56 protein-coding genes and 1 riboswitch (2 of these 57 cut by a window edge) are annotated in these 56,055 nt (G+C 63.8%); of the genes, 28 read left to right on the forward strand and 28 right to left on the reverse strand.

The genetic code is table 11. The annotated features are described in order from the left end of the window. Both XH89_RS12485 and XH89_RS12490 read left to right on the forward strand, forming a co-directional pair. A protein-coding gene (locus XH89_RS12485) for an efflux RND transporter permease subunit (RefSeq protein WP_194467344.1) crosses the window boundary here: on the forward strand, positions 1-2,079 show its 3' portion. The gene continues 1,146 nt to the left of window position 1, outside the view; only the last 2,079 of its 3,225 coding nucleotides appear in the window; its start codon lies off the left edge, out of view; the stop codon is at positions 2,077-2,079. Between the two features lie 10 nt (positions 2,080-2,089). Beyond that, complete coding sequence (locus tag XH89_RS12490; RefSeq protein ID WP_194467345.1) at positions 2,090-2,446, forward strand: carboxymuconolactone decarboxylase family protein; 357 nt, start codon at positions 2,090-2,092, stop codon at positions 2,444-2,446. A 76-nt stretch (positions 2,447-2,522) separates the two neighbouring features. Here the strand turns inward: XH89_RS12490 and XH89_RS12495 are convergent, their stop codons facing one another. From XH89_RS12495 to XH89_RS12505, 3 genes are all read right to left on the reverse strand, one after another. Next, complete coding sequence (locus tag XH89_RS12495) at positions 2,523-2,852, reverse strand: hypothetical protein (RefSeq protein WP_194467346.1); 330 nt, start codon at positions 2,850-2,852, stop codon at positions 2,523-2,525. A 113-nt stretch (positions 2,853-2,965) separates the two neighbouring features. Beyond that, positions 2,966-3,343: a hypothetical protein gene (locus XH89_RS12500; protein WP_246767883.1), complete on the reverse strand. Its 378-nt coding sequence runs from the start codon at positions 3,341-3,343 to the stop codon at positions 2,966-2,968. Between the two features lie 398 nt (positions 3,344-3,741). Continuing rightward, complete coding sequence (locus XH89_RS12505) at positions 3,742-3,984, reverse strand: PilZ domain-containing protein (protein WP_194467348.1); 243 nt, start codon at positions 3,982-3,984, stop codon at positions 3,742-3,744. Between the two features lie 185 nt (positions 3,985-4,169). Here XH89_RS12505 and XH89_RS12510 point away from each other — a divergent pair, with 185 nt between their 5' ends. Further along, the gene (locus XH89_RS12510) at positions 4,170-4,463 is read left to right on the forward strand and encodes an HdeA family protein (protein ID WP_194467349.1); all 294 of its coding nucleotides are present in this window, start codon (positions 4,170-4,172) and stop codon (positions 4,461-4,463) included. Positions 4,464-4,554: 91 nt separating this feature from the next. Here XH89_RS12510 and XH89_RS12515 read toward each other — a convergent pair whose 3' ends face one another. Next, on the reverse strand, positions 4,555-5,019 hold the full coding sequence (locus XH89_RS12515; RefSeq protein WP_194467350.1) for a PaaI family thioesterase: 465 nt from the start codon (positions 5,017-5,019) through the stop codon (positions 4,555-4,557). A gap of 349 nt (positions 5,020-5,368) precedes the next feature. Between XH89_RS12515 and XH89_RS12520 the strand changes: the two genes are divergently transcribed. Then, complete coding sequence (locus XH89_RS12520) at positions 5,369-5,659, forward strand: hypothetical protein (protein ID WP_194467351.1); 291 nt, start codon at positions 5,369-5,371, stop codon at positions 5,657-5,659. A gap of 97 nt (positions 5,660-5,756) precedes the next feature. Beyond that, entirely contained in the window at positions 5,757-6,011 is a 255-nt protein-coding gene (locus tag XH89_RS12525; RefSeq protein ID WP_194467352.1) for a hypothetical protein, read from the forward strand. 28 nt (positions 6,012-6,039) lie between these two features. Here XH89_RS12525 and XH89_RS12530 read toward each other — a convergent pair whose 3' ends face one another. Next, a complete protein-coding gene (locus XH89_RS12530) occupies positions 6,040-6,228 on the reverse strand; it encodes a hypothetical protein (protein WP_194467353.1) in 189 nt (62 codons plus the stop codon). A 599-nt stretch (positions 6,229-6,827) separates the two neighbouring features. Between XH89_RS12530 and XH89_RS12535 the strand changes: the two genes are divergently transcribed. Then, on the forward strand, positions 6,828-6,968 hold the full coding sequence (locus XH89_RS12535) for a hypothetical protein (RefSeq protein ID WP_194467354.1): 141 nt from the start codon (positions 6,828-6,830) through the stop codon (positions 6,966-6,968). 745 nt (positions 6,969-7,713) lie between these two features. Here XH89_RS12535 and XH89_RS12540 read toward each other — a convergent pair. From XH89_RS12540 to XH89_RS42075, 4 genes are all read right to left on the reverse strand, one after another. Beyond that, positions 7,714-7,881, reverse strand: a complete 168-nt coding sequence (locus XH89_RS12540; protein ID WP_194467355.1) for a hypothetical protein — start codon at positions 7,879-7,881, stop codon at positions 7,714-7,716. Positions 7,882-8,023: 142 nt separating this feature from the next. Beyond that, on the reverse strand, positions 8,024-8,368 hold the full coding sequence (locus XH89_RS12545; protein ID WP_194467356.1) for a hypothetical protein: 345 nt from the start codon (positions 8,366-8,368) through the stop codon (positions 8,024-8,026). Beyond that, the gene (locus XH89_RS41240; protein ID WP_246767818.1) at positions 8,308-8,532 is read right to left on the reverse strand and encodes a hypothetical protein; all 225 of its coding nucleotides are present in this window, start codon (positions 8,530-8,532) and stop codon (positions 8,308-8,310) included. Before XH89_RS41240 ends, XH89_RS12545 begins: the two co-directional genes overlap by 61 nt. Positions 8,533-9,744: 1,212 nt before the next feature. Further along, complete coding sequence (locus tag XH89_RS42075; protein WP_371825229.1) at positions 9,745-9,960, reverse strand: hypothetical protein; 216 nt, start codon at positions 9,958-9,960, stop codon at positions 9,745-9,747. 1,041 nt (positions 9,961-11,001) lie between these two features. Between XH89_RS42075 and recA the strand changes: the two genes are divergently transcribed. After that, positions 11,002-12,090, forward strand: a complete 1,089-nt coding sequence (gene recA, locus XH89_RS12555; RefSeq protein ID WP_194467358.1) for a recombinase RecA — start codon at positions 11,002-11,004, stop codon at positions 12,088-12,090. A gap of 412 nt (positions 12,091-12,502) precedes the next feature. Continuing rightward, positions 12,503-13,333 (forward strand): hypothetical protein, encoded by an 831-nt coding sequence (locus XH89_RS12560; RefSeq protein ID WP_246767819.1) that lies wholly within the window; start codon positions 12,503-12,505, stop codon positions 13,331-13,333. A gap of 73 nt (positions 13,334-13,406) precedes the next feature. Here XH89_RS12560 and gcvP read toward each other — a convergent pair whose 3' ends face one another. The 3 genes from gcvP to gcvT all read right to left on the reverse strand — a co-directional run bounded on the left by gcvP (position 13,407) and on the right by gcvT (position 18,057). Continuing rightward, on the reverse strand, positions 13,407-16,274 hold the full coding sequence (gene gcvP, locus XH89_RS12565; protein ID WP_194467359.1) for an aminomethyl-transferring glycine dehydrogenase: 2,868 nt from the start codon (positions 16,272-16,274) through the stop codon (positions 13,407-13,409). A gap of 17 nt (positions 16,275-16,291) precedes the next feature. Further along, positions 16,292-16,660, reverse strand: a complete 369-nt coding sequence (gene gcvH / locus XH89_RS12570; protein ID WP_194467360.1) for a glycine cleavage system protein GcvH — start codon at positions 16,658-16,660, stop codon at positions 16,292-16,294. 248 nt (positions 16,661-16,908) lie between these two features. Then, entirely contained in the window at positions 16,909-18,057 is a 1,149-nt protein-coding gene (gene gcvT / locus XH89_RS12575) for a glycine cleavage system aminomethyltransferase GcvT (protein ID WP_194467361.1), read from the reverse strand. 145 nt (positions 18,058-18,202) lie between these two features. Further along, a riboswitch (glycine riboswitch) is annotated at positions 18,203-18,295 on the reverse strand. Between the two features lie 236 nt (positions 18,296-18,531). On the opposite strand from gcvT, the gene alaS reads away from it, so the two are divergent. Continuing rightward, complete coding sequence (alaS, locus tag XH89_RS12580) at positions 18,532-21,213, forward strand: alanine--tRNA ligase (protein ID WP_194467362.1); 2,682 nt, start codon at positions 18,532-18,534, stop codon at positions 21,211-21,213. Between the two features lie 5 nt (positions 21,214-21,218). Then, a complete protein-coding gene (locus XH89_RS12585; protein WP_194467363.1) occupies positions 21,219-22,445 on the forward strand; it encodes a cyclic nucleotide-gated ion channel in 1,227 nt (408 codons plus the stop codon). Between the two features lie 4 nt (positions 22,446-22,449). On the opposite strand, the gene XH89_RS12590 is transcribed toward XH89_RS12585, so the two are convergent. From XH89_RS12590 to XH89_RS12600, 3 genes are all read right to left on the reverse strand, one after another. Next, positions 22,450-22,995: a DUF3455 domain-containing protein gene (locus XH89_RS12590; protein WP_194467364.1), complete on the reverse strand. Its 546-nt coding sequence runs from the start codon at positions 22,993-22,995 to the stop codon at positions 22,450-22,452. A gap of 105 nt (positions 22,996-23,100) precedes the next feature. Continuing rightward, positions 23,101-24,315, reverse strand: coding sequence for an NADP-dependent isocitrate dehydrogenase (locus XH89_RS12595; RefSeq protein WP_194467365.1), 1,215 nt, complete (start codon positions 24,313-24,315; stop codon positions 23,101-23,103). A gap of 215 nt (positions 24,316-24,530) precedes the next feature. Beyond that, a complete protein-coding gene (locus tag XH89_RS12600) occupies positions 24,531-26,258 on the reverse strand; it encodes an alpha/beta fold hydrolase (protein WP_194467366.1) in 1,728 nt (575 codons plus the stop codon). Positions 26,259-26,557: 299 nt separating this feature from the next. On the opposite strand from XH89_RS12600, the gene XH89_RS12605 reads away from it, so the two are divergent. Then, positions 26,558-27,757, forward strand: a complete 1,200-nt coding sequence (locus tag XH89_RS12605; protein WP_194467367.1) for a TrmJ/YjtD family RNA methyltransferase — start codon at positions 26,558-26,560, stop codon at positions 27,755-27,757. 131 nt (positions 27,758-27,888) lie between these two features. Here the strand turns inward: XH89_RS12605 and XH89_RS12610 are convergent, their stop codons facing one another. From XH89_RS12610 to mddA, 4 genes are read right to left on the reverse strand one after another with little or no spacing between them, the layout of a single operon-like run. After that, entirely contained in the window at positions 27,889-28,641 is a 753-nt protein-coding gene (locus XH89_RS12610; protein WP_194467368.1) for a hypothetical protein, read from the reverse strand. 35 nt (positions 28,642-28,676) lie between these two features. Then, positions 28,677-29,654 carry an NADPH:quinone oxidoreductase family protein gene (locus tag XH89_RS12615; RefSeq protein ID WP_194467369.1) on the reverse strand — a complete coding sequence of 326 codons (978 nt, stop codon included), beginning with the start codon at positions 29,652-29,654 and terminating at the stop codon, positions 28,677-28,679. Beyond that, positions 29,651-30,289, reverse strand: coding sequence for a LuxR family transcriptional regulator (locus tag XH89_RS12620; protein WP_246767820.1), 639 nt, complete (start codon positions 30,287-30,289; stop codon positions 29,651-29,653). Before XH89_RS12620 ends, XH89_RS12615 begins: the two co-directional genes overlap by 4 nt. Next, entirely contained in the window at positions 30,286-31,041 is a 756-nt protein-coding gene (gene mddA, locus XH89_RS12625; RefSeq protein ID WP_194467370.1) for a methanethiol S-methyltransferase, read from the reverse strand. Before mddA ends, XH89_RS12620 begins: the two co-directional genes overlap by 4 nt. Before the next feature lie 136 nt (positions 31,042-31,177). On the opposite strand from mddA, the gene XH89_RS12630 reads away from it, so the two are divergent. Further along, on the forward strand, positions 31,178-32,719 hold the full coding sequence (locus tag XH89_RS12630; protein ID WP_194467371.1) for an alpha/beta fold hydrolase: 1,542 nt from the start codon (positions 31,178-31,180) through the stop codon (positions 32,717-32,719). Between the two features lie 134 nt (positions 32,720-32,853). On the opposite strand, the gene XH89_RS12635 is transcribed toward XH89_RS12630, so the two are convergent. Then, complete coding sequence (locus XH89_RS12635) at positions 32,854-33,498, reverse strand: TetR/AcrR family transcriptional regulator (RefSeq protein WP_194467372.1); 645 nt, start codon at positions 33,496-33,498, stop codon at positions 32,854-32,856. 246 nt (positions 33,499-33,744) lie between these two features. On the opposite strand from XH89_RS12635, the gene XH89_RS12640 reads away from it, so the two are divergent. The 3 genes from XH89_RS12640 (at position 33,745) to XH89_RS12650 (ending at position 36,410) form a co-directional block, all read left to right on the forward strand. Next, complete coding sequence (locus XH89_RS12640; protein ID WP_194467373.1) at positions 33,745-34,287, forward strand: OsmC family protein; 543 nt, start codon at positions 33,745-33,747, stop codon at positions 34,285-34,287. A 37-nt stretch (positions 34,288-34,324) separates the two neighbouring features. Continuing rightward, positions 34,325-35,458 carry an acyl-CoA dehydrogenase family protein gene (locus XH89_RS12645; protein WP_194467374.1) on the forward strand — a complete coding sequence of 378 codons (1,134 nt, stop codon included), beginning with the start codon at positions 34,325-34,327 and terminating at the stop codon, positions 35,456-35,458. 73 nt (positions 35,459-35,531) lie between these two features. Continuing rightward, entirely contained in the window at positions 35,532-36,410 is an 879-nt protein-coding gene (locus XH89_RS12650) for a sulfurtransferase (protein WP_194467375.1), read from the forward strand. A gap of 9 nt (positions 36,411-36,419) precedes the next feature. On the opposite strand, the gene XH89_RS12655 is transcribed toward XH89_RS12650, so the two are convergent. Continuing rightward, complete coding sequence (locus tag XH89_RS12655; protein WP_194467376.1) at positions 36,420-38,345, reverse strand: sigma 54-interacting transcriptional regulator; 1,926 nt, start codon at positions 38,343-38,345, stop codon at positions 36,420-36,422. A gap of 160 nt (positions 38,346-38,505) precedes the next feature. Between XH89_RS12655 and XH89_RS12660 the strand changes: the two genes are divergently transcribed. From XH89_RS12660 to cynS, 4 genes are all read left to right on the forward strand, one after another. Beyond that, positions 38,506-39,885: a CmpA/NrtA family ABC transporter substrate-binding protein gene (locus XH89_RS12660; RefSeq protein ID WP_194467377.1), complete on the forward strand. Its 1,380-nt coding sequence runs from the start codon at positions 38,506-38,508 to the stop codon at positions 39,883-39,885. Positions 39,886-40,054: 169 nt separating this feature from the next. After that, positions 40,055-40,894: a nitrate ABC transporter permease gene (gene ntrB, locus XH89_RS12665; RefSeq protein ID WP_194467378.1), complete on the forward strand. Its 840-nt coding sequence runs from the start codon at positions 40,055-40,057 to the stop codon at positions 40,892-40,894. 5 nt (positions 40,895-40,899) lie between these two features. Next, entirely contained in the window at positions 40,900-41,832 is a 933-nt protein-coding gene (locus XH89_RS12670; protein WP_194467379.1) for an ABC transporter ATP-binding protein, read from the forward strand. Between the two features lie 97 nt (positions 41,833-41,929). Continuing rightward, positions 41,930-42,412, forward strand: a complete 483-nt coding sequence (gene cynS / locus XH89_RS12675) for a cyanase (protein ID WP_124163201.1) — start codon at positions 41,930-41,932, stop codon at positions 42,410-42,412. A 56-nt stretch (positions 42,413-42,468) separates the two neighbouring features. On the opposite strand, the gene XH89_RS12680 is transcribed toward cynS, so the two are convergent. After that, positions 42,469-42,792, reverse strand: a complete 324-nt coding sequence (locus XH89_RS12680; protein WP_194467380.1) for a DUF1476 domain-containing protein — start codon at positions 42,790-42,792, stop codon at positions 42,469-42,471. A gap of 331 nt (positions 42,793-43,123) precedes the next feature. Between XH89_RS12680 and purC the strand changes: the two genes are divergently transcribed. From purC to XH89_RS12695, 3 genes are read left to right on the forward strand one after another with little or no spacing between them, the layout of a single operon-like run. Continuing rightward, the gene (gene purC, locus XH89_RS12685) at positions 43,124-43,891 is read left to right on the forward strand and encodes a phosphoribosylaminoimidazolesuccinocarboxamide synthase (RefSeq protein WP_172782948.1); all 768 of its coding nucleotides are present in this window, start codon (positions 43,124-43,126) and stop codon (positions 43,889-43,891) included. 13 nt (positions 43,892-43,904) lie between these two features. Further along, complete coding sequence (gene purS, locus XH89_RS12690) at positions 43,905-44,147, forward strand: phosphoribosylformylglycinamidine synthase subunit PurS (protein ID WP_008135030.1); 243 nt, start codon at positions 43,905-43,907, stop codon at positions 44,145-44,147. Positions 44,148-44,170: 23 nt separating this feature from the next. Continuing rightward, positions 44,171-44,437 (forward strand): hypothetical protein, encoded by a 267-nt coding sequence (locus XH89_RS12695; RefSeq protein WP_194467381.1) that lies wholly within the window; start codon positions 44,171-44,173, stop codon positions 44,435-44,437. Positions 44,438-44,452: 15 nt separating this feature from the next. On the opposite strand, the gene XH89_RS12700 is transcribed toward XH89_RS12695, so the two are convergent. After that, the gene (locus tag XH89_RS12700) at positions 44,453-45,469 is read right to left on the reverse strand and encodes a magnesium and cobalt transport protein CorA (RefSeq protein WP_194467382.1); all 1,017 of its coding nucleotides are present in this window, start codon (positions 45,467-45,469) and stop codon (positions 44,453-44,455) included. 168 nt (positions 45,470-45,637) lie between these two features. Between XH89_RS12700 and purQ the strand changes: the two genes are divergently transcribed. Continuing rightward, the gene (gene purQ / locus XH89_RS12705; RefSeq protein WP_194467383.1) at positions 45,638-46,339 is read left to right on the forward strand and encodes a phosphoribosylformylglycinamidine synthase subunit PurQ; all 702 of its coding nucleotides are present in this window, start codon (positions 45,638-45,640) and stop codon (positions 46,337-46,339) included. Between the two features lie 41 nt (positions 46,340-46,380). On the opposite strand, the gene XH89_RS12710 is transcribed toward purQ, so the two are convergent. Next, positions 46,381-46,860: a PaaI family thioesterase gene (locus XH89_RS12710; RefSeq protein ID WP_194467384.1), complete on the reverse strand. Its 480-nt coding sequence runs from the start codon at positions 46,858-46,860 to the stop codon at positions 46,381-46,383. A gap of 186 nt (positions 46,861-47,046) precedes the next feature. On the opposite strand from XH89_RS12710, the gene purL reads away from it, so the two are divergent. Beyond that, positions 47,047-49,257 (forward strand): phosphoribosylformylglycinamidine synthase subunit PurL, encoded by a 2,211-nt coding sequence (purL, locus tag XH89_RS12715; RefSeq protein ID WP_194467385.1) that lies wholly within the window; start codon positions 47,047-47,049, stop codon positions 49,255-49,257. A 152-nt stretch (positions 49,258-49,409) separates the two neighbouring features. Here purL and XH89_RS12720 read toward each other — a convergent pair whose 3' ends face one another. Further along, the gene (locus tag XH89_RS12720; protein WP_194467386.1) at positions 49,410-50,597 is read right to left on the reverse strand and encodes an acyltransferase; all 1,188 of its coding nucleotides are present in this window, start codon (positions 50,595-50,597) and stop codon (positions 49,410-49,412) included. Between the two features lie 185 nt (positions 50,598-50,782). Here XH89_RS12720 and XH89_RS12725 point away from each other — a divergent pair, with 185 nt between their 5' ends. Both XH89_RS12725 and XH89_RS12730 read left to right on the forward strand, forming a co-directional pair. Continuing rightward, positions 50,783-50,956: a DUF1328 domain-containing protein gene (locus tag XH89_RS12725; protein WP_027548646.1), complete on the forward strand. Its 174-nt coding sequence runs from the start codon at positions 50,783-50,785 to the stop codon at positions 50,954-50,956. Between the two features lie 242 nt (positions 50,957-51,198). Beyond that, positions 51,199-52,206 (forward strand): hypothetical protein, encoded by a 1,008-nt coding sequence (locus tag XH89_RS12730; RefSeq protein ID WP_194467387.1) that lies wholly within the window; start codon positions 51,199-51,201, stop codon positions 52,204-52,206. 11 nt (positions 52,207-52,217) lie between these two features. Here the strand turns inward: XH89_RS12730 and XH89_RS12735 are convergent, their stop codons facing one another. After that, a complete protein-coding gene (locus XH89_RS12735; RefSeq protein WP_194467388.1) occupies positions 52,218-52,577 on the reverse strand; it encodes a DUF427 domain-containing protein in 360 nt (119 codons plus the stop codon). A 174-nt stretch (positions 52,578-52,751) separates the two neighbouring features. Here XH89_RS12735 and XH89_RS12740 point away from each other — a divergent pair, with 174 nt between their 5' ends. Both XH89_RS12740 and XH89_RS12745 read left to right on the forward strand, forming a co-directional pair. After that, positions 52,752-52,988: a BolA family protein gene (locus tag XH89_RS12740; RefSeq protein WP_015685068.1), complete on the forward strand. Its 237-nt coding sequence runs from the start codon at positions 52,752-52,754 to the stop codon at positions 52,986-52,988. 39 nt (positions 52,989-53,027) lie between these two features. Next, a complete protein-coding gene (locus tag XH89_RS12745) occupies positions 53,028-54,221 on the forward strand; it encodes a low temperature requirement protein A (RefSeq protein WP_194467389.1) in 1,194 nt (397 codons plus the stop codon). A gap of 12 nt (positions 54,222-54,233) precedes the next feature. On the opposite strand, the gene egtD is transcribed toward XH89_RS12745, so the two are convergent. Together egtD and egtB are read right to left on the reverse strand one after the other, a co-directional pair. Beyond that, complete coding sequence (gene egtD / locus XH89_RS12750; protein WP_194467390.1) at positions 54,234-55,205, reverse strand: L-histidine N(alpha)-methyltransferase; 972 nt, start codon at positions 55,203-55,205, stop codon at positions 54,234-54,236. A 50-nt stretch (positions 55,206-55,255) separates the two neighbouring features. After that, positions 55,256-56,055: the 3' portion of an ergothioneine biosynthesis protein EgtB gene (gene egtB, locus XH89_RS12755; protein ID WP_194468463.1), read on the reverse strand. Its footprint extends 499 nt past the window's final position; 800 of the gene's 1,299 nt are visible here — the last part of the coding sequence; its start codon lies off the right edge, out of view — the gene reads right to left on this strand; the stop codon is at positions 55,256-55,258.

The following is a 56,055-nucleotide window of genomic DNA, read 5'->3' on the forward strand; positions in this document are numbered from 1 at the left end:
ATTCCCACGACGATCCTGCTGACGATGTTTGCAGCCAATCTGATGGGCTATACCATCAACCGCGTCAGCCTGTTCGCGTTGATCTTCTCGATCGGCATCCTGGTCGATGACGCCATCGTCGTGGTGGAGAACATCGCGCGGCACTGGGGCATGCGCGATGGTCGCTCGCGGCTGCAGGCCACCATCGAGGCGGTCGCGGAGGTCGGCAATCCCACCGTCGTCGCGACGCTGACCGTGGTTGCGGCGCTGTTGCCGATGCTGTTCGTCTCGGGCCTGATGGGCCCCTATATGGCACCGATTCCGGCCAATGCCTCGGCTGCGATGCTGTTCTCGTTCTTCGTCGCCATGGTGGTCGCACCATGGCTGATGTTAAAGCTGGCGCCGAAGGGCGAGATGTCGCCTGCGCATGCCGCGCATGACGAGGGCCGCCTGGGGCGGCTCTACCGGCGCTTTGCCACTCCGATCGTGCGCAGCAAGCGCTCGGCCTGGATCTTCCTGCTTGGCGTCGGCGTCGCGACGCTGCTGTCAATGATGCTGTTCGCGACCAAGTCGGTGACGGTCAAGCTGCTGCCGTTCGACAACAAGTCCGAGATCGCGGTCGTCGTCGATCTGCCGGAAGGGGCGAGCCTGGAGGCGACCGAGCGCACGCTGTTCGGCGTCGCGGAGACCGCGCGGCAATTGCCGGAGGTCACCTCGCTGCAATCCTATGCCGGCACGCCGGCGCCCTTCAATTTCAACGGCCTCGTGCGGCACTATTATTTGCGGGAAAGACCTGAACTCGGCGAAGTCCAGGTCAATCTGGCGGCACGCGGCGAGCGCAAGCGCGCCAGCCACGAGATCGCGCTCGCGCTGCGCGAGAAGCTGAAGGCGCTCGATCCGCCCAAGGGCACCAGCATCAAGGTGGTCGAGGTGCCGCCCGGACCGCCCGTGCTTTCGACGCTGCTGGCCGAGGTCTACGGACCCGATGCAGCGACGCGCCGGGCCGTCACGGCCGAGCTCAAGAACGTCTTCGCCGAAGTACCCTTCATCGTCGACATTGACGACTCCATCGGCGAGAGGCGGCCGCGGCTGCGGTTGTCCATCGATCAGGACCGGCTCGAATTCTTCGGCGTCGAGCAGCGCGATGTCTATGACACGATCCAGACCTTGTTCGGCGGCACCTCGATCGGCTACTCGCATCGCGGTGAGGATCGCAATCCGATCGAGATCGCAGTGCATCTCGGCAAGCGCGACCTCGTCTGGGACGAGGCGCTGGCCTCCACGCCGGTGCCGGCCAATACGCTGCCCGGCAGCAAGACCGTGGTTGAGCTCGGCCAGGTCGTGAAGGCGACCATGGAGGAGGGATCACCGACGATTTTCCGCCGCGATGGGCGGTTCGCCGACATGGTGATGGCGGAGCTCGCCGGCCGCTTCGAGGCGCCGCTCTACGGCATGCTGGCGGTCGCGGACCGGGTGGATGCCCATGACTGGGGCAAGCTGCCGAAACCGGTGATCAGCCTGCATGGCCAGCCGGCGGATGAATCGCATCCGACGCTCTTGTGGGACGGTGAATGGGAGATCACCTGGGTGACCTTCCGCGACATGGGGGCTGCCTTCGGCGCAGCCATCCTCGGCATCTACGTGCTGGTCGTTGCCCAGTTCGGAAGCTTCCGCCTGCCGCTCGTGATCCTGACCCCGATTCCATTGACGCTGATCGGCATTCTCCTCGGGCATTGGTTGCTCGGTGCCCCGTTTACGGCAACCTCGATGATCGGCTTCATCGCGCTTGCCGGCATCATCGTTCGCAACTCGATCCTTCTCGTCGATTTCATCCGTCATAGCGGCGCCGAGGGCAAGTCGTTGCGCGAGGTCGTGCTCGAGGCCGGCGCCGTTCGCTTCAAGCCGATCCTGCTGACCGCGCTTGCCGCCATGATCGGCGCCGCGACCATTCTGCTTGATCCGATCTTCCAGGGGCTTGCGATCTCGCTCCTGTTCGGCCTCGCGTCCTCGACGCTGCTCACCGTGCTCGTGATTCCCGCGATCTACATCGCCTTGCGCACGCCGCGCGAGGTCGCTTCCGCCCCGATCAAGCCCAGCTAACGAGGGTCCGATGGACAAGAACTACGTCGATATCACCAGGAACATCTCGGCCAACCTGAAGAAACTGCGCAGCGACATTCCCGACACGATGAAGGGATTTTCTGCACTCGCCCAGGCAGCGACGCGCGATGGCGCGCTGGACAAGAAGACCAAGGAGCTGATTGCGCTCGCGCTCGGCGTTGCCGCGCATTGCGACGGCTGCATCGGCTTTCACACCGAAGCGCTCGTCAAACTCGCTGCGACGCGCGAAGAGGTGGAGGAAGCTCTTGGCATGGCCGTTTACATGGGCGGCGGCCCTTCGCTGATGTACGCCGCGGATGCGATCGCGGCATACGAACAGTTCCAGCAGCAGATGGTGGCCGCCTGATCCGATTTGCCGTCAAGTTGAGCGAACAGGACCGGGCGAAGTCTCTCGTCCGGCCCCGTCGATCACAAGGTGCGGCTTACCAGCGGTCGTCGCCGACTCCGACGCCCACGCTGACACCGGGCGCGCGAATGCCGACGCCGGCGCGCGGGCCATCATCCCAGTCGCGGTAGGTGCGGCGCTCGTAATAGCGTTCACGTGGCATGCGGGCGTAGGAGTCACGCACGATCACGCGTGCGCCGCCATGGGTGCGATAGCAATTGCCGGCGTCATCGCAGACGAGCCGGACTTCCTGAATGAGATCGGGGCTGGTGTATTCGCTGGTCGTGTACAGATCCGCAGCTTTCGCGCCACTCCCCGCCGCGAGAGCCCCGACACCGGCCAGCAGTGCAATCGTCAACGTCCTCATCCTGTCCTCCTCCGAAACTGCCCTCGGCGGTAACAAGAATGGGAGGCGACGATCGTTCCGGCCAGGTTACAGGTTTTTCCCGGAACCGGCTCGTGGCGTGCTGCGATTCACCGCTAGATCGGCTCGTAGGCTTCCGAGCCGCAGATATCGTCGGCTTCAGCGCGTCGCCGATCGACGATCTTTCCGCCTGATATCGTCACGATGTAGGTCTGGGTGCCCAGCGCCGAACCGGTGGCCGAGGTGAGCTGCGCGCGGACGCAGGCGGTCCAGCCCGTTCCGCGGACCTCGTGGTGGGGCAAGGCGACCTGCACCTCGCGCGGATAAGACGTGTTGAGAAAGACCACTTCGATCTGCTCGCGGACCACGCGCTTGACGTCAGGCGGCGGTTCGGGCAGCTGCTGCTCGGCTTCCTTGATGCGCATGAAGTCGGGCACCGGCGCGCGGCTGTCGGCAAAGCCGCACGCGCCGAGCACGAGCGTGCCAACGAGCATCGCCACACGAGCAATAATCCGCAACATTCGTGAAGGTCCCCTGCGGGCCAACAGATAGGCGCGAATTCGGCGGGACGAAGTCCTGCCCGATCAACATTTGCTGAAGGCGCGGAACCCGTCGCATAGGCGACGGCGGGATTGCAGCCTAGTTTGTACCCCAGATGAGGCTCGAGCGCATTCCGGAGCCCAAGCAGAAATATGGCCCTTGGGGTGGGGCGCGTCCAAGCGAGCCCGCGAAGAAGCCGAAATAGGAGGGGCGCGGGGAGGCCAAGCTATCCGGTCGCCGCGTCCTGCTGCTGCAGGTCCGAGCCTGTGCCTCGCTGGAGTCGCGCGCGTCGTATCACGCAATCAAAATCGTGGTGTGGGTCTGATGCGAACAGTCGTTCACATCGCACGCCCTACTGCATGAAAACGAGGCCGATGCGCCGCTCGCTGCGCCAGACGGTGCGGCAATTCCGCACGAAATTGTCACGCGCAATCGAGAGGGTGAATGATTGGGGTAACGCGACGGGAGCATCGAGATCGATCGCTGCACCGCTTTCCGACATGTTTCGTACTGTGCACGCAATACCCCTATTTTCAAAGGTGATGGTCCCACCCTTGAAGACCCGGTAACGCTGCGTCGCGCGCTTCTCGATCATTTGCGTCAATCCACAATGACGATTCTCATTTAGTGCATAGAAATTACATTGAACTGAACTCAATACTGGCGCTACTTGCGCATCGCTTCAGACTTCGTTTACGACGTTGAGGCGGCGAGACATGTCCCGCCGAGTTTATCCCGCAAGCCTTTGCTTTATGGCGTCATGCGCCGATGGAGATTTCGATGAAGATTAAGCTTTCGCTTCTGTTCGCCGCAGCGCTCTCGCTGTCATCGATGCCCGCCCATGCCGTCAAGTGGGACCTCTCGACCATGACCTGCAAGCAGTTCCTCGACAGCGGCGAAGACAATATCGGGGTCGTGTTGACCTGGTTGGACGGCTGGTACAAGGGCGACGAGGACAACGCGATCATCGACACCGAGGTGTTCGTCGAGAATGCCAAGAAGTTCGGTGCCTATTGCGGAAAGAATCCGACCGTCAGCATCGTCACCGCTGCCGACGAAATTCTCGGCAAGTAATCTTTGAGGCGTACTGATCGAGGCGCGATCGCAATCGCGCTCGATCACTTGATTGGACGTCATCGTCATCGAGAGCCTTTCCAGGCGATGCTCAGCCCGGCAGCATCGCAAACGCGCTCGACACCATCGCCACCGGCTTGTTGTCGGCGGCGGAGAACAGGGTGACGCGGCCGAAGCTCATCGTGCGTCCGAGCCGTACCACGCGTGCGTCCGCCAGCACGTCGGACGAGGAGACCGCGCGCATGAAATGGGTGGTCTGGTCCACCGTGGTCATCGGACGATAGCCGCGGTTGGCGGCGAGGTTTGCAATCACCATGGCGGTGTCGGCCAGCGCCATCAGCGCCTGACCGCAGACCACGCCGCCATTGCGGCACAACCGCTCCGAGAACGGCATGCGGAGCAGCGCGCCCGGCTGCCAGTCCGCCGCTTCGGCAGGCGGCATGTGCTCGATGCGCTCGACGGAGAGGTTGAGATCCTGGATCCAGGGCGCAAAGACCTCGCCGAGGATACGTCTGGCCTCGGCGATGCCGAACTCGGTGTCTGGCTGCGCTGGCATTGCTGTCATTCCCTCCTGTGTTGCCGGATGTTTCGCACATTCCGCCCGTTTGGGCGCGGCGAAATCACCGGGGGCCGTCGGCTTGAAAATGCCCGACTTCGCCCGATATGATGCCACGCTCGGGAGCGGGTGGACCATGTTGCGTCGATGTATCCTGGTATTTTGCCTGGTCGCGCTCGGTCTGGCGCTGAACGGCTGCACCAAGTGCGGCCCGATCTGGGATGACTGGTTGCATGGACCGAAATCCTGCAGATCGGATCGGCTCTAGCGGATTGACGCGGCCCCGGGAGCCGTGAAGAAGGACAGGGGTGCGGGATCCGCCCTGCTACCGATGATCAAGGAGTGAGTGATGAAGCTTTTCCGTATGGCGGCGGTGCTGGCGGTGCTGGCCGGACCGGCTTTCGCGCAGGATGCGCCCCATATCAATCTGCTGGCGGATACTCCCTCCAAGACGGAGGACGAGAAGGCCGCGGATGCTGCGCGCGACAAGGCCTACAAGGAAACGCTGAAGAAGATTCCGGACGCCAAGACCTCCAATGACCCCTGGGGCGGCATGCGTTCTGATCCGCCGAAGCAGCCCGCGCCGAAGGCGGCGGCCAGCACGCCCAAGAAGCCCAAGGCCGGTACAGCCGCGAACTGACGCAGGTTCCGGAGCCAGTCGACGCCGTCGGCGGGACTCCCCTTTGCCGCGGACGGATCCTACATTCCCTCGCAGTGTTGCGTTGAGGAGGCAGGATATGGCGGATCGCCCGCAGGATCTCGCCGAGCGGATGGCGCGCCGGCGCAAGCGGGCCGCCGGACCGGTCGACAAGGCCGGTGACGGCTATCTGCGCGAGAGCTTCACCCTGCCGCGCGCGGCGGCGCGGGCAAGAGCACAGGCCTTCTTCGCGCGCTATCCCAAGGCTGGCTATATGAGTGAGGTCGAAACCTGGCGCGAATTGCCCGGTGGCGATATCGAATTCACCATGCGGCGGCTGCCCAGCGCCGACTAGCCCCGGACTTGCCTTTCAACCTGAGGCTTCAGGCCGTCTTGCGGCCGATGGCCTTCAGCTCGCGATCAATGCGCAGCTGGACCCGGCGGATCGCCAGGAGGTCGATCTTCGTCTCGGTCTTGCCTGTCTTGGTCTCGTCGCCGATCCGGAACTGCCATTGCCAGACGCCCGGGACCGCCGTCTTTGCAACCGTGAACTCAACGCCCCTGTGATTCATGGTCACCTCCACGATTCACCTTGCCATGTCGGGTAACATGTTGGGCGGCGTAATATTCCCGGTACAAGCAAAAATTGCAGTTAAGTCGAGGATAAATCGTCGGAATTCGGCAAGTGCGCGCAGTCCGAAACAAGCGAAATCGGATTCCGAAACATGGAGCCGATCGACGCGCCTTCAGGCGCATGGAACCGAATCCATTCGGGCTCAGGCAGACCAGGCTGTTGCCTGACAAATTAGGTCAGGAACTCTGTTCTTGGCCGGAGAACCACGGACGAGGGCCATCAGGTCGAGTGGAACCGGGCTTCGGTTCCATCGCCGCGCCGCTGTCACTTTGTGGAACCTGAACCTGCAAGCGATGTCGGCGCCGCGACCGTTCGCAGCGCATGAGCAGATCTCGTACTTTTCCACTTTTGCGTGCGGCTCGAGTGTGATCTGCTGTGTGAAGCGGCACGGGCGGGCGTCGCACGAGAGTCGCACGAGAGGAAGACGTGAACTGGCTCAGACACCTCGCTCAGCGATGGGGCGCACGACACTTCTCACTGGTCTGTCCGCAATGCAGACAGCCGGCTTCCTCAGTTCTCTTCAGGCGTAGCCGCTTCATGCTCGGTGACGAGAAGCTCGTCTGCGAGCAGTGCGGCACGGCCAGCGTCGTCACCTTCTGGCGTTTCGAGGGTTTGTCGTGCCACAGCGAACGCGGCGATTCGGGCAGACACGAACAGCTGGCAAACTCGTCGCGCTGACGTCGCGCCGAACATGCGCGACGTCGAGCCCACTCAGGGATATCAGGACGCGATGGATCGCGTCCGCGCGTCAGAAAAAACCCCGCCAGGGGAGAGCCGGGCGGGGCAGAAGGCTATTGGAGGCTGAGGTGCTGGGCTGCAACACCATAGCAAGGTGACCGTAGCCCGTTGAGCTTACGACAGCCTGACAAGGTGAGGCGGATCTGATCGGCCGTCGAATCCCCGCGCGATTCGGCGGCTTCGTCGTTCGGCCGTCAGGAAACAGAAGACCCCGCTCGGGGAAGAGCGGGGTCGACTGGAGTATGGAGGCCCGGTGTTGGTCCACCGGGCAAGACGATGTTAAAGCAGCCGGCTGACAGGCGCCTTACGCAAGCTTGTGCGTGGCTTGCGCGGGACGTTGAGAGGCGCTTTCGCGTCCCAATTCAGACATCGGCCCGCACAATTTAGGACACATCCGTTGGCGACACTTTGCGCGCACGGCGAAGCCATGGGGGATACGTGGCGCGCCGACAGCGGGGTGGCATCATGGACAAGGTAGAGCGGTCATTCGCCGCCGCGACGGCGGCTGGCTTCGTGGTATTGGTTATCGGCATCGTGCTGCTGGCGCTGATGTAGCACGAGCTGATGCGAGGACTTGATGATGCAAGGACTTGGCGCAGCCGCGGGGCGCTGCCCCGTCAAGGCCGCCAAGACAACCCGAAAACAACCCCATGCACAGTAGGTGACCGCCGGAGCCGGCTGGCGTCTAGTGCACCTTGATCTCATCCAGCGGCAAGCGGAGATCGGCGGCGCGCTCGGCGCGATCCTTCTGGCGGAACTCGCTTTCCCTACGCTCGAACTTCGCCATCTCCTCGAGCGCCGCCTCGCGCAGGGAATTGCGCCTGACGGCATCGTTGTGCGTGTTTTCCGTCATGATCCAGTTCCCCATCACATGGCCCATCCCCGAGGAAAGCCGGTGGCCGCGGAAAAGTTCTGTGCCGAAGGATTGCGAAATTATGACGGCAGCACGACTTGGCGTCGTTGATCCGCGTCATCGTCGGACGATCAAAGAGACGTCACATTTTGCGGAGGGCAGGGCCTCTGGCCGCTTTGATGCTATCGTGCCGCATCGTGCCGGAGATGGCCATGGGCTTTTGGCTTTTCGTCATCATCTCGATCGGGTCGATCCCGCTTGCAGGCGCGATGGCGCGCGAGCGCAACAGGTCGCCCCGGACGTGGTTTTGGATCGCCGTCGCGGTCGGTCCCCTGGCGCCTCTGGCGCTGCTGATATTGGGCGAGGCAAAACGCGCGGCCTCGGCCAATTGAGGCCCCTTGGGATTCCCCGGCCACTTTGCCTCATTCACCTGGCCGATTTTCCTGCAAATGATTCTGTCGGCTGAAGCCCGGGCGATCTCAGCCACTCGCTCATATGCGAGCCGGTTTCGGCTTGTCTTGCTCTACGAAGGACGTCCTCACGCCGAGGACCTGGGGGAAGGGATTTGGCCTCTTCTCGGAGACGTTCGGCTTCTTGGGAAAGGCGTTCTTCAAGGGAAACGGATTGCTTGAATCGGCGGCGTCGCTGCATGACACAACCTCGTCTGACGGGTCCTAACCGTTGGGTTCGAATTTCGCGATACTAGTATGCCGACGCCTGGGACTTGGTTCCGGAGTGAACACGGCAAAATAGGCCGCCGTCGGATTCAAGTCCGGCCCCTGCGGACAAACACGGACAGGCTCCCATTTTCGGTGCCGTCCTGACTGGGACAGGCGTGACAGAGATCAGGACACCAACAAAAACGCCGCCCGCTTGAAATGTGTCGCGGGCGGCGGCTTTCCAGCCCCGGGTGGGTGATGCAAAACCCCGGTGAGGATTAGTCTGCACGACCTGTGCCAAGGTTTTATGTCTCGCAAAGGGACACTCGCAGAGGCGGATGAGGACAGTGTTTCGGGCGATCCAAGCCAACTTCGCGCTCCCTTGCGGACGACGGCGAAGACGATGAATGAAAGAGGCCGCCAACTGAGGCGGCCCTCTTAGGGGGCAAGAATGCGCCAGCGAATTATTGGGCGTTTGATCGGCCTAGCCGTGGTCGAATTAGTAATAGGCGTTTCGTGGCTGTTCGGCCTCAACCGGATGCTAGTCATGGTTGCGGCAATTGGCTTGCCCTTACTGGCTTTAACCGTTGCTCTTCCGATAACGCTCTTAATCAGGTCGAACCGTGCCTCAACCCAAAACAGGCCACCTTCAAATTCAATTTAGGCCACTTGGGGTTAAAACAAGGCCAGCGCCAGGGTGCTGTTCGGACAGTCGTTTCGGGAAACTAGGACACTCTGCATTGAGCTAGATCAGAGTGCCGGTTTTTCCCGAAAGGTAGGTTGCGCCTCCCGGGGCTGGCTAAGCGATTTCAGAATTGCTTGATTGCAAACCCGGGAGCCCCAGCCAACGCTCCGCGGCTGGGGCTTTTAGTTCGCACCCGCAGAGGGGAATTAGGACACTTGGTAAATTTACGGGTGGAAAAGCAAAAGCGCCGCCCGCTTGAAAACCAGCGCGGGCGGCGGCCTCTCCAGCCCCGGGAGGGAGATTGTAAAATCCCGATCTTGTGTGTCTGTGCGGGATGCCCAAAGGTTCAACGCGACAGTCGCGGGGAGGGGATTAGGACGCTGCCGCTAGTCGCCGGATGTGATTGTCGGCCAAAGAGCCGTGATAATTTGGCAGTTGGCCCTGTATTTCCTTCATCCTGTTGACCGTAAGCGGCCTTACTGCCGCTGGATGATATGAGGCTGCCCAACTGAGGCGGCCTTAGTGTTTTGGCCTGCTAATGGCAAACGTCAGGGCGGCTTCGAAGACCGGACCGCCATCTGTTCGAACCTCAATGACCATGTCGCGGCCGTGGTGCATCAAATCAAGGTCTCGCGCCATACCACCCAAAGCACGGGCGGCCTCCATCTCGGCGGCGCGAACGTCACCTAACTCAATGCCCTCCTCATCTGGGAAGAGTTCCGCTCCGTTTCTCAGGTTCGGGTGCTGTCCTAATTGGGACTGCGATTTCGGGAAATTAGGACACTAGGAAGTCTCCGCGCGAAATAGGAACGAGGGGACGATTGCCAAGTTTTCCTGATGCCCTTCCCCAAGGGCAACCCCGTCGGCCCCAGCTCCATCGCCCCCCATTACGTGAGCTGGGGCCTTTTTTGACACCCGCAGAGGCGGATTGGGACACTATGATTTTGGTTCGTCCGGCCCAAGAATGCGCTTACCAAGGACGGTTGCCAGCGAACTTGCCGCACCACTAAAAACAAGCACCTGAACTTTTTCCAGCTCTGAGGCGGAAAGCCATCGCCATTTGTCTGGCGCGACTGGATGCCGAATCCAGATGTCACGAAACGACTAGAGACATGTTTTTCAACTGAAAGAGGCCGCCAACTGAGGCGGCCTTAGTTCCTTGTCAAAGGCTTTGATGGCTGTTCGTCCATCGTCTCTACGTCAACGGGTGGAAGTTCTCCGGTTCGGTCCTTGAGGTCCGCCGCTCGCTGAATCAAACCAGACGCAACCGCCGGGTCCTTTGCGGTCTTTGCCATACGGAGCAGCGTAGCTGCGGCCTCACGGGCGAAATAATGCAAGCGCGACACGTCTCGACATCCGACACTTGCCCCGTGGACATGATTCACGGGGCGCGCGTCCGTTCCGGCTTCCGTACAAAAATGTACACAAGCGATAAAAAGGCCTCAGCTCGGGGCTGGCGGAGCTGAGGCCTTTTGTGTCGGCAACCACGTTGTCGAGACGTGATTCCGAGAGCATCAACTTACGTCCAGCTATTTTGTTCCAGTACCATTTTATTCTTAGGACCGAATACCTTGATCCATCGCAAGGGTCGGGAGCGCTGGAATTGGGGCACTGGATTCAACTTAGGATACTGGGGGTCAAATACGGACAGTACCCCAATCTGCAAAAGAACATATTGCGAACCTAGAACAAATGGGGTACAGTGCTTTTATCGACGATCCGCCGCCCCAATCGTTTGTCCCGCACCCGAATCCTCGCCATAAGGAGCACGACCCAATGTCCACCACTGCGCTGCGTATCGTCGAAGGATCTTCCATGGACAAGAGTAAAGCTCTGGCTGCCGCGCTCTCCCAGATCGAGCGCCAGTTCGGCAAGGGCTCGGTGATGAAGCTCGGCAAGAACGACCGTTCGATGGACATCGAGGCGGTGTCGTCAGGCTCGCTCGGGCTCGATATCGCGCTCGGGATCGGCGGCCTCCCGAAGGGCCGCATCGTCGAGATCTACGGGCCGGAGTCCTCGGGCAAGACCACGCTGGCGCTGCACACGGTGGCGGAAGCCCAGAAGAAGGGCGGCATCTGCGCCTTCATCGACGCCGAGCATGCGCTCGATCCGGTCTATGCCCGCAAGCTCGGTGTCAATATCGACGAGCTCCTGATCTCCCAGCCTGACACCGGCGAGCAGGCGCTGGAAATCTGCGACACGCTGGTGCGCTCGGGTGCGGTGGACGTGCTGGTGGTCGATTCGGTCGCGGCGCTGGTGCCGAAGGCCGAGCTCGAAGGCGAGATGGGCGATGCGCTGCCGGGTCTTCAAGCGCGATTGATGAGCCAGGCGCTACGTAAGCTGACCGCCTCGATCAACAAGTCCAACACCATGGTGATCTTCATCAACCAGATCCGCATGAAGATCGGCGTGATGTACGGCTCGCCCGAAACCACGACCGGCGGCAACGCGCTGAAGTTCTACGCCTCCGTCCGCCTCGACATCCGCCGCATCGGCGCGATCAAGGAGCGCGACGAAGTGGTCGGCAACACGACGCGTGTGAAGGTGGTGAAGAACAAGCTGGCGCCGCCCTTCAAGCAGGTCGAGTTCGACATCATGTACGGCGAGGGCGTCTCCAAGATGGGCGAGATCCTTGATCTCGGCGTCAAGGCCGGCATCGTCGAAAAGTCCGGCGCCTGGTTCTCCTATGACAGCCAGCGCCTCGGCCAGGGCCGCGAGAACTCGAAAGCGTTCCTGAAGGCCAACCCCGACATCACCGCCAAGATCGAGACCGCGATCCGGCAGAACTCCGGCCTGATCTCCGAGCAGATCCTGGCCGGCACGCCCGAGAGCGACGCCGACGGCGAAGAGCCCGGGGACGAGTAAGCCTTATCAGTAGAGTTTCGCGAGGAGCGGGTGCTGAGGACGTTGAGTTGCCGACGTCGTCAGTGCCCGTTTCTTTTTGCGTTGGAGTGATCGGGGGGCGTGATGTCTGATCTTGACCGGCTGTGGCGGCGGGATCGCGAAAGCCGATCGTTGGTGGCGCCTGCCTAATCCACATTGCTCAGAGGGTTGAATATCAATTTTGAGAGGCGATTGCGTCTCGTTTGGAGTAGGGCGCCGGGGCTATGAAGCGCGTGATCCTGACCAGTTCGTCCGGCGTTGGTACGCCGATCTTGCCGATATGGTCGTCCCGCTGATCTTTCGATTCGTCTCCGGACCACTGCCTACGTCGCACCATCTTGAACAGTATCTCACCGGAGGTTCTTTCAGAGGCTCTTTCTTGGGCGATCGGGAGGTGCGTTGGTCCGATCTGGTTGCGCGGTCGCCCCAGAGCGGTCTTGCGCACAAGGAGCTCGGACTGGTCTGGTTTTGCAAGGCCTATGGTGTCGAAGAGATCGAGCTGTGGTTTGATCCCACCCCGAGCAATCAATTGCAGCTGATCTGGATCCTCGACTATCTCCGTTCCGAGCCATACGCGGCCGAGCGTACAAGGCTGCGACAGGTCGATTTCGATCTGCTCGGAGCCCATAGTGCCAGGCTTCGCGATCACACCATCCGACAGTTGGACGTCACGGAGTTCGACTTCGAGGCCGCGGCCATCGCCTGGGAGGCCTACCGGTCGCCAACGCCCGAGCTCTGTTTCGGATTGCTCAGTCAGGACTTTCCCGGGCTCCCCTTCCTGAAGCCGGCGATGGAGGAATTGCTGGCAGAATTGCCGTCACCGATCACCGGACTGGGTGCGACGGAAACGCGACTGCTCGAACTGATCGCGGAGGGGCACAACCGCACCAAGGAGCTGTTTCAGCCGGGCGGGCTGCTCGAAACGCGTGTGTTCGACCAATGGGAGTTGGGGCCGCTGCTCGAAGGGCTCGCCTCCGGTCCGATGCCAGCGATCGCGGGACTCGATCCGAAACTTGCGACGCTCGCTGCGCACGATGCGAGAGGCCACAACGCCGCCTATCGGCGGAGCCGGCTGTCGCTGACCGAGTTTGGCAAAGCCGTTCTGGAGGGCCGGGAGGATTTTCGCCGTCACAATCCGATCAGGCGTTGGTGGGGCGGCACGCTTCTGACCAGCGAACGGCTGTGGCGGTGGGATCGCGCAAGTCGATCGTTAGTTGCGCCTTAAGTCAGGACCGTAGGGTGGGTTAGCAGGCGGCTGCGCGAAGCGCAGTCCGCGCGGCTAACCCACCCTACGAAGATTACTCCGCGGCTTGCGCGTAATCGCTCACCGGCGGGCACGAGCACACCAGATTGCGGTCGCCATAGACGTTGTCGACGCGGCCCACCGGGCTCCAGTATTTGTCGGTGCGCGAGCTGCCTGCGGGGAAGCAGCCTTCTGCGCGGGTGTAGGCGCGCTTCCAATCGTCATCGGCGATATCGTGCACGGTGTGCGGGGCGTGACGCAGCGGTGAGGCCTCGATCTTGAAGCGGCCGGCCTCGACCTCGGCAATTTCCTTCCGGATCGCGATCATGGCATCGCAAAAGCGATCCAGCTCCGTCTTGGATTCCGACTCGGTCGGCTCGATCATCAGCGTGCCCGGCACCGGGAAGCTCATGGTCGGGGCGTGGAAGCCGTAATCGATCAGGCGCTTGGCGATGTCGTCGACGGTGACGCCCGATGTCGTCTTCAGCGGACGGGGATCGACGATGCACTCATGCGCGACGCGGCCCTTCTCGTTCTTGTAGAGCACCGGGAAGTGGGCATCGAGGCGCGCGGCAATGTAGTTGGCGTTGAGGATCGCGATCTCGGTGGCGCGCTTCAAGCCTTCGCCGCCCATCATCAGGATGTAGATGTAGGAGATGGTCAGGATCGAGGCCGAGCCGAACGGGGCGGCCGAGACCGGGCCGACCGGCGCATCCGCGTTCGTCGCGGGATGGCCCGGCAGGAACGGGGCGAGATGCGCCTTGACGCCGATCGGACCCATGCCGGGGCCGCCGCCGCCATGCGGGATGCAGAAGGTCTTGTGCAGATTGAGATGGCTGACGTCGGCGCCGTAATCGCCGGGCCTGGACAGGCCGACCTGCGCGTTGAGATTGGCGCCGTCGAGATAGACCTGGCCGCCATGGCCGTGCACGATGTCGCAGATCTCCTTGATGTGCTCCTCGAACACGCCGTGGGTCGACGGATAGGTGATCATGACGGCGGCGAGATCGTTTGTATGCTTCTCGGCCTTGGCGCGGAGGTCATTGACGTCGACGTCGCCGTTCTTCTCGCAAGACACCACCACCACGTCCATGCCGACCATCGCGGCCGAGGCCGGATTGGTGCCGTGGGCCGAGGAGGGGATCAGGCAGATCTTGCGATGCGCCTCGCCGCGCGCGGCATGATAGCCGCGGATAGCCAGAAGCCCGGCATATTCGCCCTGCGCGCCCGAGTTCGGCTGCAGCGAGATCGCGTCATAGCCGGTGATGTCGCACAGCCATTTTTCCAGCCGTGTGAACAGCGCGTGATAACCCTTGGCCTGCTCGCGCGGGGCGAACGGATGCAGGGAGCCGAACTCCGGCCAGGTCAGCGGCATCATCTCGGTGGTTGCGTTCAGCTTCATGGTGCAGGAGCCGAGCGGGATCATGGCGCGGTCGAGCGCGAGGTCGCGGTCCGAGAGCTTGCGCATGTAGCGCAGCATCTCGGTCTCCGAGCGATGCGCGTGGAAGACGGGATGGCTGAGGAATGCCGTGGTGCGCTTCAGCGCCTCCGGCAGCGCCTCGCGGGTGGTGGCATCTAACTCGGCGTAGGACAGCGTGCCGCCGAAGGCGCGCCAGACGGCTTCCACTGTCGCAGGCGTCGTGGTCTCGTCGAGCGCGATGCGCAAATTGCTATCGCCAACACCGAGGTTGATCTTTTCGGCCGCGGCGCGCGCGATGATCTCGGCGCGCTTGGCGCCGGCATCGACGCTGAGCGTGTCGAAGAAGGTCTCCGATTGCGGCGCAAAGCCAAGCTTGCGCAGGCCCGCGGCGAGCACCGCGGTACGGCGGTGCACAATGCGGGCGATCTGCGTCAGGCCCTCGGGACCGTGATAGGTCGCATACATCGCGGCGATGACGGCGAGCAGCACCTGCGCGGTGCAGATGTTCGAGGTCGCCTTCTCGCGGCGGATGTGCTGCTCGCGGGTCTGCAGCGCGAGGCGATAGGCGGGCATCCCGCGGGAGTCCACCGAGAGGCCGACGATGCGGCCGGGCAACGAGCGCTTCAGCGCATCGCGCACCGCCATATAGGCCGCGTGCGGGCCGCCATAGCCCATCGGCACGCCAAAGCGCTGCGCAGAACCGATGGCGATGTCGGCGCCGAGTTCGCCGGGCGACGCGAGCAGCGTCAGCGCCAGCAGATCGGCGGCTACGATCGCGAGCGCGCCCTTGGCCTTCAGCGATGCGATCGCGGGCCGGAGGTCGCGCACTGCGCCGGAAGACCCCGGATATTGCAGCAGCGCGCCGAGCACGTCTGCCTTGTCGAGATCGGTGAGGGGATCGCCGACGACTAAATTCCAGCCGAGCGGCTCGGCGCGAGTGCGCATCACCGCGAGCGTCTGCGGATGCACATCCTTGTCGACGAAGAAGGCCTTTGCTTCGACCTTCGAGTGCCGCTCGGCGAGCGCCATGGCTTCGGCGGCGGCGGTGGCCTCATCGAGCAGCGAGGCATTGGCAACGTCGAGCCCGGTGAGGTCGCAGATCATGGTCTGGAAGTTGAACAGCGCTTCCAGCCGGCCCTGGCTGATCTCGGGCTGGTAGGGCGTGTAGGCCGTGTACCAGGCCGGGTTCTCCAGAACGTTGCGCTGAATCACCGCGGGCAAAATCGTGCCGGAATAGCCTTGGCCGATCAGCGAGGTGAAGACCTGGTTCTGACGCGCCAGCTCAGCCATGTGCGCGATGGCCTCGGTCTCGCTCAAGGGCTTGCCGAGATCGAGCGGGGCGGCCTGCCGGATCGAACTGGGCAGCGTTTCCGCCATCAACGCGTCGACGCTTTTGGCGCCGACCGCATCTAACATTGCGGTGACATCGCGCGCGGAGGGGCCGATGTGGCGGCGAGTGAAATTGGCGGCGGTCTCGCCGCTGGATTTACGGTGCGCGGTCATCGCTTGCTCCATCGTCTTTAAGCCGTATGCGCCTTGTAGGCGGCTTCATCCATGAGACCGCCAAGCTCGCTCTTGTCGGCAATCTTGATCTTGAAGAACCAGGCTTTGCTCTGCGCATCGGAGTTCACCAGCGCGGGCTCGGCGGCGAGCGCGTCGTTGGTCTCGAGCACTTCGCCTGATATCGGTGCGTAAACGTCGGAGGCGGCCTTCACCGATTCCACCACGGCGGCGGCTTCAGCCTTCTTCAGAGCGCGGCCGATCTTGGGCAGCTCGACGAACACGACGTCGCCGAGCTGTGACTGCGCGTAATCCGTGATCCCGACGGTGGCGACATCGCCGTCGATCGCGAGCCATTCATGGTCGGAGGTGTACAGCGTCGTGGTCATTTTTGGATTCCTGAAGCGGTGTGCAGTTGAGTTAAAGGCTGCGGGCTCTGTTTCACCTCTCCCGTAGGGAGAGGTCGGATCGCATCGCAAGATGCGATCCGGGTGAGGGGATTTGGTCTCGCTGCGTGCCGCGGCCCCTCACCCGGATTGCACTGGACGATGCTGCGCATCGTCAGATGCAATCCGACCTCTCCCCGCTGGGGAGAGGTGACGTCCGGGGCGGCAGCTGTGCTCAATCTCATCATGCGTCAGCGTTTGTAGGTGTTTTTCACGAAGGGCATGGCGGTGACGGTGAGCGGCAGAAACTGCCCGCGCACTTCCGCAAACAGTCTTGTGTCGAGCGCGCTTAAGGCAGCGGGCACGTAGCCCATCGCCACCGGTGCATTCAGGCTTGGGCCGAAACCGCCGGAAGTGACTTTTCCGATTGCGTCACCGCCCTCGCTACCGGCAAACAGCAGCGCGCCCTCGCGCACCGGCGCGCGGCCCTCAGTGCGCAGACCGACGCGGCGGCGGGACGCGCCGTTGTCAAAGTGAGCGAGGATTTTTTCAGCGCCGGGAAAGCCGCCGGCGCGGGCGCCGCCGCTGCGGCGGCTCTTCTGCACCGACCATTCCAGCGCGGCTTCGACCGGCGTCGTCGTGGTGTCGATATCGTGGCCATAGAGGCAGAGCCCGGCCTCCAGCCGGAGACTGTCTCGGGCACCAAGGCCGATCGGCATTACATCGGGGTTTTCAAGCAGCATCTTGGCAAGCCGCTCGGCATCCGCGGCGGGCACCGAAATCTCGAAACCGTCCTCGCCGGTATAGCCCGAACGCGAGACGAAGCAGGCGAGGCCCGCAACCGTGTGCGGGCCGGCATCCATGAATTTCATGGCGGGCGCCGCTGCACAAAGTTTCGCCAGCGCCGATTCCGCCTGCGGGCCCTGCAACGCGATCAGCGCACGATCGGCGAGCGAATCGATGATGCAGGTGTCCGACAAATTCGCGCGCAGATGCGCCTCGTCCTCGGCCTTGCAAGCGGCGTTCACGACCAGGAACAGGTGGTCGCCGAAATTGGCGACCATGAGATCGTCGAGGATGCCGCCGTCTTCATTGGTGAATTGGGCGTAGCGCTGCCGGCCCGGCGCAATCGCCACGATGTCCTGTGGCACCAGCCGCTCCAGCGCGCGGGCGGCGTCCTCGACCTTGCCCGACTTCGGCCGAAGCGCGATCTGGCCCATATGGGAGACGTCGAACAGGCCGGCCTGCTTGCGGGTATGAAGGTGTTCCTTCAGCACGCCCGCGGGGTATTGCACGGGCATGTCATAGCCCGCGAACGGCACCATCTTGCCGCCCAGGGAGACGTGAAGATCGTAAAGGGGGGTACGTTTCAGGGAGTCTTTGTCGTCCGGCGCAAGCATCACAGGGGCCCTCGGCGGTTCCCCGGGGACGATTCCCCGGTAGATCCAGTCGAAGCCCCATCTGTCGCTGTGCCTGAGAGTATTATCCCGTCGGCGGACGCTGGTCCGGGTGTTAGGCCCGTCAGCGCCTCTTTCCAGATGTCGTCAAAGCCACGCGGTCCTTTTGCCTGAGAGTTTCCGGGGCGGTTGCTCCTTCGGCGCCGGCTGGCAGAAAGCCGGTCTCTCCCGATGTGGCCGTACGATACAGATGGGTACAGACCACAGCCCGGCCAAGCCTGTCAACGCGCACTTAGCGGCTTTCCAAAGGGATTGCGACGCGATTACGCTGCTGCGGCAACCCACTGATCTCTCTGCACAGTTTCTGGACAGCGAAGCTGGCCTTGTCTAAAAGCGCTTTGGCCCGCAGATATCAGCCCAAATCGACAGGTTTGGACGGCGAATTGGCGGGTCCAAGCACCACCCGATTGGATGAACATGAGCGGCGTCAACGAGATCAGGTCGACCTTTCTGAACTTCTTTGCCGAGAACGGCCACGAGATCGTGTCGTCCTCGCCATTGGTGCCGCGCAACGATCCGACGTTGATGTTCACCAATGCCGGCATGGTGCAGTTCAAGAACGTCTTCACCGGCGTCGAGAAGCGGCCCTATCAGCGCGCCACCACGTCGCAGAAATGCGTGCGCGCCGGCGGCAAGCACAACGACCTCGACAATGTCGGCTACACCGCGCGCCATCTCACCTTCTTCGAGATGCTCGGCAACTTCTCGTTCGGCGACTATTTCAAGGAGCGCGCGATTGAGCTGGCCTGGAAGCTCATCACCAAGGACTTCGGGCTGAACAAGGACAAGCTGCTCGTCACCGTCTACCACACCGACGACGAGGCGCATGGGCTCTGGAAGAAGATCGCCGGCTTCTCCGAAGACCGCATCATCCGCATCCCGACCTCGGACAATTTCTGGGCGATGGGCGACACCGGCCCGTGCGGTCCGTGCTCGGAGATCTTCATCGATCGCGGCGACCACATCTGGGGCGGCCCTCCGGGCTCGCCGGAAGAGGACGGCGACCGCTTCCTCGAGTTCTGGAATCTCGTGTTCATGCAATACGAGCAGGTGACGAAGGAGGAGCGCGTGGATCTGCCGCGTCCCTCGATCGACACCGGCATGGGGCTGGAGCGCATGGCCTGCATCATGCAGGGCGTCGACAGCGTGTTCGAGACCGACCTGTTCCGCCATCTGATCGATGCGACTGCCTCCGCGCTCGGCAGCGGGCCGACCGAGCAGAACGTCGCCTCGTTCCGCGTCATCGCCGACCATTTGCGTTCCTCCGCCTTCCTGGTCGCGGACGGCGTGCTGCCCTCGAACGAGGGCCGCGGCTACGTGCTGCGCCGGATCATGCGCCGCGCGATGCGCCATGCGCAGCTCTTGGGTGCCAAGGAGCCGCTGATGCATCGGCTGGTCTGGGCGCTGGTCCGCGAGATGGGCCAGGCCTATCCCGATTTGATGCGCGCGGAGAATTTGATCGAGGAAACGCTGCGTCTCGAAGAGACCCGCTTCCGCAAGACTCTGTCGCGCGGCCTCGCCATCCTTGATGAGAAGAGCGCGTCCTTAAAGAAGGGCGACATGTTCGACGGCGACGTCGCCTTCACGCTGTACGACACCTATGGCTTCCCGCTCGACCTGACGCAGGACGCGCTGAAGTCGCGCGGCATCGGCGTCGACCAGGCCGCGTTCACCGACGCGATGGAGCGGCAGAAGGCCAAGGCGCGCGAGTCCTGGAAGGGTTCGGGCGAAGCGGCCTCCGAAGCGATCTGGTTCCCGCTGCGCGAGAAGCTCGGCGCGACTGAATTTTTGGGCTACGAGACCGAGAGCGCCGAGGGCGTGGTCTCCGCGCTGGTCAAGGACGGTGCGGAAGTTTCCAGTCTCAAGGCTGGCGAGGCTGGCGCGATCGTGCTGAACCAGACGCCGTTCTATGCGGAATCGGGCGGCCAGGTCGGCGACACCGGCGTGCTCATGGGTGAGGGCGGGGTCAAGTTCCGCGTCACCGACACGCAGAAGAAGCTCGGCGATTTCTTCGTGCATGTCGGCACCGTCGAAAGCGGCGAAGTGAAGGTCGGCACCGCGCTGCAGCTCGAGGTCGATCATTCCAGGCGCTCCTCGATCCGCGCGCATCACTCTGCGACGCATCTCATTCACGAGGCGCTGCGCCAGGTGCTCGGCGACCACATCGCCCAGCGCGGCTCGATGGTCGCGCCGGACCGCCTGCGCTTCGACTTCGTGCATCCGAAGCCGATCACGGCGGACGAGCTCGCCCGCGTCGAGGACATCGCCAACGACGTGGTGCTGGAGAACGACGAGGTCACGACGCGCGTGATGGGCGTCGACGAGGCCCGCGAGGCCGGTGCGCGCGCGCTGTTCGGCGAGAAATATGGCGACGAAGTCCGCGTCGTCTCGATGGGCAAGACCGCGCGCGAGCGCGGCACTAACGCGCTCGGCTGGTCGGTCGAGCTCTGCGGCGGCACGCATGTCAGGCGCACCGGCGATATCGGCCTGATCACGCTGACCGGCGAAAGCGCGGTGGCTTCCGGCGTTCGCCGCATCGAGGCGCTGACCGGCAACTACGCGCGCCGGCACGCCAACGAGACGATGGCGCTGGCGAAGACCGCAGCCAGCGAGCTGCGCACCTCAATCGACGACGTGCCCGCGCGCATCGCCGCGCTGATGGAGGAGCGCAAGAAGCTCGAGCGCGAGCTCTCCGACGCCCGCAAGAAGCTCGCGATGGGCGGCGGCGCGTCCGCCGGCGGCAATGGTGCAGCCTCGGGCGTGCGCGAGGCCGGGGGCGTCAAGCTGATGGCGCGCGCGGTCGAGGGCATCGAGATGAAGGATCTCAAGAGCCTCGCCGACGAGGCCAAGAAGCAGATCGGCTCCGGCGTCGTCGCCATCGTCGGCGTCACCGAGGATGGCAAGGCCGGAATCGTGGTCGGTGTCACCGCGGACCTGACCGCGCGCTTCAATGCCGTGAACCTGGTGCGCGTCGCGTCCGAGGCGCTCGGCGGCAAGGGCGGCGGCGGCCGGCCCGACATGGCGCAGGCCGGTGGCCCGGACGGCGCCAAGGCGACCGAGGCGCTGGCCGCGATCGAAAAAGCGATGGGAGCTGCGTAGACGTCATGCGCCTCGTTCCGCGAGGACGTGGGCTTCGCGATCCGAACTTGAGGGATCGCCTCTATGAATTGCTGGAGCACGATCCGCTCGCCTATTCGATCGGATCGCGCTTCATCCAGCTGATCATCGGCGCCATCGTGCTCAACGTCGCCGCGATGGTCCTTGCCTCGGTGCCGGAGCTGGATGCGCGGTTCGGCATGCTGTTCTCCGCGATCACCATCCTCTGCGTCGTCGTGTTCGCGCTGGAATATGCCGCGCGGCTCTGGACGGTGGCCGGCCATACGCCGCGCAAGGGCTCGCCGTCCGCGGACCGGCTCGGCTACGTCTTCTCCGCGCTTGGCGTCATCGACCTCATGGCATTCGTGCCTGCCGCAATCGTGCTGGTGACCGGGCGGCACGCGACGCTGGCGGCGCTCGGCGTGCTGCCATTCTTCAAGCTGGTCCGCTACTCGCCGGCGATGCGCTCGCTGCTCGCGGCCGTGCATGCCGAGCGGCGCGCGCTGATCGGTTGCCTCGTCATCCTGGCCGGCGCGGTGCTGACCTTCGCCTCGCTGCTCTACGCCATCGAGCGCGACGTGCAACCGGACAAGCTTGGCACCATTCCGCAAGCGATGTGGTGGGCGATCGTGACGCTCGGCACCGTCGGCTATGGCGACGTCGTGCCGGTGACGGCGCTCGGGAAGATCATCTCGGTCTTCACCATCATTTCAGGCTTCGCCATGATTGCGCTGCCGGTTGCGATCATCTCGACCGCCTTTGCGGAAGAGGTGAAGCGGCGCGACTTCGTCGTGACCTGGGGCATGCTGGCCCGCGTGCCGCTGTTCTCGCATCTGGCGGCGTCCGACATTGCCGATATCATGCGGCTGCTGCGAGCCCGCACCGTCGAGCAGGGCGAGATTCTGGTGCGGCGCGGGGATGATGCCTCGTCGATGTATTTCATCACCGCGGGCGAGGTCGAGATCACGTTGCCGAACCAGCAGGTGCGGCTCACGGACGGCACCTTCTTCGGCGAGATCGCGCTGCTGCACAAGACCAAGCGCAGCGGCACGGTGACCGCGACGCGCAAGACGCGGCTGCTGGTGCTGGACGCGCAGCATTTCCACGCCCTGATCGAGCGCATGCCGACGCTCGCCGCCCATGTCCACAACACCGCGAAAGCGCGGCTCGGGGAGACCGGCGATCTGGCTGCAACGGAACTGGCGCAGGCCGAGCGCGAGGACACCGACCGCTGAGCGGTCAGCCCTTCTTCAGGAAGATGTAGGTGGCGGAGTAGGGCACGCTCTTGAAGTCGCCGGCTTTGTCGCAAGCGCCGTCGAGTTTGCCGCCATGGGTGAGGACGCGCTGGACTGTCGTGACCTCAGAAAGTAAGCCGCTGCCGCGTCGCGAGGTGACCTCCAGCTTCAGCCGGGGAATGTCACTGTCGGTTTCGCCTGGAGCGCTGCCCGTAACCTTGCCGGTGACGGCGCTACTGTCCTGATGTTCCCAATTGGGCCCGGCATAATGCCGGCCGACCGTCTTCCCGTTCTCGAGCAGGGTCGCGATCGGCTCCCGGAAGCTCCACGCGAGCTTCCCGTCTGCGGCTGGTTTGCATTCATAGATCTGCGCGCCCTCGGCAAACAGAACCGCGACCGTTTGCTCGCCGGGAGCCTGGATCGCTTCCGGGAAGCCGACAAGTCGAATTGCCCCGCGCGGGGCCTCGGCTTGTCCGGGGTCGGCAGCCGTTGCCGGCCCGGCTATGGCGGCGAACAACAACAGGCATGGGACGGCAAGCTTGGTCGACATGGTTGCATCTCTCCGCAAAGGGCTCTCAAAAAAAAAACGGGCCGCGCTTTCAAACGCGGCCCGTGATGATGTCTGGCCCAGTCGGGCGAAAATGCGGATGGCGGCTTAGGCCGCCATCGCCTTCACGAGGTTGTCAGCGACCTTGTCGAGGAAGCCGGTGGTCGACAGCCAGCGCTGGTCGGCGCCGACCAGGAGCGCGAGGTCCTTGGTCATGTAGCCTTCCTCGACGGTGTCGACGCAGACCTTCTCCAGCGTGGTCGCGAACTTGGCGAGCTCGGCGTTGTTGTCGAGCTTGGCGCGGTGAGCGAGGCCTCTCGTCCAGGCGAAGATCGACGCGATCGAATTGGTCGAGGTCTCCTTGCCCTTCTGGTGCTCGCGGTAGTGACGGGTCACGGTGCCGTGGGCAGCTTCCGCCTCGACGGTCTTGCCGTCGGGGGTGAGCAGCACCGAGGTCATCAGGCCGAGCGAGCCGTAGCCCTGCGCGACCGTGTCGGACTGCACGTCGCCGTCATAGTTCTTACAGGCCCAGACATAGCCGCCGGACCATTTCAGCGCCGAGGCGACCATGTCGTCGATCAGGCGGTGCTCGTAGGTCAGGCCCTTGGCGTCGAACTCCTTCTTGAACTCCTTGTCGAAGATCTCCTGGAAGATGTCCTTGAAGCGGCCGTCATAGACCTTGAGGATGGTGTTCTTGGTCGAGAGATAGACCGGATAGCCGCGCAGCAGACCGTAGTTGAAGGAGGCGCGGGCGAAGTCGATGATGCTGTCGTCGAGATTGTACATCTCCATGGCGACGCCGGCGCCCGGAGCCTTGAACACTTCCTTCTCGATCACGGTGCCGTCCTCGCCGACGAACTTCAGCGAGAGCGTGCCCTTGCCCGGGAACTTGATGTCGGTGGCGCGGTACTGGTCGCCATAGGCATGGCGGCCGATGATGATCGGCTTGGTCCAGCCGGGAACCAGGCGCGGCACGTTCTTGCAGATGATCGGCTCGCGGAAGATGCAGCCGCCGAGGATGTTGCGGATGGTGCCGTTCGGCGACTTCCACATCTGCTTGAGGTTGAACTCCTTCACCCGGGCCTCGTCAGGGGTGATGGTGGCGCACTTGACGCCGACACCGACCTTCTTGATCGCCTCGGCGGCGTCGATGGTCACCTGATCGTTGGTGTGGTCGCGGTACTCCATGCCCAGGTCGAAATATTGCAGCTCGACATCCAGGAACGGGTTGATCAGCTTGTCCTTGATGTACTGCCAGATGATCCGGGTCATCTCGTCGCCATCGAGCTCGACGACGGGATTGGATACCTTGATTTTTGCCATGATCGGGGAAGCCTCTTGGGTCGGCGCTTTTGGACGGCCGCGGTGGAAATCTCCCGCGCTATAGCACCGCCCGGGGGCGGGCGGAAGCGGAGCGGTTATGCACTTTCAGCCCATCTTTTCGCCGAGGTCAGTCATTCCGACGAGGCCGGAATGACCGATGTCGCACCCTGTTTAGGCACCTGCCCCGAGCGAGCCGGCGCCGTCCGAGAACGCCTCTAAAAGGCGGCCTGGGTGGCCGTGCCCGCCACGATGTACCAGGTCACGAACAGGCCCGAGATCAGGGCACCCGGCAGGCTCGATCCGGTCCGTCGCCAGGTGAAGGTGGCGATCACGGCGACGATCGCCAGCAGCGGCACGAACTGGATCGCGACGATGGTCGAGAGGGGCACGAAGCCGGGGTCGGGCAGCGGGTTGAACAGCTTTCCGGTCAGCCAGAGCGTGCCGTATTGCAGGACCAGCAGCACGATGAAGCCAAACGTGAGCGCCAGGATATTGGTCACGTAAAGCGCCAGTCGCGGTGCCTCCATGGTCGAGAAATTCCGGTGCAGCACGTGCAACGCCACGACGAAAAACGCCGTGAATGGAATCAAATAGATCAGGAAGATCAGAACCTGCTTCGGGTTCATCAGCTTCAGCGCGATGATCCAGAAGCGGAAGTCGATCTTGAAGGCGAGGTCGGCGAGCCACAGCGCGGCATAACCAACCGCGACCGAGGCAACCGCGATCACGAGCGACTGGCCGAGCAGCCCGGCCCGGCCCTTGCGCTTTGGGGCGAAGCCCATCAGCGCCAGCGTGATCAAGCCGTTGATGATGGCCCAGATCAGGATCTGGTTGGTGATGCCCTGCGGCAGGAATGCCGACGGCGTCACGAAGGTGCCGCCCAGCGCAAACGCCGGGTAGTAGGTCAGCGCTGGGATGAAGGCCGAGAGGATGAACGCCGTGGTCCAGCGCCGGCCCGTGGCGGCCTGATGCGGCGGCATGGTGCCGTCTGGGACAGCAGGCAGGCGCAGGCGGGAGAACATTGACGCCTCCAGCAGGCCATCGAAGGTGCCGATCAAGAGCACAACGAAACCGACAAGCGCGATCAGCGTGCCGAGCTCCTTGCGGAACCAGATCTGGTCGTCGGCCGGCCGCGGCGTTCCGCCCTGGAGCGTTTTGGCGAACCAGTCGAGGCTGTAGCCGATCGCCTCATGCGAGATGTGCTCGGCCGGATGCGTGATCGCGGGCGTGTACAACACCCGTGCGGTACCGGCCACCGGGTCGCCATAGACCTTGCCCGGCTCGACCGGCCCCTGCGTGCCGAACATTGCCCACAACTTCGGGCTCTTGGTGACATCGCGGGCGAGATCGATGCCCCACATCAGAGTGGAGAATTCCTCGTATTGGGCAAACACCAAGGCGGTGTTGCGCGGCCAGCTTGGTGTGCCGTCGGCCGCGAATGGCTTCCCGGTCGAGGAGCCCTCCAGCACCATCGACTTGTAGTCGTTTGGCATCGCGGCGGCTGCGGCCAGGACCGTCCAGCCGCCCATCGAGTGGCCCTCGAGGCCGATATTGGCCTTGTCGACCATGTCGAGGCTGCGGAGATAGGCGAGGCCATCGGGGCCGCCAAAGCCGTTGGCGAAAGCGGGCGGGTCGCTATAGCCATGGCCGGTCTGGTCCAGCGCCAGCACGACATAACCGCGGCGGGCGAATTCGATGGCGAAGCCGTCCTGGGTCTCGCGCGAATTGATGTAGCCGTGGACGGCGAGGATGCCCGGTGCCGGGGTCTGCGCGGTGGCATTCGCGGGGATGTAGAGCAGGGCACTCATTGTGTTGCCCTTGGCGCCCTTGAACCTGACATCCTGGATCCGGATGCCGCCGGCGGTTTGCGTCAGATGGGCGATGAGGCCGCCCGCTACGATCAGGACCAGTCCCAGAAGCGCCAATTTCCATCGGCTCAGCATCGCCATCCCCCCACTCAATTGTTGCTTCAGCTCAGGCCTTTCGGCTTCGCTTTGGTTGTGGTTGATAGCCATATCCGAAAGCAAAGCGCGCGCAAGCCGGGCGGCGAAATCGTCCCCAATTGAGGTGCGATTGCGGTTTCGCAAACGCCGCTAACCCTGTTATCTCCACTCAAGAAATTGCGTCGCACGGAAGGCGGGCCGGCGGCGCGGATGAAGGCTTGGATCAGCGTCTTCGGACTGGAGTTCAACCTCCTTCGGAAGCTGAACGAGACGAACGCTGAACCAGAAAGTGAACTGAGATGTCCGGCACCGACAAGACCAAGGCAGGGCTCGCCCTCGACGGCCCCATCGTGATCCTGGTCGAGCCGCAGCTCGGGGAGAACATCGGCATGGCCGCGCGCGCCATGGGCAATTTTGCGCTCGGCGCTTTGCGTATCGTCAATCCGCGCGACGGCTGGCCGAACATCGCCGCGCAGCGGGCCGCCGCTGGCGCCGACCACATCCTGGAAAAGGTCGAACTGTTCGACACGGTCGCGCAGGCGGTCGCCGACCTCGATTTGCTGTTCGCCACCACCGCGCGGCCCCACGACCAGGCCAAGCCGGTGGTGGCACCGGAGGCGGCCGCGGCTGAGATCGCCGGGCACGTCGCGACCGGCGGCCGGGCTGGAATCCTGTTCGGCCGGGAGCGCTGGGGCCTGACCAACGAGGAGGTCGGGCTCTCCAACCGCATCATCACCTTTCCGGTCAATCCGGGCTTTGCCTCGCTCAACCTCGCCCAGGCCGTGCTGCTGGTCGGATATGAATGGTTCAAGCTGATGACATCAGGCGAGCTCCCGCATGCCATGCCGGAACGCTCCGAGCGTGCCTCGCAGCACCAGATGCAGGCCTTCTTCGACAACCTCGTGCGCGAGCTCGACCGTGTCGAATTCCTGCGCCCGGCCGAGAAGCGCGACACCATGCTGGTCAACCTGCGCAACATCTTCAGCCGGATGGAGCCGACCAAGCAGGACATGCACACCCTCCATGGAGTCGTCATGGCGATCGCTGAGGGACGCAAAGGCCCGGCCAAGGGCGGCGTGCTCGACGGAGAGCAGGCCACGCGCCTGCGCGCGCTTCTGGCCGAGCATGGGCAGGCCGGCGGCGCGCCCGACAGCGGCTCGACCGTGCGTGGCCTTGCTCGCCTGCTCCGCCGCAACCCAACTGATGCCGAGCGCCTGCTCTGGCAGGCGTTGACGCGCGACCGCCGCTTTGCAGGAGGGTTCAAGCGCCAGACCCCGGTCGGCCGCCACATCCCCGACTTCGTCTCGTTTCCGCATAGGATCGCGATCGAGCTGGTCAATCCGGGCGAGGGCGAGACCATCGCCGCAGACCGCGCGTCGCGGCGGGCGTGGCTGGAGGCGCGCGACTATCGGGTGCTGGAGATTCGTGCCGCGGATGTGGAGCGCGATCTGGAGACGGAGCTGGTGCGGCTGCAGGGGATGATCGAGCAGGCGACCTAGAGTTCGTCACGCACAGGTCGCGTAGGGTGGGCAAAGCGGAAGCGTGCCCACCATCTCGATCAATGAAGCGAAGTGGTGGGCACGGCGCTATGCGCCTTTGCCCACCCTACGAAACCGTCACTACGAGACCGTCATCCGCGTCCGAGCTGCACCTCGCGCTCCACGGCAATCCACGTCGTCTTCGCCGCCGCTAGCAACCTCCCACCCTCATCATGCAGCGCGGCCTCGGCCATGCGCTTGCGGCCGTCGCGGCCGGTCGGCCATGCCGTGATGATGCAGCGGTCGCCGGGATGCGGGCGGGTTTCGATGCGCGCGGACATTCGTCCCAGCAGGAGTGGGGTCCGGTCGATGGCGCTGCTTTGAGGATCACAATTGCAGGCAAAGCCGGTGGGACAGTCCAGTGCTGACCAGAGAAACTCCGGCGCGACCAGGCCGTCGTCGGCGGCGAGGTTTGGATCCGGGACCCAGCTCGCTGCGAGAACGGGACTTTTCGTGGGACGTCCGAGTGGTCCGGCGAAGATACGCAGGCCGTCTCCCTCAGCCCTGGCGGTGCCGCAGACGAAACAGGTCGGAAGCGGATGCTCGTGCGGCTTGGCCAGCGTCCGCGATTCGGCGGCGCAGGCTTCTTCGAAGCTGGCTGTTTCCAGCCTCGTAAGCTCGATATTCACCGCGCGCCCGGTCGCAACAAGTTTGGCGCCGTCGCGAAGCTCCCATGTGCCGTCATCAGTTGCGCTCGTCGCGAGCGGGGTATCCAGCGGAGGCGGCGCGCGCAACGTCACTTCAGCGCCGCCGGGAATGTGCTGGGCCAGCCGGCCGCAGACATAGCCGCCATTGCCTGAGTTCGGCGGACCGCAAAACCGTTTGTCGATGATGATCCCGGTCAACACTTGCCTTCCTGTCCTGTCATTCCATGCGCACTCTAGCGGATCTTGAGCACAATTCTTCCCTGAACCGTCCTGTTGGCCACAGCGCGCATAGCCTCGCCAGCCTCCTCCAAAGGGAGGAGGCGATCGATGTGCGGGCGGATCTGTCCGTCGGCCAGCCATTGCATCAGTGTGTCGTTCATGTGTGCTGCCGCGGCAGAAAATCTTTCCGCCCAGGCGCCGAGGAAGACGCCGATGATGGCATAATTCTTCAGAAGCGGCAGGTTCATCGGGATCTGTGGAATCACGCCGCTGGTGAAGCCGATCGGAATCAGCCGGCCGTCCCAGTTCATCAGCCGGGCCATCTGCTCGAGGATCGTACCGCCGACATTGTCGAAGCCGATATCGATGCCTTGGCCTGAGGTGATCGACTTGATCCGGTCGCGCAGATCTTCATTGCGATAATTGATGACCTCGCCGGCGCCGTAGCGGCGCACCAACGCGGCCTTGTCGTCGGTGCCGACGCCGGCGATGACGCGCAGACCGAGATGGCGGCCGAGGTCGACGGCGGCAAGCCCGACACCGCCGGCGGCGCCGGTGATGAACACGGTCTCGCCGGCTTGCGCCCGGGCCCGCTCGACCAGTGCATAATAGGCGGTGCCGTAGACGTGCAGGACCGTCGCAGCCGCTTCGAACGGGACCCCGTCAGGCAGGCGCACGCTCTTGGATTCCTTGGCGACCATCCGTTCGGCGTAGCCGCCGGTCCAACTGCTGCAGGCCACGCGATCGCCGGGGGCGAATTGCGTGACCTTGTCGCCGACCGCGACGACGGTACCTGAAGCTTCCGTGCCGGGCACGAAGGGCAGGGGCGGCCGCATCTGGTAGAGGCCGGAGACCAGCAACTGATCCATGAAGCTGACGGAGGCCGCATGGACGTCGATGAGGATTTCGTCGTCGGCAGGCCTCGGCTCGGCGATCTCACCGAGGCGCAAACCCTGCGGTCCAGTGAACGAGCTGCACAGCACGGCTCTCATTGCGCCTCTCCCAGGCGCCGCAGCGGCGTCGCATATCCCGCGACAAGCTTGACGAAATCGGCCTGCCGCGCGGTACCGGTCTTTTCAAACAGACGATTGACGTGCGTTCTGATCGTCGTGGTGGCGACGCCGAGCGCAGCGGCCACGCGCGGAATGCCGCCGAGCTCGACGATCGTGAGCAGCACGCGCAATTCGGTCGGGGTCAGCTTGAACGCCTTGGCGATCGCCTCGGAGCGGGACGGTATCGTCAGGGCCGCCTTGCGCACGAACAAGGCTATGACAGCGCCGTAAGCTATTCCGGCGCGGCGGCGCGGGCCTGACGTCAACGGCAGGACATGGGCGACATAGCGCTGTCCGTCCGTCCCGATCATTGGCACGGCGCTTCCACTAGCGTCCAGGACGAATGCCGAGGCATGTCGCAAGGCCTGGTTCACGACGGGATCGCCGGCCGTCAACTGTCCGCGCGTCTGATGCAGGATGTGGCCTGCATCGAGAAGAACCTGCCCGGCCGTGTTGGCGTGTACGAGATTTCCGTCCGCGTCGAGGAGATAGAGACCGATGTCGAGCCCATCGAGCGTATCGGCGAATGTGGCCGCCTCTGCGGACATGCGGGGGACGGGAAACATCGCGTTCATCGCGGCGCTCCTTCGGCCTGGCGGCGCATGAAAAGACGCGGCACCAGCATGGGAACGCGGCGGCGATAATCCTGGTAAGTCGCACCGAACGCGGCGATCAGATCCCGCTCCTCGAGCTGGAGCGCGAGCAGGATGTAGGCGGTGTTGGCAAGCGCGAAAAGGAGATGGCCAAGAGTCATCACGGGCGTGGCCCAGAATGCGAGCAGAAAGCCCAGCATCAGCGGATGCCGCACGATCTTGTAGAATAGTGGCGTCCGGAACGATTGACGTGGCATCTCGGTCCCGCGCCATGCGACGAGAGCCTGGCGCACGCCAAACAGATCGAAATGATCGATCATGTGGGTCGAGGCAAACGCGATCAGCCAGCCGAGCCAATGCACTGATATCAGCAGCCAGGCCGCAAGCCCGTCCGTCTGCCAGATCACTGATGGGATCGGACGCCACTGCCAGAACAGCAACAGGAGGATCAGGCTGGAGAGCAGCACATAGGTGCTGCGCTGGCAGGCCGGGGCAAGGAATTTGGCCGACCATCGCTTGAAGGCCGGGCGCGCCATGACGCTGTGCTGGACCGCAAACAGGCTCATCAGCAGCAAATTGACGACAATGGCCTCGCCTGCATTCGCAGGGTTGCCGAGGTCGATCGACTTCGGCACGACATAATTGCCGACAAAACCGAGCGCATAGAGAAATGAGATCGTGAACAGGGCGTAGCTCACGAGGGCGTAGAGCAGGATCAGAAGGCGCGAGACCATGTTTTTTCCTATTGTGCCTGATAGAGCGGTGCCGCATGCAGGAGCCTGAATTGCTCGCCGGCGATGGGGCTCGAACTGGTCCGACGGCTACCGCTCGACCGTCCCCTGTGCGTCCCCCAAGTGGAGGAAGGATTCCATGACGGCTTTCTCGCTTGGGACGTTCGGGTTCCCGGAGGTTCATGCCGACGGCCGTTCGATCAAGCTGGCCTTACGCAAGGGGCTTGCGCTGCTGGTCTATCTCGCGGAAGCCAAGGGCGCCGTCGCGCGGGACGTCATTGCCACATGGCTATGGCCCGAGACTGATCGCGAGACCGCGCTGGCGCGATTGCGGCGTCTGCTCCATCGCATCGAGATCGCGCTCGGCGAGCCGGTGTTCGAGGCCGATCGCACCAGCGTGCGCTGGTCTCCTTCGGTCGAGCTGACGATTGATACGCATCTGTTCGAAAGCGCCTGCGACCGCGGCGCGTTTGACGCTGCCTGCCAGATCTATCGAGGCGACTTCCTCGCGGGCTTCTCGCCTGAAGACTCGCGCGAATTCGACGATTGGGCGTTCTTTCGCCGCGAGGCGTTGCGGGGGCGGCTCGTGCACGCGCTGGAGCGCCTCGTGCAGGACAAGAATGCCGCTGGCGATCATTTTGCCGCGACTGCCTATGCAGGCCGTCTGGTCGAGCTCGATCCGCTGAGCGAAGTCTATGGCCGGCATCTGATCCGTAGCCTGCTGCTCTCGGGCGATCGCAGCGCGGCGGAGCGGCATCACGCCGCGCTGACGCAGCGGCTGCGCGAGGAGCTCGGCGTTGCGCCGGAAGCGGAAACCGAGGCGTTGATGAGTCCCGCCGCCGCGCCGCATGCGGTTCCGACGACGCGTTACGTCATGGGCGCCGGCGTGCATCTGGCGTATCAGACCTATGGCAGCGGTCCGCTCGATATCCTGGTCATGCCCGGCTTCGTCTCGCATGTGGAGCGCGCCTGGGAGCATCCCGCGAGCCGGACCTTTCTGGCCTCATTGATGAAGCTCGGGCGCCTGATCGTGTTCGATCGCCGCGGCATCGGGCTGTCCGACCGGGTTGGATCGGCGCCTGATATCGACGTCACCGCTGAAGATATCGGCACCGTGCTGCGGGCGGTGGGGGCGCGCCGCGTCGTGCTGTTCGGCGCCTCCGAGTGCGGGCCGGCTTGCGTCAAATTTGCAGTCGATGAGCCGCGTCTCACGGCCGGCCTCATCCTGTTCGGCGCGCTGGCCAAGGGGTGCTGGTCAAAGGACTATCCGCACGCGCTGCGCGCCGGCCAGTATGATGCCTGGCGCCAGCAGCTCGTTGCGCAATGGGGCGGGCCGGTCGGCATCGAGGTTTTCGCGCCGAGCCTTGCTGATGATCCGCAGGCGCGCGCCTGGTGGGCCGGGCTGTTGCGTGCGGCCTCGAGTCCCGGCGGCATTTCGGCGGTGCTGGAGGCGTTCCGCAACGCCGACGTACGACAGTTGCTGCCGCAGGTGGCGGTGCCGACGCTGGTGCTGCACCGGCGGGGCGATCAAGCGGTGCGCATCGCGGCCGGCCGCGACGTGGCGAGCCGGATCAAGGATGCGGAGTTCGTCGAGCTTGACGGCAGCGACCACTGGTTCTTTGCGGGCGATCAACCGCCGGTGCTCGAGGCGATCGGGGGATTTATGAAACGGATCTCGTAGGGTGGGCAAAGCGACTTGTCCGCCGTAGCTCGAAGAGCGAAGGCGGAAGCGTGCCCTCGCATTCTCGCAATGTAGAGACAAACGGCGGGCACGGCGCTTCGCGCCTTTGCCCACCCTACGAGATCACGCCGAGATCACACCGCCTCCAACTCGCGCTTCTTCTTCGCCCTGGATTGGCCGAGCAGCAGGCCTGCCGTCAGCGCGGCCGTATCCGCCACCCCCGGGTCGCGCGAGATCATCGCCGCGACGATCGCGCCGTCGATGATGAGGCCGAGCTGATGGGCAAGCACAACAGGCTCGCTCGAGCCGAGCTCGCCGGCGAGTTTTTCGATATGGCCGAGCACGATCTTCTTGTGCTTCAGCGCGATGTTGCGGAACTGCTTGGCATCCTTGTCGTGCTCGCCGACGGCATTGATGAAGGGGCAGCCGTAGAAGCGCTCTTCCGCGAACCAGCTCTTCAGTGCCGGGAAGATGCGCGTCAGCTTCGCCTGCGCATCGCCCCCGCCTGCTTCCATGGCGCCGATGAACCATTCGCGCCACTGCTTGCCTTCACTGTCCAGCACGGCGTTGACCAAATTGGTCTTGGAGCCGAACAGCTTATAGAGCGTGGTCTTCGCCGTGCCGGCTTCCTCGATGATCGCATCGATGCCGGTGGCGTTGATGCCGTTCTTGCAGAACAGATGCGTCGCGGCGTTGAGCAGACGGCCGCGTGCGGATTCGTCGTCGCCAGCACCCTGATGGGGCGAACCTGCGCTCTTTTTCGATGAAGCCTTTGCCATGAGTCCAAATTTACCCGCAGCCGCGCCGCATCAGCAAGGAGCATCTGTTCCGCGCTGAAAAGATTCGCAACGGCGGGCGCGTCTGCATCGGCTTTGAGCAAGGCTGCGCTGATCAATCCGCAGGCAGGGAGGCCTAAGCGGCTCCAAAGCTTCGCCTTTTGTTTCTGGTCGCTTCTGGCACGCTCCATGCAGGGAAACAGACCGTTCGGTATCCTGCCGGATTCAACGGCTGCCAGGGAGAAGATGATGACTGCCGTCGTTCAAAAGACAGTGCTGACGGGTTGCCTCGCACCCATCGACAAGAATGGCCTCGAGCAACTGATCGCCAATGGCAAGGCGAATCCGAAGGTCATCAAGACCTTGAAGTGCAAGACGGTCGCGGAGGGAAAATTCCGCCACGCCAACTACATCCGCAATCTGCCGCCCTACATCGTCGACGAGCCGCCGGGGCTTCTGGGTGACGACACCGCGCCCAATCCGTCGGAAGCCTCGCTTGCCGCGCTCGGCTCGTGCCTCGCGGTCGGCCTGCACGCCAACGCCGTGCATCGCGGCTGGATCGTCAACAAGCTCGAGCTCGAGCTCGAAGGCGACCTCAACATCACCGCGGTCTGGGGCACCGGCGATGTCTCGGACAAGCCCGTTGGATTTACCGATGTGCGCGTCAAGGTCGACATGGAGTGCGAGGGCATCTCGCAGGAGGAGATCAATGCGCTGGTCGCCCATGTGAAGAAATGGTCGCCAGTCGCCAACACCTTCACCCGCCCGGTCAATCTCGAGGTCGGCATCTGAGCTGATCGCAACAGGACACAAGGTGCGGGAGACGATCATGGGGTCACTGGCATTATCGCGGGTCGAAGTACTGGATCAGCCCGCACCTTCCATTGTCGGCGAGGTGGCGCGGATATCGCGGGAGCAGCTCGCGCCGCTCGCCGCCGGCATCGACGCCGGCTCGGTCTATCCGGCCGAGGTGCTGCGCGCGTTTGGCGCCGTCGGTGCCTGGGGCAGTCATGTGCCCAAAGAGGGGCCCGCTGATCTGCGCTGCGCGATCCAGGCGATGGCGGCGATCGGCGAGGTCTGCGGCGCCACGGCCTTCATGGCCTGGTGCCAGACAACGCTGGTCTGGTACGCCGCAAATTCCACCAACCTGAAGCTGGCAAGACGCTTTGGCGATGCCTTCTCGACCGGCCGGGTGCTCGGCGGCACCGGGCTCTCCAATCCGATGAAGAGCTTCTTCGGCATCGAGAAGCTCAAACTGAGGGGGCGCAAGGTCGACGGCGGCTACATCGTGCGCGGCGCGCTGCCCTGGGTTTCCAATCTCGGCCCCGATCATTTCTTCGGCACGATCTTCGAGCGCGAGGACGATCAGGGCACTGCAAGGGGCGAGCCCGGCACGGTCATGTTCCTGGCCGATTGCGCGAACCCCGCGATCACGCTGACGCCGTGCAAACCGTTCCTCGCCATGGACGGCACCGGCACCTATGGCGTGCAGTTCCGTGACGCGTTCGTGCCGGATGAGCTGATCCTCGCCGATCCCTCAGGTCCCTTCGTCAAGAAGATCCGCGCCGGCTTCATCCTGCTGCAGGCCGGCATGGCGCTCGGCCTGATCCGCGACTGCATCGCCATCATGGACGAGGTCGGAGGTCCGCTCGGCCACATCAACCGCTATCTGCCGCAGCAGCCGCTGCATTTCGGCGATCTCGCCGCCGAGCTGGAGGCGGAGACCATGGCGTTGGCGCGCGATCCCTACAACGAGGAGGAGACCTACTGGCGCAAGGTGATCGCGCTCCGCCTTCGCGCGGGCGAAGCCAGCGTCGCCGCGGCGCATGCAGCGATGCTGCATTGTGGCGCGCGCGGCTATCTCATAAGCCACCGCGCGCAGCGGCGCCTGCGCGAGGCCTATTTCGTCGCGATCGTCACGCCAGCCACCAAGCAGCTGCGCAAGATGCTCGCGGATTCCTGAGCTTAACGAGTCTACCCCAAGAGACCCTTAGACAAGAGACCCTAAGACCCCCAACCTCAACGGAGAGGCTGCCATGACTGACGTCCTGATCACTGCCGTCGAACTCGCCGATCTCTTGAAGAACGAGCCCTGTGTCATCGTCGACACCCGCAACCCCGACGCCTATGCCGCCGGGCATCTCCCCAACGCCGTGAACGTGCATGAGATCTTCACCTTCCTCGCGACCTCGACGCCGGAGGGCATGGCCGAGCTGAAGACCAAATTCGCCGATGCGTTCGGCGCGGCCGGCCTGTCCGGCAAGGAGACGGCCGTGATCTACGAGCAGTCGATGAACTCGGGCTTCGGCCAGTCCTGCCGCGGCTACTATCTCCTCACTATGCTCGGCTATCCCAAGGTGAAGGTGCTGCATGGCGGTTTCGATGCGTGGTCGGCCGCGGGCTTCCCGGTGACCAAGGACGTGCCGACGCCGGCAAAGGCTTCGTTCTCGATCGTGCCCGAAGCCGGCGAGATCCTGATCGATGCGAAGACGATGCTCGGCGCTGTCGGCAAGCCCGGCATCGCCATTCTCGACGTGCGCGACGTCGACGAGTGGATCGGCGACAGCTCGTCTCCCTACGGCAAGGATTTCTGCCCGCGCAAGGGCCGCATCCCCGGCGCGGTGTGGCTGGAATGGTACCGCATGATGAAGCCGACCGCCGAGGGCCCGCGCTTCAAGTCGAAGGATGAGATCCTGGCCGAATGCGCCACCGTCGGCATCTCGCAGGCGACGCCGGTCTATCTCTACTGCTTCAAGGGGGCGCGCGCCTCGAACACATTCCTGGCGCTGAAGAACGCCGGCGTTAAGGACGTGCGGATGTATTTCGGCTCCTGGAACGAATGGTCGCGCGATCCCTCGCTGCCGATCGAGCAGGGGCTTCCGATTGCGACGGGCGTCACCACCAAGGCGGCGTGAGAGCTGCGATCACATGGCCCGCGGACGGGGCGCGATTCCCAGCGCCTTGATCCGCGAGGCCAGCGTGGTCGGCTTGATGTCCAGCATTTCGGCCGCGCCGCCGGGGCCAAATACTTTTCCCGCGCAGGCCTCCAGCGCGGCCAGAATGTTGGCCCGTTCATGATCGCGCATCTCGGATGAGGTCATGATGGCCGGCCGTGCGTCGGCCTTCTGGCGTGCGGTGCCGGTTGGAGCTTGTGTGCCGGAGCTATCAGGCAGATCGATCCGCAAGCGGCCGTTCTGCGACAGGATCGCGGCGCGCTCGATTACATTCTGCAATTCGCGGACATTGCCGGGCCAGTCGTAGCGGGTCAGCCTGCGCGCATCGCCTTCCGACAGCCGTAGGCTCGACTTCAGCGCCTTGCCCTCGCGCGTCAAAAAATGCTGGGCAAGCAGGGGAATGTCCTCGCGCCGTTCGCGCAAGGGGACGGTCTCGATCGGGAACACGTTGAGGCGGAAATAGAGGTCCTCGCGAAAACGGCCGCGCTGGACCTCCTGCTTGAGGTCGCGATTGGTGGCGGCGATGACGCGGACGTCGACAGTGCGCGTGCGCTCCTGCCCGACACGTTCGAAATTGCCCTCCTGCAACACCCGCAGCAGCTTGCCCTGCAATTCGAGCGGGATCTCGCCGACCTCGTCGAGGAACAGCGTGCCGCCGTCGGCGAGCTCGAAACGGCCGATGCGGTCGCGCGTGGCGCCGGTGAAGGCGCCGCGGACGTGGCCGAAGAATTCGCTCTCGAACAATTCGCGCGGGATCGCGGCGCAGTTGACGCGGATCAGCGGCCGGTCGCTGCGGGTGGAATCCTCGTGGATGGCGCGCGCGATCAGCTCCTTGCCGGTGCCGGACTCGCCGGTGATCATCACCGCCGCGGTGGTCGGCGCCACCAGCTTGACCTGGCGCAGCGTCTTCTGGATCGCCTCGCTTCCGCCGATGATGCCGCGGGGATTGGTCTCGATGCGGATTTCTTCCTGGAGATAGGCGTTTTCGAGCTCGAGCCGCTCGCGCAGGCGGTCGACCTCGGCGAGCGCTGCGTGCAGCTTCTCGTCAGCCTCACGGCGCTGGCTGACGTCGCGAAACACCACGACCGCGCCGACCACGACGCCGCGGTCGCGGATCGGGGTGGATGTGTACTCGACCCAGGCCGGCGAGCCGTCCTTGCGCCAGAACACCTCGCCGTCGACCTGATGTACGGCGCCGTCGCGGAACGCCGCATAGATCGGGCAATCATGGTTGTGATAGTGCCGGCCGTCGTGATGGGAGTGGTGCACGATCGGGTGGATCTCCTTGCCGACCAGCTCTTCGGCGGTCCAGCCCAGCATCCGCTCGGCCGCGGGGTTCACGAAGGTGGTCTTGCCCTCGGCGTTGACGCCGTAGATGCCCTCGCCGGCGGCGCGCAGGATCAGCTGGTTCTCGCGCTCGATGTCCTGGAACACACGCTCGACCCGCTGCCAGGTCGAGATGCCGCTGCGCATATGGTCTTCGGCGGCGGCGTCGACATTGCGACGGCGGCGCGCGTCGAGATCGGTCAGCGTCAGCAGCACCAGCGTGCGGCCGTCATGGGGCAGGAGGCAGCCGGCGTATTCGAGCTTGAGGGTTCGTCCGGTGGCATGGCGAGGATTGAGCGCCGTGGTCCAGTAGGCGCCCTTGTGCAGCACGGCCTGGGTGAACACGGTCAGGGCCGGAAGCTCGCCGGCGTGGAGGGTGCTGGCCTTGGTTTGCCGCAGCAGCGCGCGGTCATAGCCGAGCAGGGCGCAGGCGGCCGGATTGGCATCGATGATCTGGTCGCCATAGGGATCGACCAGCAGCGTCGCCTCGACCGAGGATTCGAATGCCGCGGCGCGTGGATCGATGGTCTGGGCCACATCGTCCTGGCCAGGCATTGGCGTCATTACCATTACTAGATCTCGTAAATTGATTACGAAATCTCGTTTATCACGAGTTTTCGTAATGGCCAAGCGTGACCGAAAGTGCTGCGACCTCAAGGCCTTGGCCGATCGGAAGGTGGTGGCATGCTCCTTGCGTAGTTCCTCCTCGCAATGAGGCGCAGGAGGTCCGATGTCCACGTTCGACAATCCGTTTGATCCCGATCGCAACCTTCGAGCCGGCTGCGTCTGCGGCCAGCATCAATCCGCGGCCGAGCATGAGCAGGCCACGGCGCTGCGCTGTGACCCTGTCGAGAGCGAGGAGAAGCGTTACGAGGGCGTCGTCGCCGCCGCGGTGATGCGCGCGATGTTTCCGCAGGATGTAGCGCGCCGCGCGTTCCTGAAATCGGTCGGCGCCTCGACCGCGCTCGCGGCGCTCTCGCAGTTCTTCCCGCTCAAGACGGCGACCGAGGTGTTCGCGCAAGCCGGCGCGCCCGAGAAGAAGGATCTCAAGGTCGGCTTCATCCCGATCACCTGTGCGACGCCGATCATCATGGCGGCGCCGCTTGGGTTCTATGCCAAGCACGGCCTCAATGTCGAAGTGGTCAAGACCGCCGGCTGGGCCGTGATCCGCGACAAGACCATCAACAAGGAATACGACGCCGCGCACATGCTGGCGCCGATGCCGATCGCGATCTCGCTCGGGCTCGGTGCCAACGCCATTCCCTTTGCCGTCCCCGCGATCGAGAACATCAACGGGCAGGGCATCGTGCTGGCCATGAAGCACAAGGACAAGCGCGACCCGAAGGACTGGAAGGGCCTGAAATTCGCGATCCCGTTCGACTATTCCATGCACAACTATTTGCTGCGCTATTATCTCGCCGAGCACGGGCTCGATCCCGATACGGATGTGCAGCTGCGCGCGGTGCCGCCGCCGGAGATGGTCGCCAATCTTCGCGCCGACAATATCGACGGCTTCCTCGCGCCCGACAACATCTGCCAGCGCGCGATCTACGACGGCGCCGGCTTCATGCATCTGTTGTCCAAGGAGATCTGGGACGGCCATCCCTGCTGCAGCTTCGCTGCGAGCCGCGAGTTCATCACCACGGCGCCGAACAGCTTTGCGGCGCTGACGCGTGCCATCGTCGATGCCACCGCCTATGCCTCGAAGGCGGAGAACCGCAAGCAGATCGCGGAGGCGATCGCGCCGGCCAACTACATCAACGCGCCGGTGACGGTGCTCGAGCAGGTCCTGACCGGCACCTATGCCGATGGGCTCGGTGGCGTGAAGACGGATGCCAAGCGCGTCGATTTCGATCCGTTCCCCTGGCAGTCCTTTGCAGTGTGGATGCTGACGCAGATGAAGCGCTGGGGCCAGATCAAGGGCGATGTCGATTACAAGGCGGTCGCAGAGCAGGTCTATCTGGCGACCGATACGAAGAAGCTGATGACCGAGATGGGGCTGTCGCCACCGGCGAGCGCGTATAAATCGTTCGCAGTGATGGGCAAGACTTTCGATCCGGAAAAGCCCGACGATTACGTCGCCAGCTTCAAGATCAGGAAGGCGTCGTGATGGGCCGCGCGCTTTCCCCAGCGTCGTCCCGGCGAAGGCCGGGACCCATAACCCTAGGGAGATGTTTGGCGATGACTCGTCGTTCGGTGCTCCCACTAACCGCCATCGATAGATTCCGCGGTATGGGTCCCGGCCTTCGCCGGGACGACGGGTCGAGGGATCTCGCAAGATGAACTCCTCCCTCCGCCTCCGCGCCGGCCTCGTCTCGGTCGTGCTGCTCGCAGCCTTCCTTGGCATCTGGCATCTCGCCACGCGCTCGACGGCGCCTGTCGCGACGATGAGTCCGGAATACGCCAAGCTGATGGGCCTGACCGCGACGCAGGGCAAATCCGCCATGCCCGGACCGCTCGATGTCGGCGCAAAGCTGTTCGAGCATCTGAAGCGGCCGTTCTACGACAACGGGCCCAACGACAAGGGACTCGGCATCCAGCTCGCTTATTCCATCGCGCGCGTCGGCACCGGCTATCTGCTCGCGGTGCTGGTGGCGATCCCGCTCGGCTTCCTCATCGGCATGTCGCCGCTGCTCAGCAAGGCGCTCGATCCCTTCATCCAGGTGCTGAAGCCGATCTCGCCGCTCGCCTGGATGCCGCTGGCGCTCTACACCATCAAGGATTCCTCGGTCTCCGCGATCTTTGTGATCTTCATCTGCTCGATCTGGCCGATGCTGCTCAACACCGTGTTTGGCGTGGCGAGCGTGCGCAAGGAATGGATCAACGTGGCGCGGACGCTGGAGGTCGGCACCATCAGGCGCGCTTTCACCGTGATCCTGCCGGCGGCGGCGCCGACCATCCTGACCGGCATGCGCATCTCGATCGGCATCGCCTGGCTCGTGATCGTCGCGGCCGAAATGCTCGTCGGCGGCACCGGCATCGGCTACTTCGTCTGGAACGAGTGGAATAACCTCTCGATCACCAACGTCATCATCGCGATCCTCTTGATCGGGATCGTCGGCATGCTGCTCGACCAGATCCTCGCGCGCTTCACGCGCATGGTCACGTTTCCGGAGTAGGGGCCTTGACCGACAAATTCATCTCCATCGAAGGCATCGCCAAGCGCTATCCGGGCGCGGGCGGCGCGACCACGACCGTGTTCGAAAATCTCTGGCTGTCGATGGCGCGTGGCGAGTTCTGTTGCGTGATCGGGCATTCCGGCTGCGGCAAGACCACGGTGCTCAACATCCTCGCCGGCCTCGATGCGCCGAGCGAGGGCGCCGTCATCGTCGATGGGCAGGCGATCTCGGGGACCAGCCTCGACCGCGCGGTGATCTTTCAGAGCCACGCGCTGCTGCCGTGGCGCACCGTGCTCGGCAACGTCGCCTATGCCGTCAGCTCGAAATGGCGGAGCTGGGATCGCGCCAAGGTCAAGGCGCATGCTCAGACTTTTATCGATCTGGTAGGTCTCACCGGCTCGGAGCACAAGCGGCCCTCCGAGCTTTCAGGCGGCATGAAGCAGCGCGTCGGCATCGCGCGCGCTCTCTCGATCACGCCGAAGATGATGCTGATGGACGAGCCGTTCTCGGCGCTGGACGCGCTGACGCGCGGTACGCTCCAGGACGAGGTCCGGCGCATTTGCCTGGAGACCGGGCAGACCGCGTTCATGATCACCCATGACGTCGACGAGGCGATCTATCTTGCCGACAAGATTTTCCTGATGACCAACGGGCCCGGCGCGGTGTTGGCCGAAGTCGTCGAGAATCCGCTGCCCAGGGATCGCGCCCGCGCTGACCTGCACCGTCATCCGCTTTACTACGCGCTGCGCAACCACATCATCGATTTCCTGGTGACGCGCAGCAAGACGTTTGTGACCGAGCAGCCCGATCACGATCCCCGCAACGTGCCGACCGTGCACATCGGCAAGCCCGGGCTGACGATCGCGTCTGACGCCAAGCCGGAGCCGCTCAAAGAGACGTCATGGCCGGGCTTGTCCCGGCCATCCACGTCTTCCTGAGCCAGCCAAGAACGTGGATGCCTGGGACATCTTGTTGAAGACGCGCTTCGCGCTTTCGCCCGGGCAAACTGGAAGCTAACCAAGAGGAGACACCGACATGAAACGCGAAGACCTCACCGAGAAGCTGCTCGACATCAAGCGCGAGAAGGGCTGGAGCTGGAAACACATCTGCGAAAAGATCGGCGGCTATTCCGAGGTGCTGATCGTCGGGGCCATCCTCGGCCAGATGAAATTGACGAAACCGCAGGCGGCCAATGCGGGCGAGCTGTTCGGTCTGTCGAAGTCCGAGGTCGCAATGCTGAACGAGACACCAATGCGCGGCATGCCGATGCCGCCGACCGATCCCTTGATTTATCGCTTTTACGAACTGGTCATGGTCAACGGCCCCGCTTGGAAGGCGTTGATCGAAGAGGAGTATGGTGACGGCATCATGTCGGCGATCGACTTCGACATGGTGATGGAACGCTTGCCGAATCCGAAGGGCGACCGCGTCAAGATCACCATGTCAGGCAAGTTCCTGCCGTACAAATATTACGGCGCCAGCGGCAATGTGCCGGAGTACGGCTTCAAGGAGGAGTGACCGGGCGAATTGAGAGTGGGAGTGGGGCTCTTCGCTGGTCGCCACTCCCCGTTCGCCTATTTCCCCGCCTTCACCTCGGCGGCCGCGACCGCGAGCAGCTCGCTCATCTTGGCGCGAATCGCCGGCTCGGCGATGGGGACGTTCTTGCCGGCGAAATCGGCCATGACCTTGCGCAGGACGTCGGCATCGCCTGCCTCCTCGAAATCGGCCGCGACGACCTCCTTGGCATAGGCGGCGGCAGCCTCGCCCACAATGCCGAGCTTTTCGGCCGCCCACAGGCCGAGCAGCCGGTTGCGGCGGGCCTGCGCCCTGAATTTCTGCTCCTCGTCGAGGGCAAACTTCTTTTCAAAGCCTTCTTCGCGCTTGTTGATCTCGCTCATGCCAGTTCCAATTCCCTGCTGACTGGACCCGGCCGCCCTCGTTGCGGGGGCCCCGGTGCATGCCTAGATAGGGGGCACGAATCGGCGAGACAACGAGCCGTAAAGCCGCAGGCAAGGCGGTATAAGTCAGCGTCGGATAGGCCGGATCGATTGTGCTGGGACTGCCAATCGGATAGGTTGCCTAAAGGCTTGGTTCCCGTTCTGTTTCCTCAGGTTTTCTTGTGGGTTCAGAGGGGTTCCCAGCCGTTCACGGCAGCTCCGCTGTGGGTCGTAATCCTAGTAACCGGAGCACACCAAATACATGGATTTCAACAAAACACGGTACATCCCAATGAGCCGTCGGCGTCGCATTTACGAAGGCAAGGCAAAGGTTCTTTATGAAGGTCCGGAGCCCGGTACCCTGATCCAGCACTTCAAGGACGACGCCACTGCGTTCAATGCCAAAAAGCATCAGGTGATCGAGGGCAAGGGTGTCCTCAACAACCGGATCTCGGAGTACCTGTTTCAGCACCTCAACGACATCGGGGTGCCGACCCACTTCATCCGCCGTCTCAACATGCGCGAGCAGTTGATTCGCGAGGTCGAGATCGTGCCGCTCGAGGTGGTGGTGCGGAACGTTGCCGCCGGCTCGCTGTCGCAGCGCCTCGGCATCGAGGAGGGCACCCAGCTGCCCCGTTCGATCATCGAATTCTACTACAAGAATGACCAGCTCAACGACCCCATGGTGTCGGAAGAGCACATCACCGCGTTCGGCTGGGCCACGCCCCAGGAGATCGACGACATCATGGCGCTCGCCATCCGCGTCAACGATTTCCTCACCGGCCTCTTCCTCGGCATCGGCATCCGCCTCGTCGACTTCAAGATGGAGTGCGGCCGCCTGTTCGAGAACGAGATGATGCGCATCATCGTCGCCGACGAGATCTCGCCGGACAGCTGCCGTCTCTGGGACATCAAGTCGAACGAGAAGCTCGACAAGGATCGTTTCCGCAGAGACCTCGGCGGTCTGCTCGAGGCTTACACGGAAGTCGCAAAGCGCCTCGGCATCCTGATGGAGAACGAGCGTCCGCAGGGCACGGGTCCCGTGCTGGTGAAGAGCTAAAGAGGAAGATGACGTGAAGGCACGTGTCACCGTTACCCTGAAGACCGGCATCCTTGATCCGCAGGGCAAGGCCATCGAAGGCGCGCTGAAGTCGCTTGGCGTCGACGGCGTCGCCAGCGTGCGCCAGGGCAAGGTGTTCGACATCGAGCTCGCCGGCGCCGACAAGGCCAAGGCGGAAGCCGCGCTGAAGGACGCCGCGGACAAGCTGCTCGCCAACACCGTGATCGAGAACTACCGGGTCGAGCTGCTCGGATAGTGAAGCGGAGCCTTGTGGGCTCCATGCTGGAGCAGCGCAACCCGGGACAGACGATCTCAATCCTCGGAATCGATGGCGACAGTGGCACCGCCGTGCCACGCATATTCAAGGCGCGGCGGCTGATGGTGAAGTCCGATGGCATCAAGGAGTATCAGGTCAGCGGCTACATGTTCGGTGATCGTGGTGCCGCCAGCCTGATCAGCTCCGCTGCCACCGAGAAAGCCAGCTCCGACAACTTCGCGCAATTCCTCATCGGGCTGGCGATGGTTCTGATGCCGAAGAGTCGCTGAGGAGCGTTCGCAGCGTTACAGCCAGCCGGCGCGGCGGAAGCGCCAATACAGCGCGGCGCACGAGATCGCCATCACGCCGAGCAGGGCATAATAGCCGTACTCCCATTGCAGCTCCGGCATGTTCTTGAAGTTCATGCCGTAGATCCCGGCCAGCGCGGTCGGGATGGCGAGGATGGCAAGCCACGAGGCGAGCTTCTTCGACACCGCGGTCTCCTGCGCCTGGCCGACCAGGAGGCTCGCCTCGAACGCGAAGGCCAGCACCTCGCGCATGGAATCGATGCGCTCCTGGATGTTGCGGACGTGATCGGTGACGTCGCGGAACAGCGGCTGCATGGCCTGCCGCACCATCGACAGTTCGTCATGCTCCAGCCGGCGGCACACTTCCACCAGGGGGCCGATCGCGGTCCTGAGCCGCAGCAGGTCGCGGCGCATCATGTATAATCGCTCGATCTGCGCCTTGCTGATCGGCTTGGACAGCACGTCGTCCTCGATGCCCTCGACCTCGTCGTGGATGCTCTCGAGCACGGGCGAGTAGTTGTCGACGATGAAATCGAGGATCGCGTAGAGAATGTAGTCCTCGCCGCGGGCGAGCGCTCGCGGGCAGCTTTCGCAGCGTTCGCGCACCGGCGCATAGGACGTCGAGGCGCCGTGGCGCACCGAAACCAGGTAGCCATCGCCGACGAAGATGTGCGTCTCGCCGAACGCGATGCGACCGTCAATGAGTTGCGCGGTGCGCGCAACGATGAACAGGGCCTCGCCATACTGCTCGATCTTCGGCCGCTGATGCGCGTGGTTGGCATCCTCGATCGCGAGGTCGTGCAGGTCGAACTGCTTCTGCACCGCGCCGAGCAGGGCCATGTCCGGCTCGTGCAGCCCGATCCAGACCACGTGGCCCGGCTTGGCCCGCCAGCTGGAGGCCTCGCTGATGGCGATATTGGCGACGCGGCGTCCGTCGACGTAGGCGCCGGCCGCGACGACGCCCTCGGTGGGGACCGGTTCGGCGGGTGAGGTGGGCCGTGACGGGATATTCATGGCATCCATCCCGGGCAAGAATCATGAGGCAAAAGTGCCTTGGTATGGCCTGTGTACAAGGCGGTCCGGCGAGGCTAGCACTGGTAAAATCCCCGTCAAATGGCTATGTCTCCTAACGAATTGGCCCCACGGGCCAGCCCGATTCCCGCCACCGTCGGAACCCGAAGCATGAAAGCCGCTGTCCTCGTCTTTCCCGGAATCAATCGCGAGCGCGACATGGCGCGGGCGTTGAAGCTGATCTCGGGCCACGAGCCTGCGATGGTGTGGCATGCCGAGCCGTCGTTGCCCGCGGGCACCGACCTCGTCGTCGTGCCGGGCGGCTTCTCCTACGGCGATTACCTGCGCTGCGGCGCCATTGCGGCGCGCGCGCCTGTCATGGATGCGGTGCGTGACTATGCAGCCAAGGGCGGCCTCGTGCTCGGCGTCTGCAATGGTTTCCAGATCCTCTGCGAGTCCGGCCTCTTGCCCGGCGTGCTGATGCGCAATGCGCGGCTGAAATTCATCTGCAAGGACGTGCATCTGCGCGTTGAACGCTCCGACACGCCGTTCACCCGCGGCTACAATGCCGGCCAGGTGATCCGTGTGCCGGTGGCCCATGGCGAGGGCAATTACGAGGCAGATGAAGAGACCATCAAGCGGCTCGAAGGCGAGGGGCGGGTGCTCTATCGCTACTGCTCGGCCGAGGGCGTGGTCGACGAGGCCAGCAACATCAACGGCGCGGCGGATTCGATCGCCGGCATCGTCAACGACAAGGGCAATGTGCTCGGCATGATGCCGCACCCCGAGAACCACGTCGAAGACATCATGGGCTGCACCGACGGCCGCGGCCTGTTTGCAGGGCTGGCCCAGCACCTGGACAAGGCCGCGTAAGTTCATTCCGCCTTGGCGAGGGTGGTCGGCGGGCCGTCGAACTACGCGTTCGGCGGAGGCAGCGTCTTCCGCTTCATCCGCTTGATCGTGCCGGAAAACGTGAGCAACAGCCGCTCGCCGGCCATCATCTCCCCGCGGAGGAAGATCAGCGAACCGCCGGCGCGACTCACTTTGCCGGTGCATTCGATCAGCTCGCCCTCGCGGGCCGCGTCGAGGAATTCGCAGGCAAAATTGGTGGTCACCGCCCGGCTGTCCAGCACATGGGTGGCGATTGCGAACAGCGAATAATCGGCGAACGCCATGTAGCAGCCGCCGTGCACGTTGCCGGAGCCATTGAGGTGCTTCTTTTCGACCCGGAAGGCGCAGCGGACGCTGCCGTCGGCCTCGATCCGATGCCAGAACGGGCCGACATGGGCTTCGAAGCTGTCGCGGATCCAGGTCCGCCAGCCCAGGAATTCGCCCTCCGTGGCGACGTGGAGGTCGGGGCGGCGCGGCGGGGGCGTTTTGGTCAATTCGTGCAAGGTAATGGGCCTTCAATTGCGGGTCTTGAGCCCTTAAATCCGATCCGTCCGCGCCGTGCAATTCCCGTTCCCGCAGGCCCCCGGCCGCAAAACGTGGGACAGCGGGAAAATGCGCGATAAAGGGCTTTTCGTCAGCCCCCGATCTTCCTAAGAACGGCCAAACCGCCGCCGAAAGCCCCTGAAGCCATGAAGAACGAACCCAAGATCACCCCGGAACTGGTTGCCGCCCACGGGCTCAAGCCCGACGAATACGAGCGCATCCTGAAGCTGATCGGGCGGGAGCCGACCTTCACCGAGCTCGGCATCTTCTCGGCGATGTGGAACGAGCACTGCTCGTACAAATCCTCGCGCATCCATCTGCGCGGCCTCCCGACCGAGGCGCCCTGGGTGATCCAGGGGCCCGGCGAGAATGCCGGCGTGATCGACATCGGCGACGGCCAGGCCGTGGTCTTCAAGATGGAGAGCCACAACCACCCGAGCTATATCGAGCCCTACCAGGGCGCGACCACCGGCGTCGGCGGCATCCTGCGCGACGTCTTCACCATGGGCGCGCGGCCCATTGCCTGCCTCAATGCACTGAGCTTCGGCGCGCCCGAACATGCCAGGACGCGCCATCTCGTCTCGGGCGTCGTCGCCGGTGTCGGCGGCTACGGCAATTCCTTCGGCGTGCCGACGGTCGGCGGCCAGGTGCGCTTCCACACCCGCTATGACGGCAACATCCTCGTCAACGCGATGGCGGTCGGCCTCGCCGATGCCGACAAGATCTTCTATGCGGCGGCCTCCGGCGTGAACATGCCGATCGTCTATCTCGGCTCCAAAACGGGGCGCGATGGCATCCACGGCGCCTCGATGGCCTCGGCCGAATTCGACGACAAGTCCGAGGAGAAGCGCCCGACCGTGCAGGTCGGCGATCCCTTCGCCGAGAAGCTGCTGCTGGAAGCCTGCCTCGAGATCATGGAGAAAGGCTGCGTCATCGCGATCCAGGACATGGGCGCGGCGGGTCTGACCTGCTCGGCGGTCGAGATGGGCGCCAAGGGCGATCTCGGCGTCGATCTCGATCTCGATGCGGTGCCGACCCGCGAGATCGGCATGAGCGCCTATGAGATGATGCTCTCGGAGAGCCAGGAGCGCATGCTCATGGTGCTCAAGCCCGAAAAGGAAAAGGAAGCAGAGGCGATCTTCAAGAAGTGGGGCCTCGACTTCGCCGTCGTCGGCTACACCACGCCGAGCAAGCGTTTCGTGGTCAAGCATGGCGGCGACGTCATGGCCGACCTGCCGATCAAGGAGCTCGGCGACGAGGCGCCGGTTTACGATCGTCCGCACGTCCCGTCAGCCGCGCTGCCGATCGTGCATGCCCGCGAGGTGCCGGCGCCGATGGCGCTCGGTGCCGCGCTGGAGAAGCTGATCGGCACGCCCGACATGTGCAGCAAGCGCTGGGTCTGGGAGCAGTACGACCACGTCATCCTCGGCAATACCATGCAGCGTCCCGGTGGCGATGCCGCCGTCGTGCGCGTGCAGGACGGGCCGAAGGGCCTTGCGCTGACTGTCGACGTCACGCCGCGCTATTGCGAGGCCGATCCGTTCGAGGGTGGCAAGCAGGCCGTGGCGGAAGCCTGGCGCAACATCACCGCGGTCGGCGGCAAGCCGCTCGCGATCACCGACAATCTCAATTTCGGAAACCCTGAGCGGCCCGAGATCATGGGCCAGTTCGTCGGCTGCCTGAAGGGCATCTCGGAAGCCTGCCGCACGCTCGACTTCCCGGTCGTGTCAGGCAACGTCTCGCTCTACAACGAGACCAATGGCCGCGCGATCCTCCCCACGCCCTCGATCGGCGGCGTTGGCCTGCTCGATGATTTCACCAAGTCCGCCTCACTCGCCTTCAAGGCCGAGGGCGAGGCGATCCTCCTCATCGGCGAGACCCATGGCTGGCTCGGCCAGTCCGTCTACCTGCGCGACATCTGTGGTCGCGAGGAGGGCGCGCCGCCGCCGGTCGATCTCGCCGCCGAGAAGCGCAATGGCGATTGCGTGCGCGGCATGATCCATGCGGGCACCGCGACTGCGGTGCACGACCTCTCCGATGGTGGCCTCCTGATCGCGCTCGCGGAGATGGCAATGGCGAGCGGCATCGGGGCCAAGCTGCTGGCGGCGCCGACGTCGCTGGTGTCGCAGGCCTATTGGTTCGGCGAGGACCAGGCGCGCTATCTCGTCACCGTGCCGGAAACCGAAGCCGGCCGCGTGCTCGCCAAGATGCGCGGCTGCGAGGTGCCCTGTGTGCGGATCGGCACCACCGGCGGCGATGCGATCGCGATCGCAGGCGAAGCGGCTGTGTCGATCGATGCTCTGCGGACCTCGCACGAGCGCTGGCTGCCGGATTATATGGGCGGGAAGGCGGCGTAAGGCGCCGCCACACACTTCGTCATTGCGAGGAGCTTGCGACAAAATCGCGAGGCGATTTTGCGCTGAAGCGACGAAGCAATCCAGACTGGTCCCGCGGAGGGATTCTGGATTGCTTCGCTGCGCTCGCAATGACGAGTGGATAGAGCCCGGCCTCACAACACGTGCGAGGCGCCCGGGATCTTCCGCAAGGCCGCCGTCACGCCCCAGCTCAGCAGCACCGTGAGCATGAAGCCGATCGCGGCCTTCACGATGGCAGGCAGCCCATAGTCGAACAGCACGTACTGGATCCACAACGCGATCGGGTAGTGCACCAGGAACATGCCGTAGGCATCGGCCTGCATGCGGTCGAGCAGGGTGGGGCCTGGCATCTTCGAATGCAGGAAGAAGGCGAGGATCGCGAGCAGGATGGAAGCCGAGAACAGCACCAGGAAGGTGCCGTAGAACATGTGGTACCAGTGCGGCAGGTGATCGGGATTATCGAGGATTTCGCGCTTGATGTAGATCATGCCCCACATCAGGCAGTAGGGGATCAGCGTCACGCTGACCCACAGCCAGCGCTTTCTCGGCAATTGGCCTTCGGCGCCGAGGATGCCGTGATCGAAATTCGCGGCACCCACGCTCGCGCCGATAAAGAAATAGGTGAAGTAGAGCAGCACGCGGCTCGCCTGCACCGAGAACGGCCCGAACTCGAACCATTTGTTGGCGCCGAAATAGACCAGCATCGGCACATAGGCGATGGCGCTGATGACGACGAGCATCAGCCAGAATGCGGCCGGCCGATTGAATCCTCGCAGTGACACGCGGTTGGCCGGATCGACCAGATGCGCGGACACGCGGTAGAGCAGGCTCGCGGTGAGGTCGAAGGCGAGCAGCACCCAGACGAACCAGATCGGGCCGCTCGGCCATGGTCCTTTCGTCACCGTCATCCACCAGAACGAAGCGAAGGTCAGCTCGGGATTTTCGCGCAGCGCGATCGCGTAGTAAGCGAGTGGAATGACCGTGAAGGCCGCGATCATGAACGGCAGCCCGAGCCGCAGCAGGCGATCGCGCAGGAAGACCTGTGGCGCCTTGCGCGCGATGCCCGGCCAGGTGAACAGTCCCGACAGGAAGAAGAACATCGCCATGAAGAAGCTGTCGGTGGCGAGCACGACGATGTCGAAGCCGATCCAGGAGGTCGGATCGGTATGGCCGAAATAGGTGTAGGGAATGACGGCGTGATGCAGCAGCACCACCAGCGTCAGGAAGGTGCGGGCGCGGTCGAGCGACAGATTGCGCACCCTGGCCTTCGGCTCGGCATGTGCTTCTGCGCCAATCGTCGCAGAATGTGACATTGTGATCATGGCCGCCCCGGTCGCGCTTCTGTCCCGGCCGGACTGTGCCGCCGGGAACCCGATTCAGCAAGGGCCGTTTGGGCTGCGAAAACCCTCCCTCGTCCAGTTAGGAACCAGTTCCACACGACGCGGTTAGCGTTTCCGAAACGGATGAGGGGCCGCCGATTTGCGGCGGCCGTGCCGCGGAGCTGGCCATGACGATCCTGAAATGGGCGCTGATCTTCCTGCTGATCTCGATCGTGGCCGGCGTGCTCGGCTTCACCGGTATTTCGGCCGCATCGGCCGATATCGCCCGCTTCCTGTTCTACGTCTTCGTCGTGATCTTCCTGGTGCTATTGATCCTCGGGCTGACGATATTCAGGGCGTAGCGCGGGCGGCTCGTCGCAAGAGAAGACATGGTGCCTTGCCACTGGGCAAGAGGCAGCAAATCCAGATAATCTCTGGTTGAGTGCTTTTCCTGGAATGAGCCTGACGAACACCGATGGGGCGGATATTTTCATGGATTGGGACGGTATTGTCCGTGCCCGTCGGGCTGTGCTTCGGGGTGGCATGTCTTCTTACAGTTGCGTCGGCGAGCTGCGGTGAGGCGGCTGATCAGCAGGGCACGGCTGTGGGCAAAACGCAGCCGCAGCCGGAAATCATCAAGCGCATCGCGTCCCTTTCCGGCTACGCCCGTTTTGGCTTCTCAGGACTCGCATTTGGTGCAGGCCGGCTCTATGTCGCGACCAACATCGGGCTCATCGAGCTACAGGGTACCAGCATCAAGTCTTTGCATACTTGGTATCCGAGTGACGATGTCGTTGAGGGGCCGTGGTTTGACGAAACGAGCCTATGGATTCAACACGTCCACGATGGCGTCCTGCGACGCCTTGATGACGCCGGTTGGCATCCTGTCGCTCTTCCGCCCCCGCCGAATGCTTATGGCTATTATACCCGCCGCGACATGGCCGAAGGCTTCCATGTGACGTCCGATTCGACGGGCCCGCGTCTGATTGGAGCTGATCATGTCTGGGCCTGGAAGCCACCCGACCGGTGGTCCATCGAATCGTCGCCGGCGGCACCGGAATACAGCGGGTCCGTCGGCGTGGCTTTTTTTCGCGGTCGGGAAGCGCGCATCATGCGCTTGGGGTCTTGCTTCGGAGGGCCTTTACCCTGTGACTATGCGTACTACTGGCGAGGCGGAGATGGCTGGAGCGAGGCCAGGACCTTGCCGTTGGCGCGGCCGAGGCAGGTCTTGGGAACGGCGGATGGAATCTTCGCAAGAGGCGACAAGGGCGAACTCGTTCGGCTCGATGACATCGGCGCCGTCGTGCTTGAAACGCCAGGGCCGTGCGAAGCCATCGCACGGACGTCTGTCGACAAGTTGACGGCGAGCTTTGTCGGCGCGGGGATCTTTACGCTAAGCCCGGAGGGATGGACGAAGGTTCTCGCTTCTCCGTATGGTCCCTCGGAAGGCGAGCACTGGGCCTACCTTGCCGAGAAGGATGGTGTCATCGCCTACGCAACGACCTCAATGCCGACCCATGACGGGAAAAGGGAAGCTGGCACCACCGCGCTTTGGGTCGCCGAAGCCGGCAATTGGACCCGGATTGATGTCGAGCAGGCCGCCAAGAACTGAGCGGCGGCTGCTCAAGCCACTTCCTCGATCTTCACCTTGTCCGGATAGAAGGCCAGATGACCCGCGATCTCCGTCATCGCGGGGAACGGCGTCTCGTAGGTCCAGATCGCGTTGTCGAGCGTCCTGCCGTCGGCCTTGATGCTGTAATAGCTGGCGTCCCCCTTGTAGGGGCAGTGAGTGGTGCGCTCGGTGCGCTCCAGCAACGCCATGTTGGCGTCCTCCCGCGGCAGATATTGCACCGCCGGATATCTGGCCTCTTTCAGCGTCAGCGCCCTGGTGCTCTCGGCAATCACGGTATCGCCCGCCATAACGCGGACGCGGCGGGGGTTTTGGGTGATCGTGATGGGATGGTCGGGGCCTGGAAGTTTCATGATTTCACGCCTTTTCGTTCATTCTGCCGCGCGCGGCACTTTGTCGTGCCTTTATCCTGATGGGATCAGGGATATAGTGCCGGAAGGCGTGACGTAGAAGGCCGTTCACGCTAAGTTTGGCCCTGCCGGCCCGGGGACGCCGGCACGATTCGATGAGACAGGAGCAAGACCAGAATGCCCATGGACGCCCACGATATCGAGGCGATGATCAAGGCAGCGATCCCCGATGCCGAGGTGACCATCCGTGACCTCGCCGGCGACGGCGACCACTACGCCGCGACCGTGATCTCGGAATCCTTCCGCGGCAAGTCCCGCGTCCAGCAACACCAGATCGTCTATCGGTCCCTGCAGGGCCAGATGGGCGGTGTGCTGCATGCGCTGGCTTTGCAAACCGGGGTACCGGGCACCTGACCTCAACGTACCTGACCTGATCGCGCGACGGGAGCGATGATGGCTGCGGACAATTCGCGCGGCGCGATGTTTCGCGTGATCGTGCCGAACCAGCCCAGCCGCGTCACCAACGCCGAGCTGTTCTTCGACCTCGTCTTCGTCTTCGCCGTCACGCAGATCTCGCACACGCTGCTGAACCACTTCACGCCGCTCGGTGCCGTGCACGTCACGGTGCTGTTTCTGGCGGTGTGGTGGGTGTGGGTCTACACGGCCTGGGTCACCAACTGGCTCAATCCCGAGCTGACGCCGGTCCGCATCCTGATCTTCCTGATGATGCTGGGCGGCCTCGTGCTGTCGACGACGATCCCGACCGCCTTCGAAGGACGAGGCCTGTGGTTTGCGGTCGCCTATGCGGCCATGCAGGTCGGTCGGACCGCTTTCTGGCTGTTCGCGACGCCGCGCCATCGCACGGCCGTCCGGCATAACGCAATCCGCATCCTGGTTTGGCTCTCGATCTCGGCGGTGTTGTGGATCGCAGGCGGTATTTCCGAAGGCGAGACGCGGTTATGGCTCTGGATCGCCGCCGTCACCTGGGAATACATCTCGCCCGCAGTGCGCTTCTGGGTGCCGAAGCTGGGTTTCTCGTCGGTCGAGGCCTGGGCCGTCGAGGGCGGCCACATGGCCGAACGCTGCGCCGGCTTCATCATCATTGCACTGGGCGAAGCCGTGGTCGTCAACGGCGCGACCTTTGCCGAGCTGGACTGGACTGCGGACAATATCCTGGCGTTCGTCTCGTGCCTTGTTGGCAGCATCGCGATGTGGTGGGTCTATTTCCACAAGGGCGCGGAGGCCGGCTCCGAGCGCATCTCGAAATCCGCCGAATCCGGTCGCCTGGCGCGGCTCGCCTATACCTATCTGCACATGCCGATCGTCGCCGGCATCATCCTGACCGCGGTCTCCGATGAACTGGTGCTGAAGCATCCTTCCGGCCATTCCGACGTCCGCACCATCGTCAGCACGATCGGCGGTCCGCTGGTGTTTCTGGTCGGCACCATCCTGTTCAAGCACTCGATCCGCGGCTTCCTCCAGCTCTCCCACGGCGTCGGCATCATCGCGCTCGCGGCGCTGTGGTGGTTCGCCGCCGACCTGCCGCCACTCTGGCTGTCGGTCGCAACCAGCGTGATCATGATCGTCGTCGCGGTGTGGGAGTCGGTGTCGCTGGGGTCGAAGGTGGAGGAAGCCGAGGAACGTTGAGGCGCGGAGCGTTTACTCCGCCGCCTCCAGTGCGTGCACCGAGAACATCTTCGCTGCGTCCGTCCAGCTTTCGCGCACCCGCCAGCCGGCGCCCTGCGCCAGCGCGGCGAAGCGCTCGATGCTGTACTTGTAGCTGTTCTCGGTGTGGATGCTTTCGCCCGGCTTGAACGAGAAGCTGGTGCCGAGCAGGCGCACGGTCTGGCTCTTGCGGCTGATCAGGTGCATCTCGATACGGTGCCGCGCGTGATTGTAGATCGCGCGGTGGGTGAAGGCGGAGAGGTCGAAATTGCCGCCGAGCTCGCGGTTGATCCGCACCAGCACATTGAGGTTGAAACGCGCGGTAACGCCGGCTGCGTCGTTGTAGGCGGCGTGGAGCAGGCGCTCCTCCTTCTCGAGGTCGGCGCCGATGATCATCTGCGCGCCCGTGCCCAGGATCTGGCGGGCGCTCTTCAGGAACGCCTGAGCTTCCTCCGGCTCGAAATTGCCGATGGTCGAGCCCGGGAAGAAGCCGACCTTGGGCATGGATGCAACGGCCTTCGGCAGCTCGAACGGCGTGGTGAAATCTGCTGCGACCGGAAAGATGCCAAGGGAGGGGAAATCCCGCTTCAGCCCGTTCGCCTGTGCTTGGAGGAAGTCGCCGGAGATGTCGACGGGCACATAGGCCGCAAACCTGGACTGGTTCAGCAGCAGACGGACCTTCGTGGTCGCGCCGGCGCCGAACTCGACCAGCGCCGCATGCTCCGGAATGATCTTTGCGATCTCGCGGCCGCGCTCCTTCAGGATCGATAGCTCGGTGCGCGTCGGATAGTATTCCGGCAGCCGCGTGATCGCCTCGAACAGCTCCGATCCGGCCGCGTCATAGAAATATTTCGGCGACAGTTTTTTTGGCTGCTGCGAGAGGTCCCCGATGGCCTCGCGGGCGAAGGCGGTCGTCTGCTCGTCGGGAAGATGGGCTTCGGCCAAAGCGCTGGCGTGCACATTCATGATACTCTCCTGAACGCGCTGTCCGGCGCGCATTTGTCGTCGGATGAGAACTAGAAATAGTCAGCGAGCCGCAACCCCGTGAACTGCCAGCGGTGGTGCGGATAGAAGAAGTTGCGGTATGTAACGCGGCTGTGACCCTCGGGCGTCGCCAGCGAGGAGCCGCGCAGCACCAGCTGGTTGACCATGAACTTGCCGTTGTACTCGCCGAGTGCGCCGTCGATGGCGCGATAGCCGGGGTAGGGCGAATACGACGACCGCGTCCATTGCCAGACGATGCCGAAGGCGTCGTTGAGCTGGCCCGCGCGCGCCGCGACCTCCCACTCCATCTCGGTCGGCAGATGCTTCCCGGCCCAGCGCGCGAACGCGTCTGCCTCGTAATAGCTGATGTGGCAGACCGCTGCGTCGGGATCGACCGGCTTGACGCCGGCAAGCGTCATCAGGTGCCACTGGCCATCGATTTCACGCCAATGGCCCGGAGCCTGCCAGTCTTCCTTGCTGGCGGCGGCAAAGCCGTCCATCAGCCACAGCGTCGCGGTCCGGTAGCCGCCGTCGCGCATGAAGGCGAGCCATTCGCCGTTGGTGACGAGATTGCGGGCGAGTTTGACGGGGCCGACGAGGGCGCGATGTGCGGGCTTCTCGTTGTCGAAATGGAAGCTGTCGTCGATGTGGCCGACGGTATGGATGCCCTCGTTGAGCGTCAGCCAGTCGTCGCCCGTGCGCGTCGCGGTCGGAAAACGCCAATTCGCGTCGTAGGCCGGATAGATCGGGTTCTGCGCGAAGGCATGCAGGATGTCGGTGAACATCAATTCCTGATGCTGCTGCTCGTGGTTGAGCCCGACCTCGACCAGCG

It is taken from the genome of Bradyrhizobium sp. CCBAU 53340, assembly GCF_015291645.1.
Classification (GTDB): domain Bacteria; phylum Pseudomonadota; class Alphaproteobacteria; order Rhizobiales; family Xanthobacteraceae; genus Bradyrhizobium.

Coding starts and splice junctions, on each gene's coding strand:
- alaS (WP_194467362.1), top strand. CDS start 18,532: ATGAGCGGCGTCAACGAGATCAGGTCGACCTTTCTGAACTTCTTTGCC.
- mddA (WP_194467370.1), bottom strand. CDS start 31,041: ATGGTCTCGCGCCTTCTGATCCTGCTCTACGCCCTCGTGAGCTACGCC.
- XH89_RS12590 (WP_194467364.1), bottom strand. CDS start 22,995: ATGTCGACCAAGCTTGCCGTCCCATGCCTGTTGTTGTTCGCCGCCATA.
- XH89_RS12525 (WP_194467352.1), top strand. CDS start 5,757: ATGGCGGATCGCCCGCAGGATCTCGCCGAGCGGATGGCGCGCCGGCGC.
- egtD (WP_194467390.1), bottom strand. CDS start 55,205: ATGAATGTGCACGCCAGCGCTTTGGCCGAAGCCCATCTTCCCGACGAG.
- XH89_RS12490 (WP_194467345.1), top strand. CDS start 2,090: ATGGACAAGAACTACGTCGATATCACCAGGAACATCTCGGCCAACCTG.
- cynS (WP_124163201.1), top strand. CDS start 41,930: ATGAAACGCGAAGACCTCACCGAGAAGCTGCTCGACATCAAGCGCGAG.
- XH89_RS12650 (WP_194467375.1), top strand. CDS start 35,532: ATGACTGACGTCCTGATCACTGCCGTCGAACTCGCCGATCTCTTGAAG.
- XH89_RS12740 (WP_015685068.1), top strand. CDS start 52,752: ATGCCCATGGACGCCCACGATATCGAGGCGATGATCAAGGCAGCGATC.
- XH89_RS12630 (WP_194467371.1), top strand. CDS start 31,178: ATGACGGCTTTCTCGCTTGGGACGTTCGGGTTCCCGGAGGTTCATGCC.
- XH89_RS12725 (WP_027548646.1), top strand. CDS start 50,783: ATGACGATCCTGAAATGGGCGCTGATCTTCCTGCTGATCTCGATCGTG.
- XH89_RS12530 (WP_194467353.1), bottom strand. CDS start 6,228: ATGAATCACAGGGGCGTTGAGTTCACGGTTGCAAAGACGGCGGTCCCG.
- purL (WP_194467385.1), top strand. CDS start 47,047: ATGAAGAACGAACCCAAGATCACCCCGGAACTGGTTGCCGCCCACGGG.
- XH89_RS12585 (WP_194467363.1), top strand. CDS start 21,219: ATGCGCCTCGTTCCGCGAGGACGTGGGCTTCGCGATCCGAACTTGAGG.
- purC (WP_172782948.1), top strand. CDS start 43,124: ATGAGCCGTCGGCGTCGCATTTACGAAGGCAAGGCAAAGGTTCTTTAT.
- XH89_RS12620 (WP_246767820.1), bottom strand. CDS start 30,289: ATGAACGCGATGTTTCCCGTCCCCCGCATGTCCGCAGAGGCGGCCACA.
- XH89_RS12745 (WP_194467389.1), top strand. CDS start 53,028: ATGGCTGCGGACAATTCGCGCGGCGCGATGTTTCGCGTGATCGTGCCG.
- ntrB (WP_194467378.1), top strand. CDS start 40,055: ATGAACTCCTCCCTCCGCCTCCGCGCCGGCCTCGTCTCGGTCGTGCTG.
- XH89_RS12495 (WP_194467346.1), bottom strand. CDS start 2,852: ATGAGGACGTTGACGATTGCACTGCTGGCCGGTGTCGGGGCTCTCGCG.
- XH89_RS12500 (WP_246767883.1), bottom strand. CDS start 3,343: ATGCTCGTTGGCACGCTCGTGCTCGGCGCGTGCGGCTTTGCCGACAGC.
- XH89_RS12635 (WP_194467372.1), bottom strand. CDS start 33,498: ATGGCAAAGGCTTCATCGAAAAAGAGCGCAGGTTCGCCCCATCAGGGT.
- XH89_RS12615 (WP_194467369.1), bottom strand. CDS start 29,654: ATGAGAGCCGTGCTGTGCAGCTCGTTCACTGGACCGCAGGGTTTGCGC.
- XH89_RS12695 (WP_194467381.1), top strand. CDS start 44,171: ATGCTGGAGCAGCGCAACCCGGGACAGACGATCTCAATCCTCGGAATC.
- XH89_RS12660 (WP_194467377.1), top strand. CDS start 38,506: ATGTCCACGTTCGACAATCCGTTTGATCCCGATCGCAACCTTCGAGCC.
- XH89_RS12605 (WP_194467367.1), top strand. CDS start 26,558: ATGTCCGGCACCGACAAGACCAAGGCAGGGCTCGCCCTCGACGGCCCC.
- XH89_RS12595 (WP_194467365.1), bottom strand. CDS start 24,315: ATGGCAAAAATCAAGGTATCCAATCCCGTCGTCGAGCTCGATGGCGAC.
- XH89_RS12535 (WP_194467354.1), top strand. CDS start 6,828: ATGCTCGGTGACGAGAAGCTCGTCTGCGAGCAGTGCGGCACGGCCAGC.
- XH89_RS12600 (WP_194467366.1), bottom strand. CDS start 26,258: ATGCTGAGCCGATGGAAATTGGCGCTTCTGGGACTGGTCCTGATCGTA.
- purQ (WP_194467383.1), top strand. CDS start 45,638: ATGAAAGCCGCTGTCCTCGTCTTTCCCGGAATCAATCGCGAGCGCGAC.
- recA (WP_194467358.1), top strand. CDS start 11,002: ATGTCCACCACTGCGCTGCGTATCGTCGAAGGATCTTCCATGGACAAG.
- XH89_RS12640 (WP_194467373.1), top strand. CDS start 33,745: ATGACTGCCGTCGTTCAAAAGACAGTGCTGACGGGTTGCCTCGCACCC.
- XH89_RS12505 (WP_194467348.1), bottom strand. CDS start 3,984: ATGATCGAGAAGCGCGCGACGCAGCGTTACCGGGTCTTCAAGGGTGGG.
- gcvT (WP_194467361.1), bottom strand. CDS start 18,057: ATGCTTGCGCCGGACGACAAAGACTCCCTGAAACGTACCCCCCTTTAC.
- XH89_RS12540 (WP_194467355.1), bottom strand. CDS start 7,881: ATGACGGAAAACACGCACAACGATGCCGTCAGGCGCAATTCCCTGCGC.
- XH89_RS12680 (WP_194467380.1), bottom strand. CDS start 42,792: ATGAGCGAGATCAACAAGCGCGAAGAAGGCTTTGAAAAGAAGTTTGCC.
- gcvP (WP_194467359.1), bottom strand. CDS start 16,274: ATGACCGCGCACCGTAAATCCAGCGGCGAGACCGCCGCCAATTTCACT.
- gcvH (WP_194467360.1), bottom strand. CDS start 16,660: ATGACCACGACGCTGTACACCTCCGACCATGAATGGCTCGCGATCGAC.
- XH89_RS12645 (WP_194467374.1), top strand. CDS start 34,325: ATGGGGTCACTGGCATTATCGCGGGTCGAAGTACTGGATCAGCCCGCA.
- XH89_RS41240 (WP_246767818.1), bottom strand. CDS start 8,532: ATGCAGCGACGCCGCCGATTCAAGCAATCCGTTTCCCTTGAAGAACGC.
- XH89_RS12520 (WP_194467351.1), top strand. CDS start 5,369: ATGAAGCTTTTCCGTATGGCGGCGGTGCTGGCGGTGCTGGCCGGACCG.
- XH89_RS12655 (WP_194467376.1), bottom strand. CDS start 38,345: ATGGTAATGACGCCAATGCCTGGCCAGGACGATGTGGCCCAGACCATC.
- XH89_RS12735 (WP_194467388.1), bottom strand. CDS start 52,577: ATGAAACTTCCAGGCCCCGACCATCCCATCACGATCACCCAAAACCCC.
- XH89_RS12510 (WP_194467349.1), top strand. CDS start 4,170: ATGAAGATTAAGCTTTCGCTTCTGTTCGCCGCAGCGCTCTCGCTGTCA.
- XH89_RS12720 (WP_194467386.1), bottom strand. CDS start 50,597: ATGATCACAATGTCACATTCTGCGACGATTGGCGCAGAAGCACATGCC.
- XH89_RS12515 (WP_194467350.1), bottom strand. CDS start 5,019: ATGCCAGCGCAGCCAGACACCGAGTTCGGCATCGCCGAGGCCAGACGT.
- XH89_RS12700 (WP_194467382.1), bottom strand. CDS start 45,469: ATGAATATCCCGTCACGGCCCACCTCACCCGCCGAACCGGTCCCCACC.